General features: G+C 72.1%; 50 protein-coding genes and 2 tRNA genes (1 of these 52 cut by a window edge). 27 read left to right on the forward strand and 25 right to left on the reverse strand.

The features are described 5' to 3' along the window. The 3 genes in view from ACWXWW_RS11295 to ACWXWW_RS11305 are tightly spaced (at most 2 nt apart) and all read left to right on the forward strand, a layout consistent with a single transcriptional unit that may run on beyond the window. Positions 1–249, forward strand: the 3' portion of a protein-coding gene (locus ACWXWW_RS11295) for a hypothetical protein (RefSeq protein ID WP_455969970.1). The gene continues 165 nt to the left of window position 1, outside the view; 249 of the gene's 414 nt are visible here — the last part of the coding sequence; the start codon falls outside the window, past its left edge; it ends in the stop codon at positions 247–249. A gap of 1 nt (position 250) precedes the next feature. Continuing rightward, positions 251–562, forward strand: a complete 312-nt coding sequence (locus tag ACWXWW_RS11300; RefSeq protein WP_455969971.1) for a hypothetical protein — start codon at positions 251–253, stop codon at positions 560–562. A 2-nt stretch (positions 563–564) separates the two neighbouring features. Next, entirely contained in the window at positions 565–945 is a 381-nt protein-coding gene (locus ACWXWW_RS11305; RefSeq protein ID WP_455969972.1) for a hypothetical protein, read from the forward strand. A 456-nt stretch (positions 946–1401) separates the two neighbouring features. Here ACWXWW_RS11305 and ACWXWW_RS11310 read toward each other — a convergent pair whose 3' ends face one another. From ACWXWW_RS11310 to ACWXWW_RS11325, 4 genes are read right to left on the reverse strand one after another with little or no spacing between them, the layout of a single operon-like run. Continuing rightward, entirely contained in the window at positions 1402–1737 is a 336-nt protein-coding gene (locus ACWXWW_RS11310; protein WP_455969973.1) for a hypothetical protein, read from the reverse strand. A 45-nt stretch (positions 1738–1782) separates the two neighbouring features. Further along, positions 1783–1953 (reverse strand): DUF4236 domain-containing protein, encoded by a 171-nt coding sequence (locus ACWXWW_RS11315; RefSeq protein ID WP_455969974.1) that lies wholly within the window; start codon positions 1951–1953, stop codon positions 1783–1785. Then, on the reverse strand, positions 1953–2342 hold the full coding sequence (locus ACWXWW_RS11320) for a hypothetical protein (RefSeq protein ID WP_455969975.1): 390 nt from the start codon (positions 2340–2342) through the stop codon (positions 1953–1955). Before ACWXWW_RS11320 ends, ACWXWW_RS11315 begins: the two co-directional genes overlap by 1 nt. Then, the gene (locus ACWXWW_RS11325; RefSeq protein WP_455969977.1) at positions 2339–2536 is read right to left on the reverse strand and encodes a type II toxin-antitoxin system HicA family toxin; all 198 of its coding nucleotides are present in this window, start codon (positions 2534–2536) and stop codon (positions 2339–2341) included. The genes ACWXWW_RS11320 and ACWXWW_RS11325 overlap by 4 nt, the downstream gene beginning before the upstream one ends. Positions 2537–2632: 96 nt before the next feature. Here ACWXWW_RS11325 and ACWXWW_RS11330 point away from each other — a divergent pair, with 96 nt between their 5' ends. Further along, positions 2633–3208: a hypothetical protein gene (locus ACWXWW_RS11330; protein WP_455969978.1), complete on the forward strand. Its 576-nt coding sequence runs from the start codon at positions 2633–2635 to the stop codon at positions 3206–3208. Positions 3209–3223: 15 nt separating this feature from the next. Here ACWXWW_RS11330 and ACWXWW_RS11335 read toward each other — a convergent pair whose 3' ends face one another. The 3 genes from ACWXWW_RS11335 to ACWXWW_RS11345 all read right to left on the reverse strand — a co-directional run bounded on the left by ACWXWW_RS11335 (position 3224) and on the right by ACWXWW_RS11345 (position 7391). After that, positions 3224–3361, reverse strand: a complete 138-nt coding sequence (locus tag ACWXWW_RS11335; RefSeq protein ID WP_455969979.1) for a hypothetical protein — start codon at positions 3359–3361, stop codon at positions 3224–3226. A gap of 287 nt (positions 3362–3648) precedes the next feature. Then, positions 3649–6543: a glycosyl hydrolase gene (locus ACWXWW_RS11340; protein ID WP_455969980.1), complete on the reverse strand. Its 2895-nt coding sequence runs from the start codon at positions 6541–6543 to the stop codon at positions 3649–3651. A 77-nt stretch (positions 6544–6620) separates the two neighbouring features. Then, the gene (locus ACWXWW_RS11345) at positions 6621–7391 is read right to left on the reverse strand and encodes a metal-dependent hydrolase (protein WP_271173576.1); all 771 of its coding nucleotides are present in this window, start codon (positions 7389–7391) and stop codon (positions 6621–6623) included. Between the two features lie 305 nt (positions 7392–7696). On the opposite strand from ACWXWW_RS11345, the gene ACWXWW_RS11350 reads away from it, so the two are divergent. Both ACWXWW_RS11350 and ACWXWW_RS11355 read left to right on the forward strand, forming a co-directional pair. Further along, positions 7697–7996, forward strand: a complete 300-nt coding sequence (locus ACWXWW_RS11350) for a hypothetical protein (protein WP_271173575.1) — start codon at positions 7697–7699, stop codon at positions 7994–7996. Positions 7997–8222: 226 nt separating this feature from the next. Beyond that, a complete protein-coding gene (locus tag ACWXWW_RS11355) occupies positions 8223–9173 on the forward strand; it encodes a DMT family transporter (RefSeq protein WP_455969981.1) in 951 nt (316 codons plus the stop codon). Between the two features lie 4 nt (positions 9174–9177). Here the strand turns inward: ACWXWW_RS11355 and ACWXWW_RS11360 are convergent, their stop codons facing one another. Further along, positions 9178–10158, reverse strand: a complete 981-nt coding sequence (locus tag ACWXWW_RS11360) for an ArsR/SmtB family transcription factor (RefSeq protein WP_455969982.1) — start codon at positions 10156–10158, stop codon at positions 9178–9180. Between the two features lie 65 nt (positions 10159–10223). Between ACWXWW_RS11360 and ACWXWW_RS11365 the strand changes: the two genes are divergently transcribed. Both ACWXWW_RS11365 and ACWXWW_RS11370 read left to right on the forward strand, forming a co-directional pair. Next, a complete protein-coding gene (locus ACWXWW_RS11365; protein ID WP_282979406.1) occupies positions 10224–10556 on the forward strand; it encodes a cupin domain-containing protein in 333 nt (110 codons plus the stop codon). Then, on the forward strand, positions 10556–10849 hold the full coding sequence (locus ACWXWW_RS11370) for a DUF4287 domain-containing protein (RefSeq protein WP_455969983.1): 294 nt from the start codon (positions 10556–10558) through the stop codon (positions 10847–10849). Before ACWXWW_RS11365 ends, ACWXWW_RS11370 begins: the two co-directional genes overlap by 1 nt. A 1-nt stretch (position 10850) precedes the next feature. Here ACWXWW_RS11370 and ACWXWW_RS11375 read toward each other — a convergent pair whose 3' ends face one another. Then, positions 10851–11399: a nitroreductase family protein gene (locus tag ACWXWW_RS11375; protein ID WP_271173684.1), complete on the reverse strand. Its 549-nt coding sequence runs from the start codon at positions 11397–11399 to the stop codon at positions 10851–10853. An 11-nt stretch (positions 11400–11410) separates the two neighbouring features. Next, positions 11411–11812, reverse strand: a complete 402-nt coding sequence (msrB, locus tag ACWXWW_RS11380) for a peptide-methionine (R)-S-oxide reductase MsrB (RefSeq protein WP_271173570.1) — start codon at positions 11810–11812, stop codon at positions 11411–11413. A 72-nt stretch (positions 11813–11884) separates the two neighbouring features. Between msrB and ACWXWW_RS11385 the strand changes: the two genes are divergently transcribed. The 5 genes from ACWXWW_RS11385 to groL all read left to right on the forward strand — a co-directional run bounded on the left by ACWXWW_RS11385 (position 11885) and on the right by groL (position 15824). Continuing rightward, positions 11885–12868, forward strand: a complete 984-nt coding sequence (locus tag ACWXWW_RS11385) for a DUF2332 family protein (protein ID WP_455969984.1) — start codon at positions 11885–11887, stop codon at positions 12866–12868. A gap of 35 nt (positions 12869–12903) precedes the next feature. Beyond that, positions 12904–13149: a DUF3263 domain-containing protein gene (locus tag ACWXWW_RS11390; RefSeq protein WP_455969985.1), complete on the forward strand. Its 246-nt coding sequence runs from the start codon at positions 12904–12906 to the stop codon at positions 13147–13149. A gap of 29 nt (positions 13150–13178) precedes the next feature. Beyond that, complete coding sequence (locus ACWXWW_RS11395) at positions 13179–13718, forward strand: LytR C-terminal domain-containing protein (RefSeq protein WP_282979401.1); 540 nt, start codon at positions 13179–13181, stop codon at positions 13716–13718. A gap of 103 nt (positions 13719–13821) precedes the next feature. Continuing rightward, a complete protein-coding gene (locus tag ACWXWW_RS11400; RefSeq protein ID WP_271173566.1) occupies positions 13822–14025 on the forward strand; it encodes a cold-shock protein in 204 nt (67 codons plus the stop codon). A 179-nt stretch (positions 14026–14204) separates the two neighbouring features. Then, entirely contained in the window at positions 14205–15824 is a 1620-nt protein-coding gene (gene groL, locus ACWXWW_RS11405) for a chaperonin GroEL (RefSeq protein ID WP_271173565.1), read from the forward strand. Between the two features lie 82 nt (positions 15825–15906). On the opposite strand, the gene ACWXWW_RS11410 is transcribed toward groL, so the two are convergent. The 6 genes from ACWXWW_RS11410 to ACWXWW_RS11435 all read right to left on the reverse strand — a co-directional run bounded on the left by ACWXWW_RS11410 (position 15907) and on the right by ACWXWW_RS11435 (position 22538). After that, complete coding sequence (locus ACWXWW_RS11410) at positions 15907–16194, reverse strand: WXG100 family type VII secretion target (RefSeq protein ID WP_271173564.1); 288 nt, start codon at positions 16192–16194, stop codon at positions 15907–15909. A 47-nt stretch (positions 16195–16241) separates the two neighbouring features. After that, positions 16242–18044, reverse strand: coding sequence for a sensor histidine kinase (locus ACWXWW_RS11415; RefSeq protein WP_455969986.1), 1803 nt, complete (start codon positions 18042–18044; stop codon positions 16242–16244). 61 nt (positions 18045–18105) lie between these two features. After that, positions 18106–18801, reverse strand: a complete 696-nt coding sequence (locus ACWXWW_RS11420; RefSeq protein ID WP_271173562.1) for a response regulator transcription factor — start codon at positions 18799–18801, stop codon at positions 18106–18108. A gap of 81 nt (positions 18802–18882) precedes the next feature. Beyond that, on the reverse strand, positions 18883–20526 hold the full coding sequence (locus ACWXWW_RS11425; protein WP_324014141.1) for a DNA repair helicase XPB: 1644 nt from the start codon (positions 20524–20526) through the stop codon (positions 18883–18885). A 49-nt stretch (positions 20527–20575) separates the two neighbouring features. After that, positions 20576–22267, reverse strand: a complete 1692-nt coding sequence (locus tag ACWXWW_RS11430) for a helicase-associated domain-containing protein (protein WP_421075456.1) — start codon at positions 22265–22267, stop codon at positions 20576–20578. 4 nt (positions 22268–22271) lie between these two features. After that, the gene (locus ACWXWW_RS11435; RefSeq protein WP_455969987.1) at positions 22272–22538 is read right to left on the reverse strand and encodes a multidrug ABC transporter ATPase; all 267 of its coding nucleotides are present in this window, start codon (positions 22536–22538) and stop codon (positions 22272–22274) included. Positions 22539–22634: 96 nt separating this feature from the next. On the opposite strand from ACWXWW_RS11435, the gene ACWXWW_RS11440 reads away from it, so the two are divergent. Together ACWXWW_RS11440 and ACWXWW_RS11445 are read left to right on the forward strand one after the other, a co-directional pair. Then, a complete protein-coding gene (locus tag ACWXWW_RS11440; protein WP_271173558.1) occupies positions 22635–23018 on the forward strand; it encodes a cold-shock protein in 384 nt (127 codons plus the stop codon). Further along, positions 23011–23730: a DUF3027 domain-containing protein gene (locus ACWXWW_RS11445; protein ID WP_455969988.1), complete on the forward strand. Its 720-nt coding sequence runs from the start codon at positions 23011–23013 to the stop codon at positions 23728–23730. The genes ACWXWW_RS11440 and ACWXWW_RS11445 overlap by 8 nt, the downstream gene beginning before the upstream one ends. Positions 23731–23792: 62 nt before the next feature. Here the strand turns inward: ACWXWW_RS11445 and serC are convergent, their stop codons facing one another. Next, entirely contained in the window at positions 23793–24902 is a 1110-nt protein-coding gene (serC, locus tag ACWXWW_RS11450) for a phosphoserine transaminase (RefSeq protein WP_455969989.1), read from the reverse strand. Between the two features lie 98 nt (positions 24903–25000). Between serC and ACWXWW_RS11455 the strand changes: the two genes are divergently transcribed. The 3 genes from ACWXWW_RS11455 (at position 25001) to ACWXWW_RS11465 (ending at position 27685) form a co-directional block, all read left to right on the forward strand. Continuing rightward, complete coding sequence (locus ACWXWW_RS11455; protein WP_271173555.1) at positions 25001–25702, forward strand: metal-dependent transcriptional regulator; 702 nt, start codon at positions 25001–25003, stop codon at positions 25700–25702. Between the two features lie 198 nt (positions 25703–25900). Continuing rightward, positions 25901–26821 (forward strand): M23 family metallopeptidase, encoded by a 921-nt coding sequence (locus ACWXWW_RS11460; RefSeq protein WP_455969991.1) that lies wholly within the window; start codon positions 25901–25903, stop codon positions 26819–26821. Positions 26822–27187: 366 nt separating this feature from the next. Further along, a complete protein-coding gene (locus tag ACWXWW_RS11465) occupies positions 27188–27685 on the forward strand; it encodes an HNH endonuclease (protein WP_271173553.1) in 498 nt (165 codons plus the stop codon). A 5-nt stretch (positions 27686–27690) separates the two neighbouring features. Here the strand turns inward: ACWXWW_RS11465 and ACWXWW_RS11470 are convergent. The 4 genes from ACWXWW_RS11470 to ACWXWW_RS11485 form a co-directional block, all read right to left on the reverse strand. Next, positions 27691–27763 (reverse strand) — tRNA-Arg (locus ACWXWW_RS11470). Positions 27764–27839: 76 nt separating this feature from the next. Next, positions 27840–28121 (reverse strand): Fe-S cluster assembly protein HesB, encoded by a 282-nt coding sequence (locus ACWXWW_RS11475; RefSeq protein WP_271173552.1) that lies wholly within the window; start codon positions 28119–28121, stop codon positions 27840–27842. Positions 28122–28253: 132 nt separating this feature from the next. Then, positions 28254–28607 carry a histone-like nucleoid-structuring protein Lsr2 gene (locus ACWXWW_RS11480; RefSeq protein WP_271173551.1) on the reverse strand — a complete coding sequence of 118 codons (354 nt, stop codon included), beginning with the start codon at positions 28605–28607 and terminating at the stop codon, positions 28254–28256. A 60-nt stretch (positions 28608–28667) separates the two neighbouring features. Then, positions 28668–29534 carry a LuxR C-terminal-related transcriptional regulator gene (locus tag ACWXWW_RS11485; protein WP_455969993.1) on the reverse strand — a complete coding sequence of 289 codons (867 nt, stop codon included), beginning with the start codon at positions 29532–29534 and terminating at the stop codon, positions 28668–28670. Between the two features lie 133 nt (positions 29535–29667). Between ACWXWW_RS11485 and ACWXWW_RS11490 the strand changes: the two genes are divergently transcribed. Together ACWXWW_RS11490 and ACWXWW_RS11495 are read left to right on the forward strand one after the other, a co-directional pair. Then, complete coding sequence (locus ACWXWW_RS11490; RefSeq protein WP_271173549.1) at positions 29668–30018, forward strand: DUF485 domain-containing protein; 351 nt, start codon at positions 29668–29670, stop codon at positions 30016–30018. Beyond that, on the forward strand, positions 30015–31622 hold the full coding sequence (locus tag ACWXWW_RS11495) for a solute symporter family protein (protein WP_455969994.1): 1608 nt from the start codon (positions 30015–30017) through the stop codon (positions 31620–31622). Before ACWXWW_RS11490 ends, ACWXWW_RS11495 begins: the two co-directional genes overlap by 4 nt. Before the next feature lie 81 nt (positions 31623–31703). Here ACWXWW_RS11495 and ACWXWW_RS11500 read toward each other — a convergent pair whose 3' ends face one another. Then, on the reverse strand, positions 31704–32216 hold the full coding sequence (locus ACWXWW_RS11500) for a methylated-DNA--[protein]-cysteine S-methyltransferase (protein WP_282979389.1): 513 nt from the start codon (positions 32214–32216) through the stop codon (positions 31704–31706). Positions 32217–32383: 167 nt separating this feature from the next. Here ACWXWW_RS11500 and ACWXWW_RS11505 point away from each other — a divergent pair, with 167 nt between their 5' ends. Further along, positions 32384–36073, forward strand: coding sequence for an AAA family ATPase (locus ACWXWW_RS11505; protein WP_455970001.1), 3690 nt, complete (start codon positions 32384–32386; stop codon positions 36071–36073). Beyond that, on the forward strand, positions 36073–36270 hold the full coding sequence (locus ACWXWW_RS11510) for a hypothetical protein (RefSeq protein ID WP_324014147.1): 198 nt from the start codon (positions 36073–36075) through the stop codon (positions 36268–36270). The genes ACWXWW_RS11505 and ACWXWW_RS11510 overlap by 1 nt, the downstream gene beginning before the upstream one ends. A 73-nt stretch (positions 36271–36343) precedes the next feature. On the opposite strand, the gene mscL is transcribed toward ACWXWW_RS11510, so the two are convergent. The 3 genes from mscL to ACWXWW_RS11525 are packed head-to-tail and all read right to left on the reverse strand — an operon-like array spanning position 36344 to position 37695. After that, positions 36344–36748: a large conductance mechanosensitive channel protein MscL gene (mscL, locus tag ACWXWW_RS11515; RefSeq protein WP_455969995.1), complete on the reverse strand. Its 405-nt coding sequence runs from the start codon at positions 36746–36748 to the stop codon at positions 36344–36346. 55 nt (positions 36749–36803) lie between these two features. Then, complete coding sequence (locus ACWXWW_RS11520; protein WP_455969996.1) at positions 36804–37076, reverse strand: FmdB family zinc ribbon protein; 273 nt, start codon at positions 37074–37076, stop codon at positions 36804–36806. Between the two features lie 31 nt (positions 37077–37107). Beyond that, positions 37108–37695: a 5-formyltetrahydrofolate cyclo-ligase gene (locus tag ACWXWW_RS11525; protein ID WP_455969997.1), complete on the reverse strand. Its 588-nt coding sequence runs from the start codon at positions 37693–37695 to the stop codon at positions 37108–37110. Between the two features lie 77 nt (positions 37696–37772). Here ACWXWW_RS11525 and galU point away from each other — a divergent pair, with 77 nt between their 5' ends. From galU to ACWXWW_RS11550, 5 genes are all read left to right on the forward strand, one after another. Further along, positions 37773–38660: a UTP--glucose-1-phosphate uridylyltransferase GalU gene (gene galU / locus ACWXWW_RS11530; RefSeq protein WP_271173541.1), complete on the forward strand. Its 888-nt coding sequence runs from the start codon at positions 37773–37775 to the stop codon at positions 38658–38660. Positions 38661–38694: 34 nt separating this feature from the next. Beyond that, on the forward strand, positions 38695–39324 hold the full coding sequence (locus ACWXWW_RS11535) for a GNAT family N-acetyltransferase (RefSeq protein WP_271173540.1): 630 nt from the start codon (positions 38695–38697) through the stop codon (positions 39322–39324). A 66-nt stretch (positions 39325–39390) separates the two neighbouring features. Continuing rightward, entirely contained in the window at positions 39391–40395 is a 1005-nt protein-coding gene (locus tag ACWXWW_RS11540; protein WP_455969998.1) for a large exoprotein, read from the forward strand. Between the two features lie 89 nt (positions 40396–40484). Then, a complete protein-coding gene (locus ACWXWW_RS11545) occupies positions 40485–41087 on the forward strand; it encodes an SGNH/GDSL hydrolase family protein (protein ID WP_455969999.1) in 603 nt (200 codons plus the stop codon). A 55-nt stretch (positions 41088–41142) separates the two neighbouring features. Continuing rightward, positions 41143–41215: transfer RNA gene (locus ACWXWW_RS11550), tRNA-Ala, on the forward strand. The last annotated feature ends 203 nt before the right edge of the window (positions 41216–41418 follow it).

Here is a 41418-nt window from a genome sequence, read left to right on the forward strand (position 1 = left end):
TCCGTGCTCCTCATCACCGGCGGATTCGGCGGCCTGCTCACCGTGTTCCCCGGCTGGTGGTGGGCCGAGCGACTCTCGATCACGCTCGCCGTCGCAGGCCTCGGCGTATACGCGATCGTCGTGCTCAGCCTCCACCTGACCTCGAACGGGTCACGGCTGACGCAGCTCGGAATGATCGCGCTCGCCGCGACCCCGTTCGCGATCCGGTGGCTGCTGATCAGGAAGTACAGCTTCGAGCCCCGGAGGTGACATGGAGTGGCCCCAGCTCCTCGCCCTCCTGCTCACCTCCTCCGCTGTCAGCGGCGTGCTCGTCAAGCTGCTCGACTGGGCCAAGGACGCCCGCGCGGGCCAGCTGCAGAAGCGCCGCGCCGAGGTGGACAAGGCCATCCAAGAACGCGATCGCGCGATCGCGCGCGCCGAAGCGTCCGAGGCCGCCGAGGACGACGCGGCGCGCCGAGCTCGCATCGTCGAGGAGTCCCTCGCCGTGCACCGTCGCGTGATCATCGACGCCCCGTGCCTCGGACCTCACCACCTGCCCCCGTACCCGTCCCGAAAGGACTGACCATGCTGAACAACGACCGCGTCATCGCGGCCATCCGAACTGGCGTGCCCGCGCTCGTCGGTCTCGTCCTCGCGCAGCTCATCGCGCTCGTCCCCGCCGTGGGCGACGCGCTCGCCTGGCTCGACCAGGCCGCGGGCATCGAGGTCGCGCGCGTGCTCGAGCTCGTCGCGACCGCCGCCGTGATCGTCGGCTACTACGCGACCGTGCGCTGGCTTGCGAAGCGCTGGCCGTGGGTCGAGGGTTTCCTCGGTTCCACGAAGACCCCCGTCGAGTACGTCACCCAAGCCGCGCCGACGGCGCCCGCGAAGACGGAGCAGGCGAACCTCGCCGATGGCTCGGCCGCTCGCGCGCGCTCCGACGAGCCGCCCTTCGACAAGCCCTGACGCCGCGTCTCGCGGCCGAACACACCACGCCCCCTCCTGGGTGAGCTACAGACGCCTCCGCGGCGGCTGGCTCCCCGGGAGGGGGCGTTTCGTCGTGGGGCGTATCAGCGGGTCAGGACAGTGCTCTATGGTGTTGCGGTTGGTGAGCTCTGGGGGCTCGCTGGCCCGAGCGCGCGAGCGAGGCTTCTGGGGAGTCTCCGCGCGCCTCCCGTCTGGGCGGGCGCCTTCGTCCGCCCAGACGGGAGGGGCCCGGGGAGCGGAGCCGCCACCTACCCGAGCAGTCCGCTCGAATCTCGACGGGTGTTGTCAATACAATCGGCATCGGCCCACGGACCGAGATGGGTCGTTGTCGCGACGAGAGCTGCCCCAGACATCGCTCGTCGCTGCGGGTGGTTCGTCCCCAGCGTTCTCACTCGCCGCCCCCGGTGGCGCATCGCGCCCCGGGGGCGTTCCCAGTCAGCCGGCGCGCGGCGGCGTGTCTATCCCCGGCCGAGGTGCGCCGTGACTCCCGGCGCTGCGACGTCGGCGCCCGACCTCGATCCACGGTTCGACGCCCGGGATCGTCCGCAGCGCGTCGACGAGCACCTGTGACGATCGCCCCTCGTGCGTCGAGGGCGAGTCGTAGAAGCCGGCCCACGTGCCTGCCTCCATTGCGAGCACGTCGAGCCGGTCGCCCGCGACGCGGTAGAGCTCCTCGAGGACGGGGCCGGCGTCGCGCGTCCATCGCGCGCGCGACATGATCGCGGAGAGCCGGACGCCGAGCGCGACGTCGGGGGAGAGGCCTTCGGACATGGCCGCGACCCTACTCCTGCGCTCGGACGTCGCGCTCGGCGGCGGTCACCAGAGCTTCTTGCGGAACCCGATGCCCTTGCCGAGGCGGAAGCTCATGTTGCCCCTGCTCGAGATGGTGATCGGCCCGACCTTCTTGGACACCGAGGCACCGCGGCCGGAGACGTTCACGCGTGTGCTCTTGCCGACCTTCTTGGACTTGCGGAAGAACCAGCCCATCAGCTTGCCGCCTGCACGAGCTGATGGGCGCGCTGGTGGCTGACGCCGATCACTGCGCCGATGTCGCGCACGGTGAGCTTCTGGGCGGCGAGATCCTTCGCGAGGCCCGCAGCGTCGGCCGCGGCCTGGCGCTCGAGCTCGGCCGCCTGCGCGCGCTCCTCCGCGATCTTCGCGAGTCGCTCGGCGACGTCGATCTCGCCCACGCGCTCGACGGTGAGGTCGACTGAGACGTCGTCGAGCTCGGCGTCGAGCGTGGCGGCGATCCACTCGCGCGCCATGAGCTCGGCCTCGGCGAGGCGACGCGCCTGGGTGAGGCCGTCGAGCTCGGGGATCGAGACCATCCACCACGACCCCTCGCGGGTCGCGGTGGCGGTGTAGTGGTGGCTCATCGCTCGTCCTCCTTCATCGCTTTGAGCAGCTTCCGGTAGACGCCGGGGCTGATCGCCTTGTGCCCATCCGGCAGCGGGAACCTCGTGCCGTTCGGGCCCTGCCACGTCGTGTGGCTTCCGACCGTACGGACGGGGCGCCATCCGGCGTCGGTGAGGGTCTTGATGACCTTGCGTGTGGGCTGCTCGCTGACCATGAGGCTAGTCTATCGGGGATAGACAGATCAAGTCAAGTGGGACTAGACAAGAATTGCGCGCGGTTCGGACTGCGCGACGCCCCTAGGATGCGGAGCGTGAAGCGCTACCCCTTCAAGCTGCCGGCCTGGGTGTTCTGGGTCCTCGTCGTCCTCGTCGCGTCGCTCGTCTCGCAGGTGCCAGCGGTCGGGCCCGTCCTCGCCCTCGCGCTCGTCGGCGTCGCGCTGTGGTGGTTCTTCAAGCGCGTCGCGCCCGAGCGCGACCGCGCCTACGCCGACTACGCACCGAAGCCGATCACCGGCGTCGCCGAGCTCGCCCTCGACCGCCTCGAGGTGCGCGGCGAAGCGAGCTACTACGTCGGCATCGCGCGAGCCGTGAGCATCGCCGGGCGCGACCTCGCCGCGATCCTCGCATGGGAGCCCAAGAACCCGCACAGCACGAACGGCAACGCGGTCCGCGTCGACCTCGCAGCCGGCGACGAGAGGATCACGTGCGGCTACGTCCCGGCCGAGCACTCCGCCGCGATCGCCGCCGAGGTCCGAGCGAACGCCGACAAGGGCCTCGCGACCGCGATGAGCGCAGCCGTGTTCGGCGGCACCGCCGACAAGCCGAACTACGGCGTCGTGCTCGGCACCGGCGTCCGCCCGCCGACCGCGTGGGACCGCCCCGCATGACCTGCGCTCGCCGGGTCACTCCTCCGGTGTGATGAGCTCGCGGGGCCACTCGACCCTGCACCCGTGGCAGAGCCATCCGCGCGGGTGCTCGTGCAGGACGCTGCCGCAGCTCGGGCAGTGCGGCTCGACGGCAGCGGCGAGGAAGTCGGACACGGGGCCGAGCATAGGCCTCCGCGCGTGATCGCGCGGGTGCGTCCAAGATTCGTCTAAGACGGCACCGTACGCGCCTGATAGCTCAGGTATGTCCATGTGGTCACGAACCGCATCTAAAGCCCTGGCCGCACGTAGTTTCTGATAGCCCCTGCGTGCGTATGTGTTCGAGTGCAATGAGCGCCGTCCGCGACAGGGGGTCGTCAGTTCGAACCTGGCAGCCGGCACCATCACTCGGCCGCGCCCGGGCCATCCGCTCGGTCAGCGGATGATCCGGGCGCGAGCCGCGTTCAGCGCACGCGGATGGTGTCGATCGCGTGCTGCCCCGCGTCGAGGCGCAGGTTGACGCCGCGGACGTCGCCGAGCTGACCGCGGCACTCGGATGACAGCGCGCCGAGGTCGATCGCGACCGACGCTCCGCCGGAGACAGGGTCGCCGGCGGGCAGTTCGCACCAGCTCCACGAGGGGCCGGCCTGCAGCGCGAGGCCGATCGACGTGCCGGTCGTCTCCGCGACGTCGATGACGAGCGTTGAGCGGCCGGAGAGGTCCCACGAGCCGGTCGCCCAGATCCATCCGCTCTCCGCGAGGTCGGCTGTGAGGCGTCCGTCCGCGGCGTCGATGGCCCCGTTCGCGGCCCACCCCTGCGGTCCGTCCGCGAAGTCGAACAGGGTGGTCGGCGGCTCCGTGCCCGGGGCCGCGTCGAAGGCCCGCAGGGCGCGGGCGAGCTCCGCCCGCGTCACGGGACCGCGCATCCCGAAGCGGCCGTCACCTGCGGGCTCGACGATGCTGTTCTGCGTGACCCACGCGATCGCCTCGGCCGACGGATGGGCCGGCGGCACATCGTCGAAGTCGGCGGGCTCCGCGGGCGTCGGCGCGCCCGCGAGCTCCCACAGCGCGTGGGCGAGCTCGGCGCGCTCGACGGGAGCCTTCGCCGTGCCGTCGACCGCCGGGGCATCCTCCCGGTACGCCGCGAGTGCGTGCGTCGCCTCGGCACGCGTCACGGGGCGCGTGGGGTGGAAGCGGCCGTTCGCGTCGCCGAGATCGACGACCTCGTCGTGCAGCCACGCGATCGCGGCGTAGTCGGGGTCGTCGCGTTCGACGTCGACGTAGACCGGCGGCGGGGGCGTGCCCTCGACCGCGCGGAGCTCGTCGACGACGATGGAGCCCTCGACGGCGCCTGCGTCGGCTGCGTTGACGAACACGCTGAACTGCGATACGTGGGCGAGGGCCTCGGGCGTGAGGCGGCGGTCGGCGTTGGCGGTGTCCCAGGGAGCGGGGCGCCAGTCGGCGAAGGGGATGGTGGCGAGGTAGGGGTCGTCGCCGGCGAGGGAGGGGTAGGCCTCGAAGGCGACGCCGTCGGCGACGAGCTGGAGGACGAGTCGGTTGCCGGACGCGTCGGGATCGATCCACGCCTGGAAGTCCCAGAACGACGACCAGTCGCCCGAGACCGGCCGGCCAGCACCCGTGTACGACTGCGTCGCGAAGGAGTATGACAGCCGCATCGCGGCCTCTCCGCCTCCGACCGCGTCGCCCTCGGCCGCGCGGGCGAGCTCGAGGACGTTCGCGTTCTGGGGCACCCACCTGCTCTGCAGGGCGGCGTCGGCGTCGTAGGACTCGAAGTCGTCGACGACGCCGAGCGGCAGCACCGGCTCGGGACCGAGGACGACGGTCGACGCCGTGGTCTCCACCTCGGCGCCGCCCGCGAACACGCGCAGGGTCAGCCCGTGCGACGTGTTGTCGAGCTGCTCGGGGGCGACCTCCCACGCCCCGGTCCACCACATTCCGCCGTCAGCCGGGGCCGCGAGCTCGATCACCTCTCCCGCGTCGGTCGTGACCGTCACGCGATCGGCCGCGTGACCCGTCACCGATGCGCGCAGCTCGACGGGCCCGGCCACCACGCGCGCGCCGTCGGCGGGGGAGGCGAGGTGCGCAGCGGCCGAGGCGACGGACGCGGTCTCGGCGTCGTAGACGCCCGCGAGATCGTCGGCGAAGAACGTACGCGGGTCGTCGTGGTACGCCTGGAAGTCGGGCAGCATCTCGCCCTCGACCGGGAAGTAGGGCGTCGAGTCGCCGCCGTAGTTCGCCCACGTCATCATGTAGGCGGTCCGCGCCGCGTCGGGATCCGACATGATCGCGTCGAGCACATCCGTGAACCACGTCACGTTCGCGTTCTCGCCGTCGGGGCGCACGCCGCCCGAGATGCCGAACTCCGTCAGCGCGCTGATCTTCCCGCGCGCCTGCGCGAGCCGGCCCATCATGCCGAGGTCGGCGACGAGCCCGTCCCGGAAGCTCTGCGCGGCGCCCGAGCTGTCGTAGACGTCGTAGCCGAGCACGTCCACGAAGTCGTCGCCGGGGTATGTGCGCAGGTACAGGTCCTCGTCGCCGCCGAACCCGCCCCCGGGCGAGAACGCGTACAGGAGGTTGTGCACGTCCTTCACGTCGCGCAGGTACTCGACCGTGAAGCGGAACAGCTCGGCGTACTCGCCGGGCAGGCCGAACGCCGCGCCCCACCAGAACCACGAGCCTGCGTTCTCATGCCACGGGCGGAACACGATCGGGATGGCCGTGCCGTCGGCGGCGACGGCGGCATGCGCGGTCGCGGCGATGCGATCGAGATACGCGCGGAGCGCATCGTGCTGCGCTCCGCCGGGGAGGACGGCGCGCAGGGCGTCGCCCGAGGTGTCGTAGAAGTCGCCGCCGGTCGCGAGGTTCTCCATGTGGATCGTGAGAGTGCTGATCGCCCCGACGTCGTGCGCCTGGCGGATGTTCGCGGCCAGCTGCTGCGCCTTCGCCTCGCGTTCGGCGAGCGGCATGCCCGCGGTCTCGAGCGTGTCGAATCCGATGACGGCCGGATGGTCGCCCGTCGCGGTGAGGGTGTCGGAGGACGTGCCGTCCTGCGTGGGGAAGGACTCCCCGAAGTACAGGTCCTCCTGGTGTCCGAACAGGACGCCCTCTGCGTCGATGTCGCGCAGGTACGCGAAGAGCGAGCGCGTCTCGGGAGTCGCGTCCGGGTCGACCAGGTCGACCTCGGCCGCGATGGGGGCGGCGTGCGCCACCGGAGTCACGGCGAGCGGAGCGGCGAAGCCGAGCGCAAGCGCGACGGCGACCGCGGCGCGCCTGCCGCGTCGTCGCGGTCGGACGCGACGGGATGGCTGCGCCCAGGCGGGCGCGGGGGTGCTGTTCATCGGCGAACCTCCTCAGGTGGGCGTCGGTGCCCACAGAAGTCCTACCGCGACTTAGTTACGCATGTCAACAAACGTCCTCACATCCCTCCCGCGAGGACAGCGGTCGCCTCGGCCGCGACGCCCCACAGGGCGTAGCAGCTGAGCGCGGCGAAGAGCGCCTGCTCGCGCCAGGACCCCGTGTCGCCGAGAACCGGCACCGCGATGCCGCCGCCGCGCAGCCACACCCGGCGGAGCAGCGGCGTGCGCCGCGCCCACCGGGGAGCCCGCACGCGGATGGGCCACAGCAGCGGGATGCCGCCGGTCGTGAGGAGGTCGCCGGCGAGGTGCGCGAGGTATCCGACCCCGACGCACCAGGGGAGCCAGGAGGTCTGCGCGGGGGCGAGGAAGCCGGCCGCCGCGCCGAGCGCCGCGCCACCCGCCCACGCGAGGGGCCACCGTCGCGCGATCCGCAGCACCTTGAGCGCGAAGGCGGTGCACGCCGCGACCGCGATCGCGACGCCCAGGTGGTAGGGCTCGGCCGAGCCGTCCGGGTGCCAGACGACCTCCCCGAGGAAGCGCATGCCGACGATGACGCCGAGCACGGCGAGCAGCGAGTGCATGCCCTTGCGGTGCCCGCCCGACACGGCGCCGACGACACCTGCCGCGAGTCGCCCGGCGATGGGCACGGAGTGGGCGATCGTCGCACTGTGATGATCCGCGTCGGGCAGGAGGGCGGCGCCCGCCGCGATGGGCGCGCCGAGCAGCACCGCGGCGGGCGCGAGCTCGTGCGCCCCCAGGGCGGGGAGCGTCGTGGCGGTGAGCGCGATCCAGGCGGCGGCGCCGCTGGCGGCGTGCGAGGTCCCCATCATGGCGGGGTCTCCTTGGAGGTCGAAGGGCGTGGCGCGTCACGACGTCGGGACGACGTTCAGGCTATGCGCGGGCGCCGACATCGCCGGGCGCGGCGACACGCGGATGGCCTTCTCCGCCCGCTGCAGGTAGACTGGACGGAGCTTGCAGTGCGATGTCCGCCGCCTCTCACGGCCGATCGCCGCAGCTCACCGGCTCAGGGCCATCCACGGATCCCCTCGCACAGATGCGAGCGGCGATCGCCCGGAGCCGCCGCATCGCGGGCATGCCCATGCGGCCGCCCGCACTCAGACGAGAAGAGCACGACATGACCATCACCCACCTCGACGACCCTCACCATACCGACGAGCCGCTTGCCTGGAAGCAGGCGGCAGACGACGTCTTCGTCGCGACGCATGCCGGCGAGTTCGCGGGCTTCGTCACGGTCGACGGCCGGCGCCACCTCGCGCACGACCGCCACGGCGTCGCGATCGGCGAGTTCGCCTCGCTCGCGACCGCCCTCGCGGCGCTCGAGGAGCGCGCCCGCGACGTGAAGCCCATCCTCAAGGCCGCGCACCCTCCCCGCACGCCTCGCCCGCGCCGACTCTCACGGCGCGCGATCGCCTGACCGCGCGCCGCCGGCGGCTGCCGCTCCCGAGCTGTGCCGGGATTCGGATGCGCGGGGCCGGTATGCGCGTGTCGGCCACAGGCGTGCACATGCGCACCACGGATCCGATTCCCGTGACGCGCTGTGCCGCGACGTGACATGGCACTGCCGTGACGAGGCACCGCGCGCGGTTGCGGCCCGGCGCCGCCGTAGGATGGCCGAGGTCGCACGAGCAGGGGGAGGCGCGATGGACCGCGGAGCGCCGAAGCACCGGCTCGCGATCGCGATCGGCGTCGGCGGCGCCGTCCTCGTGGGCGCCCTCACGGCCATCCAGGCGCGCGTCAACGGGCAGCTCGGCGTCGCGCTCGACGCCGCGCTCGTGGCGGCCCTCATCTCGTTCGGGTCGGGCCTCGTCATCCTGCTCGTGCTCGCGCCGCTCCTCCCGAGCGGCCGTGCCGGCGTCCGTGCCCTCCGATCGGCCCTGCGCGAGCGCCGCGTGCCCTGGTGGATGCTCGTGGGCGGCGCGGCGGGGGCGTTCAGCGTCGCGACGCAGAGCTTCACGGTCGCCGTCATCGGCGTGGCCATGTTCTCGGTCGGCATGGTGGCAGGCCAGACCGTGCACGGTCTCGTGCTCGACCGCATCGGCTACAGCCCCGCGGGCGTGAGCGCCGTGACGCTGCCGCGGGTCGCGGGCGCCGCCCTCGTGCTCTCGGCGGTCGTCGTGTCGCTGACCGGAGACGCCGTGGCGCGGGCCCCGCTGTGGATGCTCGTCCTGCCGTTCCTCGTCGGGGCCGGCGTCGCGTGGCAGACGGCGACGAACGGGCGGCTGCGCCAGGCCGTCGGCTCCGCGTTCGCGGCGACGCTCGTCAACTTCATCGGCGGGACGGCCGTGCTCGCCGTCGCCGCCGTCTGGCACCTCGCGACGGCGGGTGTGTCCGCATCCGCGCCGCGCGAGCCGTGGCTCTATCTCGGCGGAGCGCTCGGCGTCGCGTACATCTTCATCTCGGCGGCGCTCACTCCGCGCACGGGGGTCCTGCTCATGACGCTCGGGTCCGTGCTCGGCATGCTCGGCGCATCCGTCGTCCTCGACGTCGTCTGGCCGCCCGCCGCGCCGCCCGCGCTGTGGCAGCGCGCGCTCCCGGTGGCGCTCGCCGCGGGCGGCGTGGTCGTCGCGACCGTGCGCGCCGGGCGCCGCTGACCGGTCAGCCCGCGAGGAGAGCCTCGCCCAGCGGCGTGCGCGCATGGAGCATGCGCTGTCCGGATCGCCGCGACGCGATGAGCCTCGCCCCGCGCAGCGCGCTGAGGTGATGCGATGCCGTCGCGATCGCGAGCCCGGTCGCTGTCGCGACGGCACTCGTCGAGAGCGGCTCCCGCAGTGCCAGGAGGACCGAGAGCCGCCCCTCGCCGAGAAGCCGGCCGAGTGCGGCTGCGTGCGCGACCCCCTCGCGATGCCAGTCCTCGGCGACGCCGAGCGCGGGGTAGAACAGCGTCGGCTGCGCCGGCGGCTCGGTGATCACCGAGCACCGCCGCGCGAACACCGACGGCACGAGCACGAGGCCGCGCCCCGTGCAGTCGACGGTCTCCTCGTGGCGCGTGAGCTCGACGCGCACGGAGTCGGCCGACCAGTCCACGGCCGGATGGAGCGCTGTCGCCATCGCGCCGATGCCGGCCGTCGTGACGACCCGCGTCCGTGCCACGATGTCAGCCCGCAGGAGGCGCTCCAGCTGCGACCAGGATGGCGCGAGCACGGCATCCCACACGGCGTCGGCGGCGTCGGCGATCGCCGCTCGCGCGCGGTTCGGGTCGTCGAGAAGTCGGAGGAGCGTCGTCCGCTCGCGTCCCGCGCTGCGGTCGACGCGCTTGCGGAGGTCGACCTGCATCCCCCGCAGCGGAGCCCGGCGGCGGCGCGCCGCCTCCTCGACAGGGTCGAGATCCCACGACGGCTCAGAGGTGAGGAAGTCGGGGACGTAGCCGTCTGCTCCGACCACGGTCCGCAGCAGCTCGAAGGCGGGGCGCGGAACGACGTCGCGGGCCTGGCGCAGCCATCCCCACTGGAGCGGGTTCTCCGCGGGGCGGGCGAGGGAGCGCACCGCGTGGACGAGCTCGTGCCCCGGCGAGATGCCGAATCGGATGGCCGACACGTCGTCCGGGCGCAGGCGGAACTCGACGAGCTTTCGATGCACATCGAAACCTTATCCTCGCCGAACCGCGCCTGCGAGAGTCGCGTCGTGAGAGAGAGGAGCCGCTCATGGGCATCGTGACGGCGGATGAGATCCGCATGCCGGGCAGCAGGACGCTGCGCTTCGAGGGGCGGGAGCACGGCGCGGCCGTGTCGTTCTTCCATGTCGACAACGAGCCGGGTCAGGGGCCCGGCCTGCACCGCCATCCCTACTCGGAGACCTGGCATGTCCTCGCGGGCGAGGCCACGATCACGATGGGCGAGGAGACGATCGTCGCCCACGCCGGCGACACCGCGACCGTCGGAGCCGGCGTGTGGCACGGCTTCGTCAACTCGGGCGATGGACCTCTGCGCATCCTCTGCATCCACGCATCCGACACGATGATCCAGGAGTTCCTCTGATGTCCTTCCAGGCGTACCTCGACAACATCGAGACGAAGACCGGCGTCACGCCGCGCGCCTTCGTCGACCTCGCCGCCGAGCGCGGCTTCGGCCCCGGGACCAAGGCGGGCCCGATCATCGAGTGGCTCGCCGCCGACTACGGCCTCGGCCGCGGCCACGCGATGGCGCTCGTGCATGTCATCACCAAGGGCGACCGCATCGACGCGAAGCACGTCGGCAGCGGGACCGCCCACAGCGACGCGTCGGATCGGCTGTGGCTCGACGGCAAGGACACCCGGCCCGAGGGCTGGTGACCTAGGGGCGCTCGCCGCCCGGCATCCTGCCGAGGATCCGGTCCGGGTCGACACCGGGCCGGAACCCCTCGCGGTCGCGCGGAGGGCGCCCGCCGACGTACAGCCATCCGAGGAGCTTCTCGCGGCGGGTGAGGCCGTGCGCCTTCGCGACCGCGGGGGAGCGCACGAAGGCGCCCGTGCGCCACATCACACCCCAGCCGGCCTCGTCGAGGAGCAGGCTCAGCAGGTGGGCCACGCCCGACGCGACGGCCTCCTGCTCCCACTCCGGCACCTTCTCGGACGGGCGGGGGCTCGACACGATCGCGATGAGCAGGGGAGCGCGCAGCGGCTTCGTCGAAGGTCCGTCGCCTGTCGCCTCGCCGATCGCGCGGCCGAGCCGCAGACGGTCGTCGCCGCGCAGCTCGATGAGCCGCCACGGGGTGAGGTTCGAGTGGTCGGCGACGCGACCGGCCGCCGCCACGAGCGGCAGCAGCTCCTCGCGCGTGGGAGCCTCGTCGGTGACCTTGGACGATGAGCGCCGCGCGCGGGCGGCCTCGAGTGCGGAGCCCATGCGCGGAGCGCTCACGCCTCGGGCGTGAAGTTCAGCGAGAGCGAGTTCATGCAGTAGCGGTCGCCGGTGGGCGTGCCGAATCCGTCCGGGAAGACGTGTCCGAGGTGCGAGCCGCAGTTCGCGCAGCGGACCTCGGTCCGCACCATGCCGTGGCTCGTGTCCTCGAGCAGCTCGACGGCCTCGGGCCGCACCGACTCGTAGAAGCTCGGCCACCCGCAGTGCGAGTCGAACTTCGTGCCGCTCTGGAAGAGCTCGGCGCCGCATGCGGCGCACGTGTACAGGCCCGCGCGCTCCTCGTCGAGCAGCTCGCCGGTCCACGGCCGCTCGGTTCCGGCCTCGCGCAGCACCGCGTACTGCTCAGGCGTCAGCTCTGCACGCCACTCCGCCTCGGACTTCTCGACCCTGTACGACATGCCCCGATTCTACCGCCGCGCAGGACGGCAGGGGCCGGAGGAGGGGCGCCGGGAGAAGGCAGAATGGCGGGGATGGACGAGGTCGCGCAGGTCGCCGAACGCTTCGCCCGGTTCGCCGCGGAGGAGGCGCCGGGACGGTCTCGCGTCTACGGCGACTGGGCGGCGAGGGTCGCCGAGGACGGGACGGTGGCCGCCGTGCTCGCCCGCATCCCGGCGGCGCACCGCCAGCCGCCGCTCGTGTTCGCCGTGACGCGCCTGCTCGGCGCCGCGGATGACGCCGACGCCGCCGACTGGGCGCGCTTCGTGCGCGAGCGGGCCGACGACATCGTCGCCGAGTGCGCCATCCGCGGCCTGCAGACGAACGAGCCGCTGCGCTGCGCGGCGCTCCTGCCCGCGCTCTCGCTCGTCCCCGGCCCGATCGCCCTCCTCGAGCTCGGTGCATCGGGAGGCCTGTGCCTCTACCCCGACCGCTACTCGTACCGGTATGCGGCGCCCGGCCGACACGTGCGCCTCGACCCCGTCGACCGGGCGTCCGGGGTCGTTCTGGCCTCGACCTGGGATGGCCCGCTGCCGGAGCTGCGGCTGCCGGAGGTCGTCTGGCGCGCGGGCATCGATCTGCAGCCGCGCGATCCGCGCGACCCGCACGACCGCGCCTGGCTCGAGATGCTCGTGTGGCCGGGCGAGGAGGGGCGGCGCGAGCGGATCGCGCGGGCGCTCGACATCGCGGCGGCCGATCCGCCTCTTCTCATCGCAGGCGATGCCGGCGATCCCGAGGCCCTCCGCGCGCTCGCCGCGGACGCGCCATCGGAGGCGACGCTCGTCGTGTCGACGCCGGGCGTGCTCCCGTACCTCCCGCGTGCCCGCCGGGAGGCGCTCATCGACGCCATCCGGGCACTCGGCGCTCGCTGGATCACGCTCGATGCGCCGGGGCTCCACAGCGGATGGGCCGAGCCGGTCGACGAGGCGGAATGGCCAGGTGGCTTCGCGCTCGCTCTCGACGGCCGCGTGCTCGCCGCGGCGGATCCGCTCGGGGCCCGCGTCCGCTGGCGCGCCTGACGGCCGAGCGGCGCCGCGCGCCATACGCTCGGAGCATGTCCACCTCCCTGTCGGAACGCGAGCGCGCCATCCTCGCCTTCGAGGCGGCGTGGGGCGCCCATCGCGGCGCCAAGGAGGAGGCGATCCGCGCAGAGCTCGCGATGACCCCGGCGCGGTACTACCAGCTGCTCGGGCGGCTGATCGACACCGAGGCCGCGCTCGCCGCGGATCCGCTCCTCGTCAAGCGCCTCCGCCGACTGCGCGACGAGCGCGAGGCGGCGCGCCTCCGCGTCACCAGCTGATCCACGACGTCCGCGGATAGCATCGAGGGATGCCGAGCACCTACCCCCGGGACCGCTTCGACGACATCCCGCGCGAGACCGGGCGCGTCGGCGCCCACCGCGCGGAGAACCCGGGCATGAGCGGACCCGCCGTGCTGCTGTGGGCGATCGTCGCGACGATCGTGCTCGTGATCGCGGGGATCCTCGGCTTCCTCGTCCTCTCGCAGCAGGGCGCGCTCCCGGCGCCCGAGAACACGCCGGCGCCGGCGGCGACGACGGCGCCCGTCGTCGACACGTCGTACTCGGTGCTCGTCCTCAACGGCACGGCGACCGAGGGGCTCGACGACGAGGTCGCGGAGCAGCTCGTCGACGCGGGCTTCCCCGAGGGGGCCGTGACCCCCACCGATTCCGACGAGACGGACTTCGAGAAGACGACCGTCTTCTACGCGAGCCCCGAGGACGAGCCGGCGGCGCGCGGCGTCGCGGAGGCCATCGGCGCGACCGAGGTGGTGCAGAGCGACGCGTACCAGAGCGGCGACGGCCGACAGCTCACGGTGGTCGTCGGACTCGACCGTGTTTCCGGCGCGTAAACGTCACGAGACGACCGTGTCAAACGTCGCCTGATCGACGTTCTGCCGCGGAATCACGCGGATACGATCACTCCAGTTCCATCCCGCAACAGGAGTGATCGCCATGACCCAGGGCACCGTGAAGTGGTTCAACGCCGAGAAGGGCTACGGGTTCATCACCGTCGCCGACGGTGGCCAGGACGTCTTCGTGCACTATTCGAACATCGAGATGACCGGCTTCCGCGTGCTCGAGGAGGGCCAGGCCGTCGAGTTCACGGTGGGCACCGGGCAGAAGGGCCCCCAGGCCGAGGCGGTCCGTCCCGTCTGAGCGCTCCCGCCTTCTCCGCAGCCGCCCCGCGACCCCGGTCGCGGGGCGGCTGCGCGTGTGTCGGCGGGTGACGCCTCCCGGCTTGCACTCGATGGGGTCGAGTGCCAAAATGGCGTTTAGCACTCCCGTCAAGAGAGTGCTAAACCCATACGCCTACGTCCGGGAGGGACGACAAACACATGGCAAAGATCATCGCTTTCGACGAAGAGGCCCGTCGCGGCCTCGAGCGCGGCCTCAACACGCTGGCCGACGCCGTCAAGGTGACGCTCGGCCCGCGTGGTCGCAACGTCGTGCTCGAGAAGAAGTGGGGCGCTCCCACGATCACGAACGACGGCGTCTCCATCGCGAAGGAGATCGAGCTCGACGACCCGTACGAGAAGATCGGCGCCGAGCTCGTCAAGGAGGTCGCGAAGAAGACCGACGACGTCGCCGGTGACGGCACGACCACGGCCACCGTCCTCGCCCAGGCGCTCGTCCGCGAGGGCCTCCGCAACGTCGCCGCGGGCGCCGACCCGATCAGCCTCAAGCGCGGCATCGAGAAGGCCGTCAAGGCGGTCACCGACCAGCTCCTCTCCACCGCGAAGGAGATCGAGTCGAAGGAGCAGATCGCCGCGACGGCGTCGATCTCGGCTGCGGACACCTCGATCGGCGAGCTCATCGCCGAGGCGATCGACAAGGTCGGCAAGGAGGGCGTCGTCACGGTCGAGGAGGCCCAGGCCTTCGGCACCGAGCTCGAGCTGACGGAGGGCATGCGCTTCGACAAGGGCTACCTCAACCCCTACTTCGTGACGGACCCGGAGCGCCAGGAGGCCGTCTTCGAGGACCCGTACATCCTCATCGCGAACCAGAAGATCTCGAACATCAAGGACCTTCTGCCCGTCGTCGACAAGGTGATCCAGGCGGGCAAGGAGCTCGTCATCATCGCCGAGGACGTCGAGGGCGAGGCTCTCGCGACGCTCGTGCTCAACAAGATCCGCGGCATCTTCAAGTCGGTCGCCGTCAAGGCCCCCGGCTTCGGCGACCGCCGCAAGGCGCAGCTGCAGGACATCGCGATCCTCACGGGCGGCCAGGTCATCACGGAGGAGGTCGGCCTCAAGCTCGAGAACACCGACCTCGAGCTCCTCGGCCGTGCGCGCAAGGTCATCATCACCAAGGACGAGACGACGATCGTCGAGGGTGCCGGTGACGCCGCGCAGATCGAGGGTCGCGTGACCCAGATCCGCCGCGAGATCGAGAACACCGACAGCGACTACGACCGCGAGAAGCTGCAGGAGCGCCTCGCCAAGCTCGCCGGCGGCGTCGCCGTCATCAAGGCGGGCGCGGCCACCGAGGTCGAGCTCAAGGAGCGCAAGCACCGCATCGAGGACGCCGTCCGCAACGCGAAGGCGGCCGTCGAGGAGGGCATCGTCCCCGGTGGTGGCGTCGCGCTCATCCAGGCGGGCCAGGTCGCGTTCGACGGTCTCGAGCTCACGGGCGACGAGGCGACCGGCGCGAACATCGTGAAGATCGCCATCGAGGCTCCGCTCAAGCAGATCGCCCTCAACGCGGGCCTCGAGCCGGGCGTCGTCGCGAACCGCGTCGCCGAGCTCCCGGTCGGCCAGGGCCTCAACGCGGCCACGGGCGAGTACGTCGACCTCTTCGAGGCCGGCATCATCGACCCCGCCAAGGTCACGCGCTCGGCTCTGCAGAACGCCGCGTCGATCGCCGGCCTGTTCCTCACGACCGAGGCGGTCGTGGCGGACAAGCCGGAGAAGGCCGCGGCCGCTCCTGCCGACCCCAGCGGCGGCATGGACTTCTGATCCGCGCCGCGCGCTCGTCGCGCTGAACGACACGAAGGGCCCCTCCTCGCGGAGGGGCCCTTCTGCGCACCGGGACGAGGGCTCAGCGGAACATGCCGGCGCTGGCCTGCTCCGCCTCGGCGTACTGCATCCCCGCGACGCTGAGCGCCTGCCCGATCGACGCGAGGGACTCCTGGATGGCGAGCTGAGCCGCCCGCCACTGGTCCATGACGCTCTGGAAGCCCGCGGCGGCCGATCCCTGCCACACCGCCTGCAGCTCGAGCAGCTGCGCGAGCATGGTGTCGGAATCGGCCTGGATGCGGTCGCCCGTGGCACGGACGTTGGCGGACTGCGCGACGAGGGCGTCGCTGTCGACGGCGAAGATCGGCATGGGTGCTCCTTTTCGTGTGACCGCCGGAGATCGGCGTGGTCCTCACGCTAGGAGCGGGGCGCGCCGCCCTCCGGGTCGTCCACAGCGTCGCCCGGCGACACCGCGGCGGTGCCGGACTGTGCACGCGGCGTCGCGCCGGCATCCGACCCCTCGCGGGCGAGCGGGAAGGCCACGCGGAACGTCGCGCCGCCTCCGGGGGTGTCGGTCACCTGGACGGTTCCGCTGAGGGAGTCGACGATCGAGGCGACGATCGAGAGGCCCAGGCCGCTGCCTCCCGTCTCCCGTGCGCGGGAGGTGTCGGCCCGCCAGAACCGCTGGAAGACCTTGTCCCTGATCGACTCGGGGACGCCCTCGCCGTGGTCGACGATCGCGATCCATCCGGTGTGCGCCGCGGCGTCCACGCCCACCTCGATGACGATGGGGGATTCGGCGGGGCTGTAGCGGCGCGCATTGCCGAGCAGGTTCGACACCACCTGGCGGATCTTGTCCTCCTCGCCGCGGACGATCGGAGGGAGCGCGACGGGCTTCGCGGGCGGCTGCACGGGGATGTCGAGCTGCGCGACGAGCGGCTGCTCGCCGGTCTGGGCCGGGCGTCGGCGACGCAGCGCCGCCGACGCGCGGGCGATCGCGGCGGTTCCCGGCGCCCAGCGCCGCCGCGGCGCGTCGGGCCCGTCCGCGCGGCCGTCCTCGGGAGCGGATGTCGCGGCCTCGAGCTCGGCGCGCTCGGGCAGCGTCACCGCGCCCGTGATCGCCTCGAAGGTGTGGTCGACGACCGTGACGTCGCGGCCCGGCTCGGCCGCGCGGACGTCGAGCGCGGCATCGTGCGCGATCGGGCGGAGGTCGACCGGGCGGATGTCGAGCTCGCGGCGGTCGTCGAGCCGGGTGAGGGCGAGCAGGTCCTCGACGAGGACGCCCATCCGCTTGGCCTCGGCCTCGATGCGCTCCATCGCCTTGGCCGTCGCCTCCTCGCCCTGCAGCGCGCCCATCCGGTACAGCTCGGCGTAGCCGCGCACGCTCACGAGCGGCGTGCGCAGCTCGTGGCTCGCGTCGCCGATGAAGCGGCGCATCTGCCGCACCGTGGCGTCGCGCTCGTCGATCGCCCCGTCGATGCGGTCGAGCATCGTGTTGATCGCGATCTTGAGGCGGCCGATCTCGGTGCTGGGCTCGATGTCGGTCATCCGCTGGCTGAAGTCGCCCGCCGCGATCTCCATGGCGGTCGCCTCGACCTGGCCGAAGCGGCGGAACGTCAGCGTCACGAGGCCGCGGGTGAGGAACGCCGCCGCGATGACCGTCGCGAACGCGACGAGCGTGAAGACGGCGATGTACGTGCGGACGAAGCTGTCGACGTCGGCGAGGGGGAGCGCGACGACCGTGGCGTACGGGAGGTCGTAGCTTTCCGACTGGAGCGTATTCACGGTCGTCGCGGCGTAGAACCCGGGTCCGCGCCCGGTCTCCGCGTCGAGGGGGACGATGCTGCCGCGCCGGATGTACGCCTCGTCGAGGGGCAGGCGGCGCGGGAAGGCGGGCTCCGCGGCCTCCTCCGAGCCGCCCGCGGTCGCGATGAGCTCGCCCTCGCGGTTGTACATCGCGACGAAGTACTCGGTGCGCGGCTCGTTGTCGGCCGGCACGAACATCAGCTCGCCCGATGCCGTCGTGAGCGGCGTGAGGAGCCGCTCGGCGACGTTCGAGTCGGCGTACTCCTGGACCGTGCTGCGGACGCTGCCGAGCAGGTTCTGCTGGAGGATGGGCACGGTCACGACGCCCGTGATGAGGAGTCCGACGGCGAGGACGAACACCGTCACGCCGGTGACCTTCGCCCGCAGGCTGACGCGTCGCCACCACCGGGTCACGGCGTCGTGCTTGCGTGCCAGGGCAGGGCCTTTCCGCGAGGCGGGGCGCGCCCGCCGACTGTCAGGAGACCTTGTCGACCTTCAGCATGTAGCCGAAGCCGCGCTTGGTCTGGATGAGCGACTCCGCGGTGTGCGGATCGATCTTGCGGCGCAGGTACGATATGTAGCTCTCGACGATGCCCGCGTCGCCGTTGAAGTCGTACTCCCACACGTGGTCGAGGATCTGCGCCTTCGACAGCACGCGGTTCGGGTTGAGCATGAGGTAGCGGAGGAGCTTGAACTCCGTCGGGCTCAGGTCGATCTGCTCGTCGCCGACGTAGACGTCGTGCGTGTCCTGGTCCATCGTGAGCTCGCCCGCGCGGATGACCGACTCCTCCTCGTCGTTCTGCATCGTGCGGCGCAGGACGGCCTGGATGCGCGCGACGATCTCGTCGAGGCTGAACGGCTTCGTGACGTAGTCGTCGCCGCCGACGTTGAGGCCCTTGATCTTGTCCTCGGTCTCGTCCTTGGCGGTGAGGAATATGATCGGGGCGGTGTATCCGGCGTCGCGCAGGCGCTTGGTGACGCTGAACCCGTTCATGTCGGGGAGCATGACGTCGAGCACGATGAGATCGGGCTCCTCCTCCAGCACGGCCGAGATGGTCTGGGCTCCGTTGGACACGGTCCGAACCTGGAATCCGGCGAATCGCAGGCTCTGCGAGAGCAGGTCGCGGATGTTCGGCTCGTCGTCGACGACCAGGATGCGCGGTGCGGTCATGACCCCATTATGTCGGTGCCGGGTAAGCGCGGGCTGGAAATCCGCGCGTCGGGCCCGGAATCCGTGCGCCGAGCGCGAACGCTACGCGGCGGCGAGCCGCTCGGCGTCGAGGATCGTGTAGCTGTAGCCCTGCTCGGCGAGGAACCGCTGACGGTTCTGCGCGAAGTCCTGATCCACCGTGTCGCGCGCGATGAGCGTGTAGAAGCTCGCCGTGTGGTCGGTCTGCTTCGGACGCAGGAGGCGTCCCAGGCGCTGGGCCTCCTCCTGGCGGGAGCCGAACGACCCCGACACCTGGATCGCGACCGACGCCTCGGGCAGGTCGACGGAGAAGTTCGCGACCTTCGACACGACGAGCAGCTTCAGCGACCCCTCCCGGAACGCCGAGAACAGCCGCTCGCGCTCGTCCACGGGCGTGGCGCCCGTGATCTTCGGCGCGCCGAGCGCCTCGGAGAGCTCGTCGAGCTGGTCGAGGTACTGGCCGATCACGAGCACCTGCTCGTCGGGGTGGTGCGCGAGGATGCGCCGCACGGCGTCGATCTTCGCGGGCGCCGTCGCCGCCAGCCGGTAGCGCTCGTCGTCGGCCGCGGCCGCGTACTCGAGGCGCTCCGACGCCGGCAGGTCGATCCGGACCTCGTAGCAGGCCGCGGGGGAGATGTAGCCCTGCGCCTCGATCTCCTTCCACGGCGCGTCGAACCGCTTGGGCCCGATCAGGCTGAAGACGTCGCCCTCCCTGCCGTCCTCGCGCACGAGGGTCGCGGTGAGCCCGAGCCGTCGGCGCGCCTGCAGGTCGGCGGTGAGCTTGAAGACGGGCGCGGGCAGCAGGTGCACCTCGTCGTACACGATCAGGCCCCAGTCGAGGGCATCGAGGAGCGAGAGATGCGCGTACTCGCCCTTCCGCTTCGACGTGAGGATCTGGTACGTCGCGATCGTGACCGGCTTGATCTCCTTGGACTGCCCCGAGTACTCGCCGATCTCCTCGGGCGTGAGCGTCGTGCGCCGCAGCAGCTCGTCGCGCCACTGGCGCGCCGACACCGTGTTCGTCACGAGGATGAGGGTCGTCGTCCCGGTCGCGGCCATCGCGCCCGCTCCGACGAGGGTCTTCCCGGCGCCGCACGGCAGCACGACGACGCCGGAGCCGTCCTCGCGGAAGGTGTCGACCGCGAGCCGCTGGTAGGGGCGCAGCGCCCACCCGTCCTCGGCGAGGGCGATGGGGTGGGGCGTGCCCGGCGTGTAGCCCGCGCGGTCCTCCGCGGGCCATCCGATCTTCAGCAGCTCCTGCTTGATGTGCCCGCGCGCCCACGCGTCGACGATGTAGGAGTCGGGCGTCGGGTGCTCGACGAGCAGCGGCTGGATGCGCTTGTTGCGCGAGACCTCGGTGATCACCGCCTCGTCCTGGGAGACGAGGCGCAGGCGGCCCTCGTCGTCGCGGTCGATCACGAGGCGCCCGTATCGGTTCACGGTCTCGCGGATGTCCGTCGACACCGAGGGCGGGACGGGGAACCGCGACCATCGGTCGAGGGTCTCCAGCATGTCGTCGGCGGTGTGCCCGGCCGCGCGCGCGTTCCACAGGCCCAGCCGGGTCACGCGGTACGTGTGGATGTGCTCGGGCGCCCGCTCGAGCTCGGCGAACACCGCGAGCTCGTGGCGCGCGGCCTCCGCGTCGGGGTGCGCGACCTCGAGCAGCACCGTGCGGTCGCTCTGGACGATGAGGGGGCCGTCGGACATAGCTGTCCAGTCTACCGGCGGGCCGCCGCCGTGGGGTCGGGGCGGTGCGTCACGCGGTGCGGACCGAGCGGATGAGCGAGACCGGGAGGGTGCGCTCGACGTCGGCCGCGCGGTCGAGGCCGCGCAGCCGTCCTCCGCCGATCCCCGACGCCTCGAGCGTCAGCTCGCGCGTCGTCCCGTCGGGCATCGCGACCTCGACGACGATGACGGCCTTGGCGCGGACGGCGGCGTCGAGCTCGCGCTCGCGCCACGCGGCCTCCGCATCCTCGCCGTGCGAAGCGCGAAGCCGGTCGATGACGGCCCGGTACCGCTCCTCGGGAGCATCCTCCTCGGCAGCGGGCGCGAGTCGGCGGCGGTGCAGCGCGACGGTGCGGCCGTCGTCGTCGATCGCGACGACGGGATAGCGCGCGTCGGCGAGCGCCCAGTAGACGGTCTGCCGTGCAGCGCGCGTCCGCAGCAGCGCGCCCTCGCGCACGAGGCCCAGCGGGCGCAGCGCCTGGTCGACGCCGATGGTCTCGACGAGATGGTGGTCGCGGCTCGACACGATCGTGTGGCCGCTGCCCGGCTCGACCGAGACCCGCACGAGGCCGTGCCGCTCGGCGGTCCGGGTGAGCAGGTAGTCGAGCGGCTGCGGGATGCCGGTGAGCGAGAGCTCGGAGAGGAACGAGCGGATGGCCTCGGCCGTCTCGCCGCCCGCGATCGCCGACGAGAGCGACGCCTCGGTGAAGCGGTAGGTCGAGGCCTGCGCGTGCGACTCGCGGACGGTCATCGCGCGCAGGCGCATGTCGAGCGCGGGCACGAGCGGTCCCGGGGAGATCGCGGTGAGGTCGTTCTGCAGGAAGACGCGGTCGACCTCACCGGGGAGGAGCTCTGCGAGGGGGCCGGCGTCGGCGGCGCCGCCCGCCCGGAACGGCGTCGCCCACGGGGTCTCCGTGCCGTCGGGCGCGATGAGGCCGAGCAGAGCCGCCAGACGCAGGGCCGAGGCCGCCCGCTCGGGCCAGGCCGGGTCGAGCGGATAGGCGTCGACCCACGCCGACGGCGGCACCCAGCCGCCCTCGCGGGTGCGCAGACCTGCGGGCAGCGCGTCGCGCCATCCCGTCGCGAGGATCTCCCAGCGACGACGCGTGGGCTCGCGCGTCCAGTCCTCGCCGGCGTCGGCCACGAGCCAGGCGCGATCCACCGGACGCACGAGGCCGGCCGCCTCGGCGAGCGCGACGAGGTCGTCGAGCTCCTCGGCGTCGCGCACGACCTCGTCCTGCACGAGCCGGCGCCGGTCGGACGCGCCGACCGACCCGCCGCCGACGCGCGACAGCGGAGTCGCGAGCGCCGCGACGAGCACGTCAGCGAGCGCCCCGAGGGTCGTGAAGGCGCGCTCCGCCGCCCGAGCCGCGGCCGACTCGTCGGCGGGCTGAGGGGCGTCGTGGCGGGCAGGCGCGAGGTCCACGCCGTCGAGCGCGCGATGGACCGACGGCAGCGGCGACCCGGATCCGTCGACGAGCGAGGACGCGATGCCCTCGTCGGCGATCGGACGGCCGCTGGCGAGGTCGGCGAGCACGTCGCGCGGGAGCTGACGCAGCGCCGTCGTCAACGACTCGGGGGCGAGCAGCGCGTCGGCGGCGTCGAAGAAGTCGCGCCAGCCGACGTGGGCGGAGACCCGGCGGGCCGCGAGGAGCGAGCCGAGCCGCGCGTCGGACATCGCGGCCAGCCGCTCCGCCAGCACCCGTGCGTCCGCGCCGCTCATCCGCTCAGCTCCGGCGCGAGGCGCGACCCCTTCGCACGAAGCTCATGACGAGCAGCGTGAGGAGCAGGAGGAAGGCGATCACGGGCCCGATCTTCTGCACGAGGAACACGACCGGCCACGCGCCGCCGCTGAAGTCGGTGACCCCTGAGGCGGTCGCGATGATCACGGCGAGGAAGCAGCCGATCGACAGCACGACGATCCCCAGGGACATGAACGCGAGGATGCGGTCGACGCGGCGGACCGCGGGCTGCGCGCTGGGCTGATCACTCATCCTGACCAGGATAGTCGCACGCCTGCCGGACTAGGATGGCGGGGAGGGATCGATCGATCCCTCTCTCTACGTTCCAGCGGTATCAGCGAGGTTCACATGCCCACCGGCAAGGTCAGGTTCTACGACGAGGACAAGGGCTTCGGCTTCATCACGTCGGACGACGGACAGGACGACGTGTTCCTGCACGCGAGCGCGCTCCCCGCGGGCGCGGTCGTGAAGGCCGGGACGCGGCTCGAGTTCGGGATCGCCGACGGCCGCAAGGGGCCGCAGGCGCTCTCGGTGCGGGTGCTCGAGGCTCCGCCGAGCCTCGCGAAGGCGTCGCGCAAGAAGGCAGACGACATGGCCGTCATCGTCGAGGACCTCGTGAAGCTCCTCGACGACATCGGCGGCGACCTGCGTCGCGGCCGCTACCCCTCGTCGTCGCACGCGCGCAAGGTCGCGGCCGTGCTGCGCAAGGTCGCGGACGAGCTCGATGTCTGAGGCTCCCGAGCCTGCGGCGGACGCGGAGGCGCTCGCGGATTCCGAGGCGCCCCGCGAGGACGCCTCCCTCGAGGCCGCGCCCGTCGAGCCCGACCCTCGCCTGCTCGAGGCTCGGGATCTCGCGCTCGCCGCGCTGCGGGAGATCACGCCCGCGCAGACCATCGGCGAGCCTGCGGGCTACACCGTCGAGGGCGACGGCGTCGTCTCGCTGCGCTTCGAGAACCGCCTGAGCGGCTATCCGGGATGGCACTGGACCGTCTCCCTCGCGGTCGTCGAGGACGCCGAGCCGACCGTGCTCGAGGCGGAGCTGCTGCCGGGCGATGGAGCGCTGCTCGCGCCCGAGTGGGTGCCGTGGTCGGTGCGCCTCGAGGAGTACAAGGCGGCGCAGAGCGCGGCGGCCGAGGCCGCGGCGGCCGACGAGTCGGATGAGGGCGAGGACTTCGCGCCCGAGGGCGACGAGTTCGACCAGGACGAGGACGACTTCGACGAGGACGGCTCGCCGATCCTGCACGCGGGAGACGTCGACGGCGTCGACATCGACGAGCTCGACGCGGGCGACGACGATGCGGCCGATGACGACGATGCGGCCGATGACGACGATGCGGCCGAGTCCGACGAGGACTACGACGAGGACGACGACGAGGCGCGCAGCGAGGACGACGACGCGGACGAGGACGACGACGCGTGGGATGACGACGACGCGGAGGACTGACCGCGTGAGACAGGAGGAGCCCCGGCCGGTCGGCCGGGGCTCCTCCTGTCTGCGGCGACGGATCAGCTGTTCTCGAGAACGAAGTCGATCGCGCGCGTGAGCTGGCGGACGTCCTCGGGCTCGATCGAGACGAACGTCGCGACCCGGAGCTGGTTGCGGCCGAGCTTGCGGTACGGCTCGGTGTCGACGATCCCGTTGGCGCGCAGCGTCTTGGCGACCGCCGCCGCGTCGACGGCCTCGTCGAAGTCGATCGTCACGACGACGGGGGAGCGGTGCGCGGGGTCGGCCACGAACGGGGTCGCCGAGGACGACGCCTCGGCCCACCTGTACAGCGCCTGCGACGACTCCGCCGTGCGGGCCGCGGCCCACTCGAGGCCGCCGTTCTCCAGGATCCAGCCCAGCTGGCTGTCGAGGAGATGGAGCGTCGCGAGGGCAGGGGTGTTGAGCGTCTGCTCCTTGCGCGAGTTGTCGACCGCATTCCAGAGGCTGAGGAACTCCGGGATGTAGCGGTCGGAGGCGTGCAGGCGCTCGATGCGCTCGATCGCCGCGGGCGACATCGCGGCGAACCACAGCCCGCCGTCCGAGCCGAGGTTCTTCTGCGGCGCGAAGTAGTACACGTCGGTCTCGGCGACGTCGAAGTCGATGCCGCCGGCGGCGCTCGTCGCATCGATCACGGTGAGCGCACCCGCGTCGCCGGACACGCGCCGGATCGGTGCGGCCACGCCCGTGGACGTCTCGTTGTGCGGCCACGCGTAGACGTCGACGCCCTCGACCGGCTCGGACTCGGCGCGCGTGCCCGGCTCCGCCTTGCGGACATCGGGGGCCTCGAGCCACGGCGCGGCGGCCGCCTTCGCGAACTTCCCGCCGAACTCGCCGAAGACGAGGTTCTGCGCGCGGCGCTCGATGAGCCCGAACGCGGCCGCATCCCAGAACGCGGTCGAGCCGCCGTTGCCCGTGACGATCTCGTAGCCGTCGGGCAGGCGGAGCAGCTGCGCGAGGCGCTCGCGCACGCTCGCGACGAGGTTCTTCACCGGCGCCTGGCGGTGCGACGTCCCGAGGAGCGACGATCCCGCCTCGGCGAGGGCGGCGACCTGCTCGGGACGCACCTTCGAGGGGCCGCAGCCGAACCGGCCGTCGGAGGGAAGGAGATCGGCGGGGATCGTGAGCGTCATGCTGCTCATCCTACGGCGCGTGCGCGGGCGGCCACGGCGGCCAGCGCCCGGGGTCCGTGCTCCCGGTTAGGATTGCCTTCGACGCAGACGGAGGATCGATGACCGACCTGATCGACACCACGGAGATGTACCTCCGCACCATCCTCGACCTCGAGGAGGAGGAGATCATCCCCCTGCGCGCGCGCATCTCCGAGCGCCTCGGCCACTCCGGCCCGACCGTCTCGCAGACCGTCGCCCGCATGGAGCGCGACGGCCTCGTCGTCGTCGCCGAGGACCGCCGTCTGCAGCTCACCGACGAGGGCAGGGCCAAGGCCGTCGAGGTGATGCGCAAGCACCGCCTCGCGGAGCGCCTCCTGTCGGACGTGATCGGCCTCGACTGGGCCTACGTCCACGACGAGGCGTGCCGGTGGGAGCACGTCATGAGCGAGCAGGTCGAGCGCCGCCTCGTCGAGCTGCTCGGCTACCCGACCGAGTCGCCGTACGGCAACCCGATCCCCGGGCTGGAGCAGCTCGGGGAGTTCTCCGTCGAGCGGGCCGATCAGGGGGTGGTCGGCCTCGTGCGCCGCCTCGACGAGAACGGCGGGCCCGTCTCCGGCACGGTCCGGCGGCTCGCCGAGTCGGCCCAGGTCGACCCCGAGCTCCTGCAGCAGCTGCGCGACGCCGGGGTCGTGCCGGGTGCCCACGGCGACTTCCGCTACAGCGAGGGGTACGTGCTGGTCCAGATCGCGGGCGCGCAGGACGCGCTCGAGCTGCCCGTGGAGATCGCGTCGCACATCTTCCTCGTCGACGATCGCGGCTGACGCTCGGCTGGGAGCCCGACGGGGAGCGTGACATTTCCGTTATCTTCCGTTACCGTTGAGCGATACCCGGCGGCTCCGAGCCCCGGGCGCTCCGTGAGAAATCGCCTCCCCGGCTCGTCGTTCTGACGGAGTGAGACTGTGCCCCGACCAGTTCTGACGAGTCGGCGCTCCCTGGCGCGAGGCGACGGAGGAGACAACTTGGCTGAGAACCCCACGTCCGCTGGCGCCCCCGACGCCGACGCGACGACCCCGACGAAGGCCGTGCAGCCCGTGACGCGAGGAATCGTCGTCATGCCGCGCAGCGACGTCCGGCGCATGGAGCGGGCCGCCCGCCGTGCCGGCGCCCACCAGGTGAAGCCGGTCCGCGCCGCGGGCACGATCGCCGCCGTCCTCGCCCTGCTCGCCGGTGTCGCGATCCCTGCGTACGCGGCGACGCAGCCGGCGCCCGAGACCGTCTCGATGCAGGATGCCGCCGAGCGCGAGGCCCAGTCGATCGCGGTGGACGCCGCGGTCGAGACCGCCCCGCTGAGCGGCGCGGCGTACTCCGCGACGACCCCGGAGGAGATCGAGGAGGCCAAGGCGGCCGCCGCGGCGGCGGAGGCCGCCGAGCGCGCCCGTGAGCAGGCAGAGCTCCTCGCCCAGCAGCAGCGCGAGCAGCAGGCCCAGCAGCAGGAGCAGCAGGCGCAGACCGCGCCGCAGCAGCCGCAGCAGCAGCCGCAGACCTACGAGCCCCCGGTCGTGAGCGACGGCGGCATCTGCCCGCTGCCCGCCGGCACCTACTACGTGAGCCGCTCGGTCGGGTCGGGCCACGAGGGCACCGACATGGTCGCGCCCGCGATGACCCCGATCTACGCCGTGAAGTCCGGCACCGTCATCACCTCGCAGGAGGCGCTCGGCGGCTGGGGCGTCACCGTCGCGATCGACCACGGCGACGGCACCTCGAGCCTCTACGGCCACATGACCTACGGAACCCGCCAGGTCGAGGTCGGCCAGACCGTCGAAGCGGGCCAGCTGATCGGCTACGTCGGCTCGACCGGCCGCTCCACGGCGAACCACCTCCACATCGAGTACCGCATCAACGGCGCGATCGTCGACCCGATGAGCTACCTCCCGATCTGATCGGATCCCGCGAGAGAGCGCCCGGCACGTCACGTGCCGGGCGCTCTGTCGCACCCGGCGACGGAATCCCCGGCTGTTCACCCGCTCTTCGCCCTCGACACGCCCGGGGTGCGCTAGCCTGACCCTGTCGCCGAGAGAGGCGGAGGGAGCCGATGGAACGAATACCTCGCATCCGCACCACGGATGCGCTCGGGCGTTACGTCCTCCGGCATCGTGTGCACACGGGCCGCGGAGCAGCCGCGGTCTCTCCAGGGCGCTGTCCATGAGACAGCGCCCTTTTTCGTGCCCGCGCACGCCCGCCGTCGATCGGAGCGGTCGCAGTTCGAATGCCCGGAAGCCGTCCGGGTCGTATCGAAGGGATCGAGTATGCGAACACTGGTGCTGAATGCGGGATACGAGCCCCTCGCGGTCGTCTCGTTCAAGAGAGCCCTCGTCCTCGTCATGAACGAGAAGGCGACCGTCATCGAGCACGTCGAGGGGGAGCCCGTGTGGGGCACGAGATCGGTGTTCGACCGGCCCGCCGTCATCGTCCTCACCCGCTACGTGCGCGTGCCCACGGCGCGTCGGACGCCGGTGACGCGTCGCGGCGTGCTGCGCAGGGACGGCTTCCGCTGCGGGTACTGCGGAGCCTCGGCCTCGACGATCGACCACATCCTCCCGCGCTCGCGCGGGGGACGGGACACGTGGGAGAACCTCGTGGCGTGCTGCCTGCGGTGCAACAACGTCAAGAGCGACCGGACTCCGCAGGAGATGGGCTGGGAGCTCCGCTTCGCGCCGGGCGCGCCGCGCAGCACGTCCTGGACGGTGCGCGGGGCCGAGCGCGCGGATCCGCGCTGGGAGCCGTACCTCGCGCTCGCGGCGTGAGACGGTGCCCCCGACTGGACTCGAACCAGCGACGCACGGTTTAGGAAACCGACGCTCTATCCACTGAGCTACGGGGGCGTCCGCACCAGCTTATCGGCAGTGCGGACAGGACACGGCGCCGCCCGGGATTCCCGGGCGGCGCCGTGCGACGCTCTCAGGCCTGGACGGCCAGCGCGAAGCGCACGCCGTCGGGCGTCACCTCGGCGTCGAGCACCTTGTCGTCGAGCTCGACGGCCGCCTCCTGGGGGAGGAAGACGCGAACCGGGCCGCTCTCCACCACGGCGTCGGCGGCCTCAGGCGAGGGCGCGAGCGTGAGCGTGTACCCCTGCGGGGAAGAGCTCGAGCCGTCGATGCGCAGGCCCGCGGTGGCGGGATCCGGCGACTGGTCGACGATCGTTCGGACGGCGGTCTGGGCGTTCTCGGTGAGTGTGAGCATTCGGCTCTCCTTCCGTCGGGCCAGCCACGATTCCGAGAACGCCGCCGGGATGCAACCCCCGGACGCGACACGGCGCCGATTCACACGGGATGCACATGTGCATCCGGCGAATCGGCGCCGCGACGTGCGGGCTCAGTGAGCCGCTTCGTAGGCCTCGAGCACGGCAGCGGGGACGCGCCCGCGCTCGGAGACGGAATAGCCGTTCTCCTTCGCCCACGCGCGAACCGGTCCGTAATCGGTCTGGCCGGAGCGTCGACGGGTCACGCGCGATGCGCTCGAATTCGTCGAGCCGGATCCGCTTCCGACGCGGCGGCCGGCCGAGATGTAGCGCTCGAACTGCGCACGGAATTCCGCCGCGTTGTCGGCGGAGAGGTCGATCTCGTAGCTCTTTCCGTCAAGGGCGAAGAGGACGGTCTCGCCTTCTCCGGGCTCGAGAACGGTGTCGTCGAGGTCGTCAACAAGCTGGTGGATGATCTTTCGGGCCATATCTCGAATGTAGCGCCAGAAGGCGCCAATTCGAGCACAATTCGCGTCTGCCCGGGGATATCAGGGCAGAATACCGGCGCGACGCGCTTTCGCGACCGCGGCCAAACGCGTAGAGGCGTCGAGTTTCGACATCGCGGCGCCGAGATAGGCCTTCACCGTTCCCTCGCGAAGACCCAGCTGAGCGGCGATCTCGGCATTCGTCGCGCCGAGAGCAGCGCAGGCGAGCACGTCGACCTCGCGCGGCGAGAGGTGCACGGTCGGCTCGGCCGCCGGACGCTGTGCCGACACGGCCACGCCGGAGAGCGCGGCGAGCCGACGCTCGACCTCCTCGAGACGGGATCGGATGGCGCCGTCGTCGACGGCGGCCGCGATGCGCCGCAGCTCGGCGTAGGTCTCCCGCAGCTCCTCCTGGTGCGCGGGCGGGAGCACGGCCGACGACTCCGCCGCGGCCTCCCGTCGCCGCCGCGACGCGTCGAGCGCGGCGATCTGGCTCGCGAGCCGGTCGGCGACCTCGACGGCGGGAGCCGCGGCGACCCCGCCGACGTTCCACTGGCCCCAGGCGGCGCCGTAGAGCACGCCTCGTGCGCGTCCCTGGACGATGACGGGCACGGCGAGGAGGGTGCCGATGCCCTCGCCGAGGATGTACGGGTCGTAGTCGTGCGTGATCTGCTTCGCCGTGCGGTAGTCGCTCGCGAAGCGGGGGCGCAGCTCCATGATCGCGCGCCCGCCGAGGCCGCGCTCGGGGCGCACCGCGAGCCCGTCGAGCGCCGACGTCCGCGTGCCGTGGAAGGCCGACATCGCGACGCGGCCGTCCTCCAGGAGTCCGCCGAACGCGACGGGGAAGCGCGTGCGCCGAGCGAGCTCGTCGACGGCGCCCGCGACGAGCCGCTGCTCATCGGCTCCGCGAGACGGCAACACTGTCTGCACCGGGGATACCTACTTTCGGGGGTGACGACCGCTCTGTCGCTTTCCGTAGCGTCGAAGATATCACCGGCGAGGTGCCGGAACACCGGCTCTGCGAACACGCAGTGCGGCAGGGACCATGCGGCAAGGAGGCCTCATGACTGACTCTCCGGGCGGCGTCGCCCCGACGACGTCGATCGACTATGCGGCGGTGGAGGATTCACCGCGATTCCGCGAGCTGAAGCGCACCCAGCGGAGCTTCATCTTCCCGCTCGCGGCATTCTTCCTCGTCTGGTATTTCCTCTACGTCGTCCTCGCGGGCTTCTTCCCCGAGTTCATGGGGCAGAGGGTGTGGGGAGATATCACCGTCGGCCTGCTCTTCGGATTGGGCCAATTCGTCACGACATTCGCGATCACGATGGGATACGTGGCCTTCGCGAATCGCCGACTCGACCCGATCTCCGCCGAGATCCGGTCTGAACTCGAGCGGAAGGCGGCCGGCGCATGAGCGCATGGATGGCAGCGGCACCCGCGCAGATGGAGAACAACCCGATCCTCAATATCAGCGTGTTCGGCGCCTTCGTCGCGGTCACGCTGTTCATCGTCATCAGGGCGAGTCGCAACAACAGGACCGCGGCGGACTTCTACGCCGGCGGGCGCTCGTTCAGCGGGCCGCAGAACGGCTTCGCGATCGCGGGGGACTACCTCTCCGCCGCGTCGTTCCTCGGCATCGTCGGCGCGATCGCGCTGAACGGGTACGACGGGTTCCTGTACTCGATCGGCTTCCTCGTGGCGTGGCTCGTCGCGCTGCTGCTCGTCGCCGAGCTCATGCGCAACACGGGCAAGTTCACGATGGCCGACGTGCTGTCGTTCCGCCTGCGGCAGCGTCCCGTGCGGATGGCCGCTGCGATCACGACCCTCGCGGTGTGCCTGTTCTACCTCCTCGCGCAGATGTCGGGAGCGGGCGGCCTCGTGTCGCTTCTGCTCGGGGTCGGCGACCGCGTCGGCCAGTCGGTGGTCATCGCGGTCGTGGGCGTCCTCATGGTCGTCTACGTGCTCATCGGCGGGATGAAGGGCACGACCTGGGTGCAGATCGTGAAGGCCTTCCTCCTCATCGGCGGCGCCATCGCGATGGCCGTCTGGGTGCTCGCGCAGCACGGGTTCGACTTCAACGGCCTTCTCGGCGCCGCGGTCGCGAACGCGTCGGCCGGCGAGGCCATCCTCGCGCCCGGCCTCCAGTACGGCGCGAAGCCGCTCGACTTCCTGTCGCTCGGGATGGCGCTCGTGCTCGGCACGGCCGGCCTGCCGCACGTGCTCATGCGCTTCTACACGGTGCCGACGGCGAAGGAGGCGCGTCGCTCGGTCGTGTGGGCGATCTGGCTCATCGGGCTGTTCTACCTGCTCACGCTCGTGCTCGGCTACGGCGCGGGAGCGCTGGTCGGCGCGGAGACGATCGCGGCCGCGCCGGGCGGCGTGAACTCGGCCGCCCCGCTGCTCGCGCAGGCGCTCGGCGGCCCCGTGCTGATGGGGTTCATCTCCGCCGTCGCGTTCGCGACGATCCTCGCGGTCGTCGCGGGCCTCACAATCACCGCCGCGACCTCGTTCGCCCACGACATCTACGCGAACGTCATCAAGAACGGGCGCGTGGAGGGCGACGGCGAGGTGCGGGTCGCCCGCATCACGGTGCTCGTGATCGGCGCGCTGGCGATCGTCGGCGGCATCGGCGTGCAGGGGCAGAACGTGGCGTTCCTCGTGGCGCTCGCGTTCGCGGTCGCGGCGTCGGCGAACCTGCCGACGATCCTCTACTCGCTGTTCTGGCGCGGCTTCACGACGCGCGGCGCGGTGTGGAGCATGTACGGCGGCCTCGGCACGGCCCTGGTGCTCATCATCTTCTCGCCCGTGTTCTCGGGCACCGAGACGAGCGTGTTCCCCGCCGCCGACTTCGCGATCTGGCCCTTGAGCAACCCGGGGATCGTCTCGATCCCGGTCGGGTTCCTCCTCGGGTGGATCGGCTCGCTGACCTCGCGCTCGGCGGAGGACCCGCGTCTCGCGGCCGAGATGGAGGTGCGCTCGCTCACCGGGTTCGGCGCCGAGAAGGCGGTCGAGCACTGAGCGGCGTGCACTGAGGCGGAAGGAGCGCCGACCCGCGGCCTACTCGCGGGTCGGCGCTCCCGTGTGCGGCGGGCGGATGGCTCAGGCGCCGAGCGCGTCCTGCTCGAGCTCGATGAGGTGGCGCTTCAGCTCGATGTCGCCGCCGTAGCCGCCGATCGTCCCGTCGGCGCGGATGACCCGGTGCACCGGGACGATCAGCGAGTAGGGCGTCGTTCGGCAGGCCGTGCCGACCGCGCGGGCGGCGCGCGGGCGCCCCGCCATGGCGGCGACCTCGCCGTAGCTCGCCGTGGTGCCGTAGGGGATCTCGCGCACCGCCTCGAGGGCCTCTCGCGTGAAGCCCGTCGCGAGGCGCCAGTCCAGCGCGAGGTCGAAGCGCCGGCGCTCGCCCGCGAAGTAGCCCTCGAGCTGCGCGGCGAGCTCCTCGGCGGCGTCCGAGCCGTCGTCGGGAAGGAGGGCGCCGCGCAGCTCGCGGGAGACGGACTCGAGCGCCCACTCGGGCTCGGCGGCGAGACGCAGCGCGACGAGGCCCTCGTCGGAGAACGCCGAGACCGCGTCGCCGACGGGCGTGGGGAGGATCGCGTACCGGTAGGTCATGCGTCCATCCTGAAGGGGCGGACGGCCGTGCGGCGCTCGCGCGGCGCACCCGGGAGCCGACGCGCCGATGGAGAGGGCCTGTGCAGTCGGCGTCGCGGGGCCGTGCGCCCGGGTAATCCGGCGAAACTCCGCGGCACGCGGGTGACTTTGAGGCGCGTCCGCCTACCCTGACTGGTGTGCTGCCCGCTGAAGACGACGCCGTGGAGACCACGAGGCTCGTGCCCGTGACGCCCGCGGACCTCCGCGTGGCCGACCCCGACGTGTCGGTCGCGCATGTCGCGTCCTCCGAACGGGAGCAGCTGCGGTCTCTCGCCGGGGCGCTCGGCGGACGGTCGCCGCTCCTGCGCTATCGGCCCTCGCCCGAGTCGGGCATCGAGATCACGAAGGCGCATCCCGGCAGCCTCCCGCAGTTCATCACGGGACGGTCGACGCTGCTGTCGAACCTCTTCCGCGACGAGGTCGCGCTGCGCACCGCCCGCCTGGCCGCAGAGCGGATCACGGCGAAGAACCTCGAGCTGCGCACCGTGCGCGGCATCGACGCCGTGCGCCTCGCGGTCGGCCTCGCGACGTGGCGCGTCGGCGACGAGGAGTTCGTCGCGCCGGTCCTCCTGCGCCCGCTCGCCATCCGCCGCCATCACTCCGACTTCGAGCTGAAACTCCACGGCCGGTTCGCCGTGAACCCCGAGCTCGTCCGCATCGCGCAGGACCACTTCGGGATCGACATCGACGGCGACGCGCTCGCCGAGCTCGCCTACGACGAGGGCGTGTTCAAGCCCCAACCCGTGATCGACCGGCTGCGCAGCCTCGTCGCGCACGTCGACACCTTCAGCGTCAAGCCGCGGCTCATCGTCTCGACGTTCGCGGAGGTCGGCGAGGTCATGGCGCGCGATATGCGCGAGCTCGACCATCCGGTCCTGAACGCGCTCGCCGGCCACCCCGACGACCTCGCTGCCCTGGGCGCCCAGCGCCCGGCACCCGCCGTGCCGCACCCCGACGAGCGCGCGCCGGCATCCGACATGCTCCTGCTCGATGCGGATGCCGAGCAGGAGCGCGTGCTGGCGCGCATCACGGCCGGACAGTCTCTCGCGGTGCACACCCTGCCCGGCACGGGCGGCACGCAGACGATCATCAACGCCGTGGGCGCGCTCGTGCGCGATGGCAAGCGGGTCCTCGTCGTGAGCGCGCGCCGCTCGACCCTCGAGGGCATCCGCCATCGTCTCGCGGGCATCGGGCTCGACGCCCTCGCGGTGTCGCCGACCGACCTGCGGCGCGACCTCATCCGCGCGATCGGCCGCAACGAGAAGGCGACGCAGCCCAAGGTCTCCGACATCGACGACGCGCTCGTGCGCCTCCGCTCGGTGCTGCGTGACTACCGCCACGCGCTCACGCGCGTGCACGACGGGCTCGGCATCTCGGTGCTCGAGGCGACGCGCACCCTCACGCGGCTCGCGGCCCTGCCGACCCCGCCGTCGACATCCGCCCGCCTCGGCATCCGGGCCCTCGAGCAGCTCGCGGGCGACCGCTCGAAGGCCGCATCGACCCTGGCGCTCGCCGCGCGCCTGGGCGAGTTCCGCGTGGGCCCCGACGACTCACCGTGGTACGGCGTCTCGTTCTCGTCGACCGACGACGCCCGTGCGGCGCATCGGATGGCCGGCAAGCTGCACCGCACGAGCGTGCCGAACCTCCTCGAGCGCGGATACGAGCTCATCTCGCAGACGCGGATGCGCCCGTTCACGACGATCGACGAGCTGGGGGAGTACCTGCGGCTCCTGCACGGGATCCGCGACTCGCTCGACCGGTTCACGCCGTCGGTGTTCGAGCGCCCGCTCGGCGACATGATCAAGGCCTTCGGACCGCGACGCGAGTCGGGCCTGCCCGGCGCGCAGCGCCGGCGCCTCAAGCGCCTCTCGAAGGAGTACCTGCGCCCCGGTGTGCACGTGACCGACATGCACGCCGCGCTGTCGCGGATCCAGCATCAGCGTCAGCAGTGGCAGCAGCTCGTCGACGTGGGGACGATCCCCGAGCTGCCGCTCGGACTCGCCGACGTGCAGGTCGAGTGGCAGCGCGTGGAGGCGGAGCTGAGCGAGCTCGACGCGGCCCTCGGGCGCGGGTCGCGGCTCGCATCGATGCCCGTGGAGCGTCTCGTGCGCACGCTCGCCGGGCTCGCCGCCGACTCCGACGTCTTCGACAACATCGTCGAGCGCGCTGAGCTGCGCGCCGAGCTGTCGCGCCTCGGCCTCGAGCCGCTCCTGACCGAGCTGTCGGTCCGCCATGTCGACGAGGAGCGCGTGGGCGAGGAACTCGAGTTCGCGTGGTGGCAGTCGGCCCTCGAGCACCTGCTGCAGAGCGACCGCGCGCTGCTGGGCGCCAACACGTCGGTCGTCGACCGGCTCGAGCGCGACTTCCGTCTCGTCGACGAGGCGCACGCCGCGGCATCCGGTCCGCTGCTCGCCTGGCAGCTCGCGACGCAGTGGAAGATCGGCATCGTCGACGAGCCGGGCGAGGCGGAGGCGCTCAAGCGCTCCCTCACGCGCGGCGACGTGAGCGCCGAGGCGCTCGCATCGATCGCGCCGACCCTGTCGCGCGTCATCGCGCCGGTCTGGATCGCGTCGCCCTACGACGTGCCCCTCATCCCCGACGCGCCGGGATTCGACGTCGTGCTCATCGCCGACTCCGGGGCGATCGGCCTCGCGGAGGCGGCCCCCGCCATCCGCCGCGCTCGTCAGGTCGTCGCCTTCGGCGATCCCGTGACGCAGCGGCCCCTGCCCTTCTCCGTCGCGGTGCTCGAGAGCCCTCCCTCGGGCGGCGAGCAGGCCAGTGCGTTCGAGCGCCTCGCCGACGTGCTGCCGGTCGAGACGCTGACCCGCAGCTACCGGGCGGGCGGCGAGGACCTCGCCGAGCTCGTGAACGACGCGTTCTACGGCGGCGAGATCGTGTCGCTCCCGTGGGCGGGGTCGTATCTCGGCCGCGGCAGCCTGTCGGTCGACTACGTCGAGGGCGGCTACGGCGCGCCCGACCCGGAGAGCGGCGCCGTCGAGAGCCCCGATGCCGAGGTCCAGCGCGTCGTGACGCTCGTCGTCGAGCACGCCGTGAACCGCCCGCATGAGTCGCTCATGGTGATCACGGCGAGCCGTCGGCACGCCGAGCGCATCCGCTCCGCCGTGACGACCGCGTTCGCGGGCCGCTCGGATGTCGCGGACTTCGTCGCGCGCGACACGACCGAGCCGCTCACAGTGCTCACGCTCGAGGAGTCGGTCGCCGAGAGCCGCGACCGCGTGATCTTCTCGCTCGGGTACGGCGTGACCAAGCACGGCCGCGTGCTGAGCGACTTCGGCGACCTCTCCACGCCGGACGGCGAGAGGCTCCTGACCGTCGGCATGACCCGCGCGCGGCGCTCGATGGTGATCGTGTCGTCGATCCGGCCCGCGGCCGACGACGGCCGCCTCGAGCACGGCGCGGCCATCCTCATGGGCATCCTCGCGAGCATCGACGGGCGAGGCCGCGAGGCGCGGCGCGAGGACGACGCGGATCCGCTCACGCGCGTGCTCGCGCGCGAGCTGCGCCGACTGGGCGTCGCCGTCGACGTGGACTACCACGGGATGCTCCCGCTCGTCGCGCAGCGCAGCGGCAAGGCCGTCGTCGTGGAGAGCGACCCCGAATCGCAGGACGCGTCGCTGCGCGAGTCGCTGCGGCTGCGCCCGCACGCCCTGCGGCGGCTCGGCTGGCACTACGTCCGCGTGCACGCCTTCGACCTCTACAGCGACCCTTCGGCGGTCGCCGAGCGCATCGCGGCCGTGCTGGGCGTCGCCGCCGACACGCCCCGCGTCGACCCGGACACCGAGCCGCTCGCCTTCTGATGCCGGACGAGCCTCGTCAGCGGGTCGAGCGCGTCGCCGGCGCGCGTCGAGCCCGCCTCACGCGCGTGGAAGGCACGCTCGCCGACGCGGATGCGGAGGCGACCCTGCGTGATGCGGACGCGGGCGGTCGCCCCGCCGCGGGGGAGAAGGGCGCCAACGACGAGCGGCTCCGGAGGGATCGTCCGCCGCACTGGTGACACGGCCATGCGCCCCTCAGACGGAGAAGGGCGCCTCCCGAACGGGAGGCGCCCTTCGTCAGATGCGCGCGAGTCAGCGGGAGGTCTGCTTCGCGAGCAGGTCGCGGATCTCGGCGAGGAGCTCCTCCTGCGTGGGAGTGGGGACGTCCTCGGTGACGCCGAGCTTGGCCTTGCGGCGCTCGGCGAGCTTGTTCATCGGCAGCACGAGCGCGAAGTACACGACGGCGGCCACCGCGAGGAAGTTGATGATCGCCGAGATGATGCCGCCGATGCCGAGGTTCGCCGTGGCGAAGAGGCCCGGGATCGGGATGACCCAGCTGGCGAGGTCGCCCGAGGGCACGAACGCGCCGATGAGCGGGTTGACGAGGTTGTCGACGACCGCCGTGACGATCGCGGCGAACGCGGCGCCGATGATGACCGCGACCGCGAGGTCGATGACGTTGCCGCGGGAGATGAACTCCTTGAAGCCCTGGATCATGGTGGTGGTTCCCCCATCTGCCGACGACGCCGGCGAGAAGTCGAACCGCGGGGCGTCAGGCGCCGGCCGCGGCGGGAGCGGAGGCTCCCGACCCCGATGATGACGCAGACGAGGACGCGGATCCAGCACCCGCGCCGGAGGAGGACGCAGTATTCCGCGAGTCCGTGCGGTAGAAGCCCGCGCCGTTGAACGTCACGCCGATCGAGCCGTACTGCTTGCGCAGCTCGCCCCCGCACTCGGGGCACTCGGTGAGCGACGGGTCGCTGAAGGCCTGGACGGCGTCGAACCGGTGGCCACAGGACTTGCAGGCGTAGGCGTATGTGGGCATGGGTCCTCGTTCGGATGATGGAGCGGAGTCGTCAGCCGCGGAACGCGACGGTGCGCGTCGGGGTCACGACGCCGTCGACGGGCTGATCATGGAGATCGCGGGGAACGCGATCGACCAACTCGGAATCATAGATCACCGCGTATACGGGCGGCCTGTGCGCCATCGAGCCGAGCGTCTTGTCGTAGAAGCCCCGGCCCCAGCCCATGCGGAGCCCCTCGCCGTCCACGGCTGACGCGGGCACGACGAGGAGGTCGACGTCGTTGACCGCGATCGGCCCGAGCACCTCGCCGACGGCCTCGGGAACGCCGTACGCGCTCTCGATCTCGTCGCCGTCCGCGCTCGCGGCCGTCCAGTCCAGGAGGCCATCCGCTCGCGTGATCGGCAGCAGCACGCGGAGGCCGCGCTCGAGGGCGGAGCGGATGAACGGGCGCGTGTCCGGCTCGGTCGGGCCCGACAGGTAGCAGGACAGGGAGCGCGCGCCCAGACGCGCGACGAGCGCGTCGAGCTCGCGGTGGATGCCCTCTCCCGCCGCCTCGCGCTGCGCGGGCGAGAGCAGCTGGCGGCGCTCGCGGATCTCCGCGCGCAGGGCGCGCTTGGCCTGATCGAGCTCTCCGGGCATGTCCCGATCCTAGGAGACGCGATCCGTGTCGCAGGGGGATCACAGGCGGATAACGGGGCATCGCCTAGGCTGTCAGCATGGATTCACCGAAGATCAAGGCGGTCATCCCCGCCGCCGGGCTGGGCACGCGCTTCCTTCCGGCGACGAAGGCCACGCCCAAGGAGATGCTGCCGGTCGTCGACAAGCCGGCGATCCAGTACGTCGTCGAAGAGGCTGTCGCCGCCGGCATCCGCGATGTGCTGATGATCATCGGGCGCAACAAGAACGCGCTCGCGAACCACTTCGACTCCGTGCCCGAGCTCGAGCGCAACCTCGAGAAGAAGGGCGACACCGGCCGTCTCGAGCGCGTCCAGGCGTCCAGCGACCTCGCCGACATCCACTTCGTCCGCCAGGGCGACCCCAAGGGCCTCGGTCACGCGGTGCTGCGCGCCCAGGCTCACGTGGGCGACTCGCCGTTCGCCGTCCTCCTGGGCGACGACCTCATCGACGAGCGCGACGAGCTGCTCACGACGATGATCGACGAGCAGGCCAAGCGCGGCGCGCAGGTCATCGCCCTCATGGAGGTCGACCCCGACCAGATCCACATGTACGGCTGCGCTGACGTCGAGCCGACCGACACCGAGGGCGTCGTCCGCGTGAAGGGCCTCGTCGAGAAGCCCGCCAAGGAGGACGCGCCGTCGAACCTCGCGATCATCGGCCGCTACGTGCTGACCCCCGCGATCTTCGATGTGCTCGAGCGCACGGAGCCCGGCAAGGGCGGCGAGATCCAGCTGACCGACGCGCTGCAGGAGGTCGCGGCCGACGAAGCGGGCCCCGGGGTCTACGGCGTCATCTTCCGCGGGCGCCGCTACGACACGGGCGACCGCCTCGACTACATCAAGGCCATCGTCCAGCTCGCCGCGGACCGCGCCGACCTCGGCCCGGACCTGCGACCCTGGTTCAAGGAGTTCGCGACCACTCTCTGAGCCCGGTCGCTCGAGACATCTGCCGAGGAGTCGGATGGATACCCAGGCGTGGCGTGAGCACGGCGCGGTGTCCATCCGACTCGTGCGTCCGCGGGACGCGCGCACGCTCCAGCAGGAGCTGCTCGCGAACCGATCGTGGCTGCGCCCGTGGGAGGCCACGAACCCCGACGGCGCCATCTCCTTCGACATGCGCGCCGGCATCCGGCGCCTGCTGCAGCAGTACCGCGACGGCGTCGGCGTGCCCCTCGTCATGGAGTACGAGGGCGTCATCTGCGGTCAGCTCAACGTGTGGGGGATCGCCCGCGGCTCCCTCTCGTCCGCGACGATCGGCTACTGGGTGAGTGAGCGCTTCGCGGGCCGCGGCATCACCCCGACAGCCGTCGCGCTCGCGACCGACCTCTGCTTCACCGATCTCCGTCTGCATCGCATGGAGATCTGCATCCGGCCCGAGAACGTGCCGAGCCTGCGCGTGGTCCAGAAGCTCGGATTCCGGTACGAGGGGCTGCGCCGTCGGTACATCCACATCGACGGCGACTGGCGCGACCACTACGCCTTCGCCCTCGTCCGCGAGGAGGTGCCGGAAGGCGTCCTCGCCCGCTGGGTCAGCGGTCGCGCGCCCACCGACGCCGCGGCCATCCCGCCGAGCGACACACTCGCCTCCTGACCGCTCCGCGCGCGACACGCGGGCGCGAGCGCGGGCCGCGCACCGTCGTCGCCTACCTTTGTCTTCATGGGCGGGCAGATGCTGGGCGGCGGCGTGATCATCGCGGTCGCCGTGCTGCTCTGGATCGTCTACCTCCTCCCGACCTGGCAGGCGCGCATGCGCTACAACGCCGCCGAGCGCAACGCGGTCCGGCTCAACCAGGCTCTGCGCGTGCTCGCGGAGACGAGCGAGACGCCCGACGAGATCCGCGTCGAGCTGAGCGCGCGCGAGGCACGCGCGCAGGAGAAGCTCGTGCGCCAGCTGCGCGCCGAGGACGAGCGGCTGCGCGCCGAGCGCGACCGCCTCGAGCTCGAGCGCAAGCGGATGGAGGTGGAGGCGCGCCTCGAGCGCGAGCGCGACGAGGCCGCGGCCGGTCGCGAACGCCGGCGCCGTGAGCTGGAGCTCGAGGCGGAGCGCCGCCGACGGGAGCTCGACGCCGCGCGCCGCGCTCCCGAGGTGCTCCGCGCGCGCCAGGCGCGCGCCCGTCGCGCCGTGCGGATGGCCGCCACCGTCGTCCTGCTCGCTGGCCTCGCGGCAATCGCCGTCGGCGTCGCGGCCCTCGCGCAGGGCGGAGCCGGGTGGTGGCTGGCGGGCGGTGCCGTCACGACGCTCGTGGCGCTGCAGACGCTGAATCGGATGGCCGCGGTCGCGCGTCGCGCGAAGCGCCCGGCGGCCCCGGCGGCTGCGCCGATCGCCGAGGCGGCCCCGGCGGTCCGCCGGGCCGCGCCCGCGCTCATGGACCCCGAGGACCGCGGCTGGACGCCGCGCTCGCTCCCGGCGCCGCTGACGAGCGTCTCCGGCTCGCGCGCCGCGCTCGCGCTCGACGGCGCGCGCGCACACGAGGCGCTCCGCGCGGCAGCGCGCGAGGAGGCGCTGCGCACGCAGATCGCGGCCCAGGCTCCCGCGCCGGTGCCGATCACGGCGGCCCGTCAGCAGCAGCCGGCGTCGCCGTATGCGCGCATGGGGTTCGTCGACGACGCCGAAATCGAGGCGCACGTGCGCGAGCTGCTCGCCCGCCGCGCGGCCGGATGACCGCAGATGTCCGATCCGGTGCGGCGACGCCCCGATCGTGAGACGCTCTCGGCGGATCGGAGCCCGTCCGTCCCGCTCGAAGGAGAACGATGACCCGCCCCGCTCGACTCGTGTTCGTCGGAGACTCGATCACCGATGCCGGTCGCGATCGCTCGCACGCCGCCTCGCTCGGACACGGTTACGTGCACCTCATCGCCGAGACGCTCGGCGATGAGGTGCACGTCGTGAACGTCGGGGTCGGGGGAGACCGCGCCGTCGACCTCGAGCGCCGCTGGAACGAGGATGTGGAGGCAGCCGAGCCGGACGTGCTCACCGTCTACATCGGCGTCAACGACACCTGGCGGCGCTTCGATCGCGACGACCCCACCAGCGCCGAGGACTTCGAGGCGACCGTGCGCCGGCTGCTCGCGAGTGACGCCGCGCGCCGCGCACGGCTCATCCTCGTGGAGCCGTTCGTCCTGCCCGTGCGCGACGATCAGGAGGGGTGGCTCGACGACCTCGCGGCGAAGCGAGAGGTCATCGCGCGTCTCGCGGAGGAGCACGGCGCGTCCTTCGTGCCGCTGCACCGTCTGCTCACCGAGGCCGCCCGCACCGTGGGTGCTGCCGCGCTCGCGCCTGACGGCGTCCACCCCTCTGCCGAGGGCGCGCGACGGATCGCGGACGCATGGCTCGACGCCTGGCGACGCGCCTGACGCGCCTCGGTTTCGGCAAGCGGCTCGGGGTCTGGTAATGTATCTCGGGTTGCAAGGGCCCATGGCGCAGTTGGTAGCGCGTCTCGTTCGCAATGAGAAGGTCGGGGGTTCGAATCCCCCTGGGTCCACACTGAGTTGAGACAGTCGACAAGCCCCCGTCCATCGGACGGGGGCTTCGTCGTATCCGGCGCCCGGCACGTCGGCGCCGAGCAGGAGTCGTCGGGGCGCGGCCGTGCTGGCCCTGCCTCCGGCTCGCGACACGCCCGGGTGGTGGGTGGGTTTGCTGGGGGTGGGGGTTCGGCGTAATGTATTCCCTTGTCGCCGCCAAGCG

This window comes from Microbacterium sp. KNMS (assembly GCF_053851835.1).

Excerpts from the sequence above, each read along its gene's own strand:
- galU (WP_271173541.1), top strand. The coding sequence starts at position 37,773 with ATGGATTCACCGAAGATCAAGGCGGTCATCCCCGCCGCCGGGCTGGGC.
- ACWXWW_RS11510 (WP_324014147.1), top strand. The coding sequence starts at position 36,073 with ATGCCGGACGAGCCTCGTCAGCGGGTCGAGCGCGTCGCCGGCGCGCGT.
- mscL (WP_455969995.1), bottom strand. The coding sequence starts at position 36,748 with ATGATCCAGGGCTTCAAGGAGTTCATCTCCCGCGGCAACGTCATCGAC.
- ACWXWW_RS11455 (WP_271173555.1), top strand. The coding sequence starts at position 25,001 with ATGACCGACCTGATCGACACCACGGAGATGTACCTCCGCACCATCCTC.
- groL (WP_271173565.1), top strand. The coding sequence starts at position 14,205 with ATGGCAAAGATCATCGCTTTCGACGAAGAGGCCCGTCGCGGCCTCGAG.
- ACWXWW_RS11490 (WP_271173549.1), top strand. The coding sequence starts at position 29,668 with ATGACTGACTCTCCGGGCGGCGTCGCCCCGACGACGTCGATCGACTAT.
- ACWXWW_RS11540 (WP_455969998.1), top strand. The coding sequence starts at position 39,391 with ATGGGCGGGCAGATGCTGGGCGGCGGCGTGATCATCGCGGTCGCCGTG.
- ACWXWW_RS11500 (WP_282979389.1), bottom strand. The coding sequence starts at position 32,216 with ATGACCTACCGGTACGCGATCCTCCCCACGCCCGTCGGCGACGCGGTC.
- ACWXWW_RS11545 (WP_455969999.1), top strand. The coding sequence starts at position 40,485 with ATGACCCGCCCCGCTCGACTCGTGTTCGTCGGAGACTCGATCACCGAT.
- ACWXWW_RS11320 (WP_455969975.1), bottom strand. The coding sequence starts at position 2,342 with ATGAGCCACCACTACACCGCCACCGCGACCCGCGAGGGGTCGTGGTGG.
- ACWXWW_RS11385 (WP_455969984.1), top strand. The coding sequence starts at position 11,885 with ATGGACGAGGTCGCGCAGGTCGCCGAACGCTTCGCCCGGTTCGCCGCG.
- ACWXWW_RS11475 (WP_271173552.1), bottom strand. The coding sequence starts at position 28,121 with ATGCTCACACTCACCGAGAACGCCCAGACCGCCGTCCGAACGATCGTC.
- ACWXWW_RS11480 (WP_271173551.1), bottom strand. The coding sequence starts at position 28,607 with ATGGCCCGAAAGATCATCCACCAGCTTGTTGACGACCTCGACGACACC.
- ACWXWW_RS11305 (WP_455969972.1), top strand. The coding sequence starts at position 565 with ATGCTGAACAACGACCGCGTCATCGCGGCCATCCGAACTGGCGTGCCC.
- ACWXWW_RS11315 (WP_455969974.1), bottom strand. The coding sequence starts at position 1,953 with ATGGGCTGGTTCTTCCGCAAGTCCAAGAAGGTCGGCAAGAGCACACGC.
- ACWXWW_RS11300 (WP_455969971.1), top strand. The coding sequence starts at position 251 with ATGGAGTGGCCCCAGCTCCTCGCCCTCCTGCTCACCTCCTCCGCTGTC.
- ACWXWW_RS11425 (WP_324014141.1), bottom strand. The coding sequence starts at position 20,526 with ATGTCCGACGGCCCCCTCATCGTCCAGAGCGACCGCACGGTGCTGCTC.
- ACWXWW_RS11355 (WP_455969981.1), top strand. The coding sequence starts at position 8,223 with ATGGACCGCGGAGCGCCGAAGCACCGGCTCGCGATCGCGATCGGCGTC.
- ACWXWW_RS11430 (WP_421075456.1), bottom strand. The coding sequence starts at position 22,267 with ATGAGCGGCGCGGACGCACGGGTGCTGGCGGAGCGGCTGGCCGCGATG.
- ACWXWW_RS11325 (WP_455969977.1), bottom strand. The coding sequence starts at position 2,536 with ATGGTCAGCGAGCAGCCCACACGCAAGGTCATCAAGACCCTCACCGAC.
- ACWXWW_RS11435 (WP_455969987.1), bottom strand. The coding sequence starts at position 22,538 with ATGAGTGATCAGCCCAGCGCGCAGCCCGCGGTCCGCCGCGTCGACCGC.
- ACWXWW_RS11350 (WP_271173575.1), top strand. The coding sequence starts at position 7,697 with ATGACCATCACCCACCTCGACGACCCTCACCATACCGACGAGCCGCTT.
- serC (WP_455969989.1), bottom strand. The coding sequence starts at position 24,902 with ATGACGCTCACGATCCCCGCCGATCTCCTTCCCTCCGACGGCCGGTTC.
- ACWXWW_RS11310 (WP_455969973.1), bottom strand. The coding sequence starts at position 1,737 with ATGTCCGAAGGCCTCTCCCCCGACGTCGCGCTCGGCGTCCGGCTCTCC.
- msrB (WP_271173570.1), bottom strand. The coding sequence starts at position 11,812 with ATGTCGTACAGGGTCGAGAAGTCCGAGGCGGAGTGGCGTGCAGAGCTG.
- ACWXWW_RS11445 (WP_455969988.1), top strand. The coding sequence starts at position 23,011 with ATGTCTGAGGCTCCCGAGCCTGCGGCGGACGCGGAGGCGCTCGCGGAT.
- ACWXWW_RS11520 (WP_455969996.1), bottom strand. The coding sequence starts at position 37,076 with ATGCCCACATACGCCTACGCCTGCAAGTCCTGTGGCCACCGGTTCGAC.
- ACWXWW_RS11370 (WP_455969983.1), top strand. The coding sequence starts at position 10,556 with ATGTCCTTCCAGGCGTACCTCGACAACATCGAGACGAAGACCGGCGTC.
- ACWXWW_RS11365 (WP_282979406.1), top strand. The coding sequence starts at position 10,224 with ATGGGCATCGTGACGGCGGATGAGATCCGCATGCCGGGCAGCAGGACG.
- ACWXWW_RS11340 (WP_455969980.1), bottom strand. The coding sequence starts at position 6,543 with ATGAACAGCACCCCCGCGCCCGCCTGGGCGCAGCCATCCCGTCGCGTC.
- ACWXWW_RS11465 (WP_271173553.1), top strand. The coding sequence starts at position 27,188 with ATGCGAACACTGGTGCTGAATGCGGGATACGAGCCCCTCGCGGTCGTC.
- ACWXWW_RS11535 (WP_271173540.1), top strand. The coding sequence starts at position 38,695 with ATGGATACCCAGGCGTGGCGTGAGCACGGCGCGGTGTCCATCCGACTC.
- ACWXWW_RS11495 (WP_455969994.1), top strand. The coding sequence starts at position 30,015 with ATGAGCGCATGGATGGCAGCGGCACCCGCGCAGATGGAGAACAACCCG.
- ACWXWW_RS11420 (WP_271173562.1), bottom strand. The coding sequence starts at position 18,801 with ATGACCGCACCGCGCATCCTGGTCGTCGACGACGAGCCGAACATCCGC.
- ACWXWW_RS11440 (WP_271173558.1), top strand. The coding sequence starts at position 22,635 with ATGCCCACCGGCAAGGTCAGGTTCTACGACGAGGACAAGGGCTTCGGC.
- ACWXWW_RS11400 (WP_271173566.1), top strand. The coding sequence starts at position 13,822 with ATGACCCAGGGCACCGTGAAGTGGTTCAACGCCGAGAAGGGCTACGGG.
- ACWXWW_RS11410 (WP_271173564.1), bottom strand. The coding sequence starts at position 16,194 with ATGCCGATCTTCGCCGTCGACAGCGACGCCCTCGTCGCGCAGTCCGCC.
- ACWXWW_RS11525 (WP_455969997.1), bottom strand. The coding sequence starts at position 37,695 with ATGCCCGGAGAGCTCGATCAGGCCAAGCGCGCCCTGCGCGCGGAGATC.
- ACWXWW_RS11395 (WP_282979401.1), top strand. The coding sequence starts at position 13,179 with ATGCCGAGCACCTACCCCCGGGACCGCTTCGACGACATCCCGCGCGAG.
- ACWXWW_RS11345 (WP_271173576.1), bottom strand. The coding sequence starts at position 7,391 with ATGATGGGGACCTCGCACGCCGCCAGCGGCGCCGCCGCCTGGATCGCG.
- ACWXWW_RS11375 (WP_271173684.1), bottom strand. The coding sequence starts at position 11,399 with ATGGGCTCCGCACTCGAGGCCGCCCGCGCGCGGCGCTCATCGTCCAAG.
- ACWXWW_RS11390 (WP_455969985.1), top strand. The coding sequence starts at position 12,904 with ATGTCCACCTCCCTGTCGGAACGCGAGCGCGCCATCCTCGCCTTCGAG.